This is a genomic window from Pseudomonas sp. LBUM1646 (genome assembly GCF_059716165.1).
Window position 1 is genome coordinate 1,088,887 of record NZ_CP166810.1, and the last position, 56,409, is coordinate 1,145,295.

Annotated in this window: 54 protein-coding genes and 1 pseudogene (1 of these 55 only partly in view); 28 read left to right on the plus strand and 27 right to left on the minus strand. The window is 59.6% G+C overall.

Features of this window, described 5'->3' with window-relative positions; all coding sequences use genetic code 11:
• Both ACA071_RS04700 and cysZ read right to left on the minus strand, forming a co-directional pair.
• On the minus strand, positions 1-629 hold the 5' portion of the coding sequence (locus ACA071_RS04700) for a glycosyltransferase family 4 protein (protein ID WP_497643338.1). Its footprint begins 571 nt before the window's first position; the window shows 629 of its 1,200 coding nt (coding positions 1-629); its start codon is at positions 627-629; its stop codon lies off the left edge, out of view.
• Between the two features lie 29 nt (positions 630-658).
• Positions 659-1,420 carry a sulfate transporter CysZ gene (gene cysZ / locus ACA071_RS04705; RefSeq protein WP_497643339.1) on the minus strand — a complete coding sequence of 254 codons (762 nt, stop codon included), beginning with the start codon at positions 1,418-1,420 and terminating at the stop codon, positions 659-661.
• Positions 1,421-1,734: 314 nt separating this feature from the next.
• Between cysZ and trxB the strand changes: the two genes are divergently transcribed.
• Positions 1,735-2,697, plus strand: a complete 963-nt coding sequence (trxB, locus tag ACA071_RS04710) for a thioredoxin-disulfide reductase (RefSeq protein WP_133838567.1) — start codon at positions 1,735-1,737, stop codon at positions 2,695-2,697.
• A gap of 162 nt (positions 2,698-2,859) precedes the next feature.
• Here trxB and ACA071_RS04715 read toward each other — a convergent pair whose 3' ends face one another.
• The 7 genes from ACA071_RS04715 to ACA071_RS04745 form a co-directional block, all read right to left on the minus strand.
• Positions 2,860-4,110, minus strand: coding sequence for a 2-aminoadipate transaminase (locus ACA071_RS04715; protein WP_497643340.1), 1,251 nt, complete (start codon positions 4,108-4,110; stop codon positions 2,860-2,862).
• 198 nt (positions 4,111-4,308) lie between these two features.
• Positions 4,309-4,647, minus strand: a complete 339-nt coding sequence (locus tag ACA071_RS04720; protein ID WP_497643341.1) for a HopJ type III effector protein — start codon at positions 4,645-4,647, stop codon at positions 4,309-4,311.
• Complete coding sequence (locus tag ACA071_RS04725; protein WP_095129425.1) at positions 4,640-4,936, minus strand: DUF1244 domain-containing protein; 297 nt, start codon at positions 4,934-4,936, stop codon at positions 4,640-4,642. Before ACA071_RS04725 ends, ACA071_RS04720 begins: the two co-directional genes overlap by 8 nt.
• Before the next feature lie 97 nt (positions 4,937-5,033).
• Complete coding sequence (gene folX / locus ACA071_RS04730) at positions 5,034-5,405, minus strand: dihydroneopterin triphosphate 2'-epimerase (protein ID WP_133838572.1); 372 nt, start codon at positions 5,403-5,405, stop codon at positions 5,034-5,036.
• Between the two features lie 2 nt (positions 5,406-5,407).
• Entirely contained in the window at positions 5,408-5,983 is a 576-nt protein-coding gene (folE, locus tag ACA071_RS04735; protein WP_497643342.1) for a GTP cyclohydrolase I FolE, read from the minus strand.
• Between the two features lie 21 nt (positions 5,984-6,004).
• Positions 6,005-6,715, minus strand: a complete 711-nt coding sequence (gene folM / locus ACA071_RS04740) for a dihydromonapterin reductase (RefSeq protein WP_497643343.1) — start codon at positions 6,713-6,715, stop codon at positions 6,005-6,007.
• A 158-nt stretch (positions 6,716-6,873) separates the two neighbouring features.
• The gene (locus ACA071_RS04745; protein WP_497643344.1) at positions 6,874-7,443 is read right to left on the minus strand and encodes an antibiotic biosynthesis monooxygenase; all 570 of its coding nucleotides are present in this window, start codon (positions 7,441-7,443) and stop codon (positions 6,874-6,876) included.
• A gap of 210 nt (positions 7,444-7,653) precedes the next feature.
• Here ACA071_RS04745 and ACA071_RS04750 point away from each other — a divergent pair, with 210 nt between their 5' ends.
• Positions 7,654-8,613, plus strand: a complete 960-nt coding sequence (locus tag ACA071_RS04750; RefSeq protein ID WP_497643345.1) for a MerR family transcriptional regulator — start codon at positions 7,654-7,656, stop codon at positions 8,611-8,613.
• Positions 8,614-8,616: 3 nt separating this feature from the next.
• On the opposite strand, the gene ACA071_RS04755 is transcribed toward ACA071_RS04750, so the two are convergent.
• Positions 8,617-9,222, minus strand: coding sequence for a hypothetical protein (locus tag ACA071_RS04755; protein WP_497643346.1), 606 nt, complete (start codon positions 9,220-9,222; stop codon positions 8,617-8,619).
• Between the two features lie 54 nt (positions 9,223-9,276).
• A complete protein-coding gene (locus ACA071_RS04760) occupies positions 9,277-9,753 on the minus strand; it encodes a PAS domain-containing protein (RefSeq protein ID WP_497643347.1) in 477 nt (158 codons plus the stop codon).
• 151 nt (positions 9,754-9,904) lie between these two features.
• Between ACA071_RS04760 and ACA071_RS04765 the strand changes: the two genes are divergently transcribed.
• Positions 9,905-10,360: a flavodoxin gene (locus ACA071_RS04765; protein WP_497643348.1), complete on the plus strand. Its 456-nt coding sequence runs from the start codon at positions 9,905-9,907 to the stop codon at positions 10,358-10,360.
• On the opposite strand, the gene ACA071_RS04770 is transcribed toward ACA071_RS04765, so the two are convergent.
• Positions 10,341-11,237 (minus strand): LysR family transcriptional regulator, encoded by an 897-nt coding sequence (locus ACA071_RS04770; RefSeq protein WP_497643349.1) that lies wholly within the window; start codon positions 11,235-11,237, stop codon positions 10,341-10,343. The genes ACA071_RS04765 and ACA071_RS04770 overlap by 20 nt on opposite strands.
• 96 nt (positions 11,238-11,333) lie before the next feature.
• Between ACA071_RS04770 and ACA071_RS04775 the strand changes: the two genes are divergently transcribed.
• From ACA071_RS04775 to ACA071_RS04795, 5 genes are all read left to right on the plus strand, one after another.
• Entirely contained in the window at positions 11,334-11,735 is a 402-nt protein-coding gene (locus ACA071_RS04775; protein WP_497643350.1) for a CidA/LrgA family protein, read from the plus strand.
• Complete coding sequence (locus ACA071_RS04780; RefSeq protein ID WP_497643351.1) at positions 11,725-12,411, plus strand: LrgB family protein; 687 nt, start codon at positions 11,725-11,727, stop codon at positions 12,409-12,411. Before ACA071_RS04775 ends, ACA071_RS04780 begins: the two co-directional genes overlap by 11 nt.
• A 132-nt stretch (positions 12,412-12,543) precedes the next feature.
• Positions 12,544-13,326 (plus strand): class II aldolase/adducin family protein, encoded by a 783-nt coding sequence (locus tag ACA071_RS04785; RefSeq protein WP_497643352.1) that lies wholly within the window; start codon positions 12,544-12,546, stop codon positions 13,324-13,326.
• Positions 13,326-14,228 carry an alpha/beta fold hydrolase gene (locus ACA071_RS04790; protein ID WP_497643353.1) on the plus strand — a complete coding sequence of 301 codons (903 nt, stop codon included), beginning with the start codon at positions 13,326-13,328 and terminating at the stop codon, positions 14,226-14,228. Before ACA071_RS04785 ends, ACA071_RS04790 begins: the two co-directional genes overlap by 1 nt.
• Before the next feature lie 187 nt (positions 14,229-14,415).
• Positions 14,416-15,327, plus strand: a complete 912-nt coding sequence (locus ACA071_RS04795; protein ID WP_123405368.1) for an SDR family oxidoreductase — start codon at positions 14,416-14,418, stop codon at positions 15,325-15,327.
• Between the two features lie 43 nt (positions 15,328-15,370).
• Here ACA071_RS04795 and ACA071_RS04800 read toward each other — a convergent pair whose 3' ends face one another.
• The gene (locus ACA071_RS04800; protein WP_497643354.1) at positions 15,371-15,628 is read right to left on the minus strand and encodes an immunity protein; all 258 of its coding nucleotides are present in this window, start codon (positions 15,626-15,628) and stop codon (positions 15,371-15,373) included.
• A complete protein-coding gene (locus ACA071_RS04805; RefSeq protein WP_497643355.1) occupies positions 15,625-17,934 on the minus strand; it encodes an S-type pyocin domain-containing protein in 2,310 nt (769 codons plus the stop codon). The genes ACA071_RS04800 and ACA071_RS04805 overlap by 4 nt, the downstream gene beginning before the upstream one ends.
• Positions 17,935-18,655: 721 nt before the next feature.
• Here ACA071_RS04805 and ACA071_RS04810 point away from each other — a divergent pair.
• The 5 genes from ACA071_RS04810 to ACA071_RS04830 all read left to right on the plus strand — a co-directional run bounded on the left by ACA071_RS04810 (position 18,656) and on the right by ACA071_RS04830 (position 27,207).
• Positions 18,656-20,449: a DUF1302 domain-containing protein gene (locus ACA071_RS04810; RefSeq protein ID WP_497643356.1), complete on the plus strand. Its 1,794-nt coding sequence runs from the start codon at positions 18,656-18,658 to the stop codon at positions 20,447-20,449.
• A 23-nt stretch (positions 20,450-20,472) separates the two neighbouring features.
• Positions 20,473-21,840 carry a DUF1329 domain-containing protein gene (locus ACA071_RS04815; protein ID WP_497643357.1) on the plus strand — a complete coding sequence of 456 codons (1,368 nt, stop codon included), beginning with the start codon at positions 20,473-20,475 and terminating at the stop codon, positions 21,838-21,840.
• A 222-nt stretch (positions 21,841-22,062) separates the two neighbouring features.
• The gene (locus ACA071_RS04820) at positions 22,063-24,624 is read left to right on the plus strand and encodes a LuxR C-terminal-related transcriptional regulator (RefSeq protein WP_497643358.1); all 2,562 of its coding nucleotides are present in this window, start codon (positions 22,063-22,065) and stop codon (positions 24,622-24,624) included.
• A 182-nt stretch (positions 24,625-24,806) separates the two neighbouring features.
• Positions 24,807-26,834, plus strand: a complete 2,028-nt coding sequence (locus ACA071_RS04825; RefSeq protein WP_497643359.1) for a dermonecrotic toxin domain-containing protein — start codon at positions 24,807-24,809, stop codon at positions 26,832-26,834.
• Entirely contained in the window at positions 26,773-27,207 is a 435-nt protein-coding gene (locus ACA071_RS04830; RefSeq protein WP_497643360.1) for a hypothetical protein, read from the plus strand. Before ACA071_RS04825 ends, ACA071_RS04830 begins: the two co-directional genes overlap by 62 nt.
• Positions 27,208-27,240: 33 nt before the next feature.
• Here the strand turns inward: ACA071_RS04830 and ACA071_RS04835 are convergent, their stop codons facing one another.
• Positions 27,241-28,032 (minus strand): IclR family transcriptional regulator, encoded by a 792-nt coding sequence (locus tag ACA071_RS04835; RefSeq protein ID WP_497643361.1) that lies wholly within the window; start codon positions 28,030-28,032, stop codon positions 27,241-27,243.
• 165 nt (positions 28,033-28,197) lie between these two features.
• Between ACA071_RS04835 and hmgA the strand changes: the two genes are divergently transcribed.
• The 4 genes from hmgA (at position 28,198) to ACA071_RS04855 (ending at position 32,964) form a co-directional block, all read left to right on the plus strand.
• On the plus strand, positions 28,198-29,502 hold the full coding sequence (gene hmgA / locus ACA071_RS04840) for a homogentisate 1,2-dioxygenase (protein WP_497643362.1): 1,305 nt from the start codon (positions 28,198-28,200) through the stop codon (positions 29,500-29,502).
• Positions 29,503-29,505: 3 nt separating this feature from the next.
• Positions 29,506-30,810 carry a fumarylacetoacetase gene (gene fahA / locus ACA071_RS04845; protein ID WP_497643363.1) on the plus strand — a complete coding sequence of 435 codons (1,305 nt, stop codon included), beginning with the start codon at positions 29,506-29,508 and terminating at the stop codon, positions 30,808-30,810.
• Between the two features lie 12 nt (positions 30,811-30,822).
• Entirely contained in the window at positions 30,823-31,458 is a 636-nt protein-coding gene (maiA, locus tag ACA071_RS04850) for a maleylacetoacetate isomerase (protein WP_497643364.1), read from the plus strand.
• A gap of 150 nt (positions 31,459-31,608) precedes the next feature.
• Positions 31,609-32,964, plus strand: a complete 1,356-nt coding sequence (locus ACA071_RS04855; RefSeq protein WP_497643365.1) for an MFS transporter — start codon at positions 31,609-31,611, stop codon at positions 32,962-32,964.
• An 87-nt stretch (positions 32,965-33,051) separates the two neighbouring features.
• On the opposite strand, the gene ACA071_RS04860 is transcribed toward ACA071_RS04855, so the two are convergent.
• Complete coding sequence (locus ACA071_RS04860; RefSeq protein WP_497643366.1) at positions 33,052-33,855, minus strand: SirB1 family protein; 804 nt, start codon at positions 33,853-33,855, stop codon at positions 33,052-33,054.
• A 183-nt stretch (positions 33,856-34,038) separates the two neighbouring features.
• On the opposite strand from ACA071_RS04860, the gene ACA071_RS04865 reads away from it, so the two are divergent.
• Positions 34,039-35,058, plus strand: coding sequence for a Glu/Leu/Phe/Val dehydrogenase family protein (locus tag ACA071_RS04865; protein ID WP_497643367.1), 1,020 nt, complete (start codon positions 34,039-34,041; stop codon positions 35,056-35,058).
• Between the two features lie 172 nt (positions 35,059-35,230).
• Here the strand turns inward: ACA071_RS04865 and ACA071_RS04870 are convergent.
• Positions 35,231-35,485: pseudogene (locus tag ACA071_RS04870) on the minus strand (YebG family protein); the annotation flags it as partial.
• Between the two features lie 289 nt (positions 35,486-35,774).
• On the opposite strand from ACA071_RS04870, the gene ACA071_RS04875 reads away from it, so the two are divergent.
• Positions 35,775-36,275 carry a phosphate-starvation-inducible protein PsiE gene (locus ACA071_RS04875; protein WP_497643368.1) on the plus strand — a complete coding sequence of 167 codons (501 nt, stop codon included), beginning with the start codon at positions 35,775-35,777 and terminating at the stop codon, positions 36,273-36,275.
• Here the strand turns inward: ACA071_RS04875 and ACA071_RS04880 are convergent.
• The 3 genes from ACA071_RS04880 to ACA071_RS04890 form a co-directional block, all read right to left on the minus strand.
• Complete coding sequence (locus ACA071_RS04880; RefSeq protein ID WP_497643369.1) at positions 36,272-36,589, minus strand: DUF3509 domain-containing protein; 318 nt, start codon at positions 36,587-36,589, stop codon at positions 36,272-36,274. The two genes, ACA071_RS04875 and ACA071_RS04880, sit on opposite strands and share 4 nt — an antisense overlap.
• A 235-nt stretch (positions 36,590-36,824) precedes the next feature.
• The gene (locus ACA071_RS04885; RefSeq protein WP_497643370.1) at positions 36,825-38,126 is read right to left on the minus strand and encodes a serine/threonine transporter; all 1,302 of its coding nucleotides are present in this window, start codon (positions 38,124-38,126) and stop codon (positions 36,825-36,827) included.
• Positions 38,127-38,188: 62 nt separating this feature from the next.
• A complete protein-coding gene (locus ACA071_RS04890) occupies positions 38,189-39,565 on the minus strand; it encodes an L-serine ammonia-lyase (protein WP_497643371.1) in 1,377 nt (458 codons plus the stop codon).
• Positions 39,566-39,700: 135 nt separating this feature from the next.
• Between ACA071_RS04890 and ACA071_RS04895 the strand changes: the two genes are divergently transcribed.
• Entirely contained in the window at positions 39,701-40,648 is a 948-nt protein-coding gene (locus ACA071_RS04895) for a LysR substrate-binding domain-containing protein (RefSeq protein WP_054049783.1), read from the plus strand.
• A gap of 213 nt (positions 40,649-40,861) precedes the next feature.
• Positions 40,862-41,272 (plus strand): HPF/RaiA family ribosome-associated protein, encoded by a 411-nt coding sequence (locus tag ACA071_RS04900; RefSeq protein ID WP_149418217.1) that lies wholly within the window; start codon positions 40,862-40,864, stop codon positions 41,270-41,272.
• Positions 41,273-41,456: 184 nt separating this feature from the next.
• Here the strand turns inward: ACA071_RS04900 and fecA are convergent, their stop codons facing one another.
• From fecA to ACA071_RS04915, 3 genes are all read right to left on the minus strand, one after another.
• Positions 41,457-43,790, minus strand: a complete 2,334-nt coding sequence (gene fecA / locus ACA071_RS04905) for a TonB-dependent Fe(3+) dicitrate receptor FecA (protein ID WP_497643372.1) — start codon at positions 43,788-43,790, stop codon at positions 41,457-41,459.
• Between the two features lie 207 nt (positions 43,791-43,997).
• Positions 43,998-44,927, minus strand: coding sequence for a FecR domain-containing protein (locus ACA071_RS04910; RefSeq protein ID WP_497643373.1), 930 nt, complete (start codon positions 44,925-44,927; stop codon positions 43,998-44,000).
• Positions 44,924-45,412, minus strand: coding sequence for a sigma-70 family RNA polymerase sigma factor (locus ACA071_RS04915; RefSeq protein WP_497643374.1), 489 nt, complete (start codon positions 45,410-45,412; stop codon positions 44,924-44,926). The genes ACA071_RS04910 and ACA071_RS04915 overlap by 4 nt, the downstream gene beginning before the upstream one ends.
• Positions 45,413-45,589: 177 nt before the next feature.
• On the opposite strand from ACA071_RS04915, the gene ACA071_RS04920 reads away from it, so the two are divergent.
• From ACA071_RS04920 to ACA071_RS04945, 6 genes are all read left to right on the plus strand, one after another.
• A complete protein-coding gene (locus tag ACA071_RS04920) occupies positions 45,590-45,895 on the plus strand; it encodes a DUF3649 domain-containing protein (RefSeq protein WP_497643375.1) in 306 nt (101 codons plus the stop codon).
• A complete protein-coding gene (locus ACA071_RS04925; protein WP_497643376.1) occupies positions 45,892-47,472 on the plus strand; it encodes a PepSY-associated TM helix domain-containing protein in 1,581 nt (526 codons plus the stop codon). The genes ACA071_RS04920 and ACA071_RS04925 overlap by 4 nt, the downstream gene beginning before the upstream one ends.
• Positions 47,473-47,796 carry a DUF3325 domain-containing protein gene (locus tag ACA071_RS04930; protein WP_497643377.1) on the plus strand — a complete coding sequence of 108 codons (324 nt, stop codon included), beginning with the start codon at positions 47,473-47,475 and terminating at the stop codon, positions 47,794-47,796.
• On the plus strand, positions 47,793-48,359 hold the full coding sequence (locus ACA071_RS04935; protein WP_497645271.1) for an RNA polymerase sigma factor: 567 nt from the start codon (positions 47,793-47,795) through the stop codon (positions 48,357-48,359). The genes ACA071_RS04930 and ACA071_RS04935 overlap by 4 nt, the downstream gene beginning before the upstream one ends.
• Positions 48,356-49,345 (plus strand): FecR family protein, encoded by a 990-nt coding sequence (locus ACA071_RS04940; RefSeq protein WP_497643378.1) that lies wholly within the window; start codon positions 48,356-48,358, stop codon positions 49,343-49,345. The genes ACA071_RS04935 and ACA071_RS04940 overlap by 4 nt, the downstream gene beginning before the upstream one ends.
• Positions 49,346-49,497: 152 nt before the next feature.
• Positions 49,498-51,927: a TonB-dependent siderophore receptor gene (locus tag ACA071_RS04945; protein WP_497643379.1), complete on the plus strand. Its 2,430-nt coding sequence runs from the start codon at positions 49,498-49,500 to the stop codon at positions 51,925-51,927.
• 76 nt (positions 51,928-52,003) lie between these two features.
• Here the strand turns inward: ACA071_RS04945 and ACA071_RS04950 are convergent, their stop codons facing one another.
• Positions 52,004-52,879, minus strand: coding sequence for a helix-turn-helix domain-containing protein (locus ACA071_RS04950; RefSeq protein ID WP_497643380.1), 876 nt, complete (start codon positions 52,877-52,879; stop codon positions 52,004-52,006).
• A gap of 139 nt (positions 52,880-53,018) precedes the next feature.
• Here ACA071_RS04950 and ACA071_RS04955 point away from each other — a divergent pair, with 139 nt between their 5' ends.
• On the plus strand, positions 53,019-53,921 hold the full coding sequence (locus ACA071_RS04955; RefSeq protein ID WP_497643381.1) for a DMT family transporter: 903 nt from the start codon (positions 53,019-53,021) through the stop codon (positions 53,919-53,921).
• Between the two features lie 29 nt (positions 53,922-53,950).
• Here the strand turns inward: ACA071_RS04955 and ACA071_RS04960 are convergent, their stop codons facing one another.
• The 3 genes from ACA071_RS04960 to ACA071_RS04970 all read right to left on the minus strand — a co-directional run bounded on the left by ACA071_RS04960 (position 53,951) and on the right by ACA071_RS04970 (position 56,071).
• Complete coding sequence (locus tag ACA071_RS04960; RefSeq protein WP_497643382.1) at positions 53,951-54,460, minus strand: DUF2165 family protein; 510 nt, start codon at positions 54,458-54,460, stop codon at positions 53,951-53,953.
• 183 nt (positions 54,461-54,643) lie between these two features.
• On the minus strand, positions 54,644-55,618 hold the full coding sequence (locus ACA071_RS04965; RefSeq protein ID WP_497643383.1) for a 2-hydroxyacid dehydrogenase: 975 nt from the start codon (positions 55,616-55,618) through the stop codon (positions 54,644-54,646).
• A 204-nt stretch (positions 55,619-55,822) separates the two neighbouring features.
• The gene (locus ACA071_RS04970; RefSeq protein WP_169371531.1) at positions 55,823-56,071 is read right to left on the minus strand and encodes a DUF6124 family protein; all 249 of its coding nucleotides are present in this window, start codon (positions 56,069-56,071) and stop codon (positions 55,823-55,825) included.
• Between the last annotated feature and the right edge of the window lie 338 nt (positions 56,072-56,409).

Consider the following 56,409-nt stretch of genomic DNA (forward strand, 5'->3'; position numbering starts at 1 on the left):
GCCAGGCCCCATTGCTCACGCAGCGCGTCAAGACGTTTGGCCGGGTGAAACAGTTGGCTGTCGACACCGCGGGACAACAGCGCCAGGCGTTCGAACTGCCGGCGTTCCAACTCCAGCCGCTGACTGATGCTGGGCACCAGGGTCAAGCTCGAGCGGTTGTGAAACCAGCGCAGGTAGTGGGTCAACAGGCGCGTCAGCAAGCCGAGTCCGTATTGGCTCGAGTACTGCTGGAAGTTGGTGTGAAAACCACTGACCACCGAAATCCCCAGGCGCCGCGCGGCACGCAACGCCGACAAACCCAGTGGACCTTCGGTGGCGATGTACAGCACGTCGGGGCGATGGCGTTTCCAGCGCCGCAGCAACTTGTGCATCGACGACTGACCCCACTGCAAGCCCGGATAACCCGGCAGTGGCCAACCGCGACACAGCAGCAATGCGTCGTCGCTGCCCAGTTGCCGATCACAGCCTTGACGCGGTCGAACCAGCTCGACTTGATGACCGCGCGCGCGCAAACCGTCGCACAAGCGGCCTAGGGTATGGGCTACGCCGTTGATTTCCGGAGGGAAGGTTTCGGTGATCAGGGTGATATGCAGAGCTGTCGTCATGACCTCAGTGTCGGCTGAGGCCATGTCGTCATTGTGTCGGTGCGATGATGGATTTATGACATCGAGCGCTGGGGTACCAGATTTTCCGCGCCACGCTCACGGACCCAGAACAAGGTCGCGCCCGCGACTGCGGCGGGCATCATCAGAATGTTGACCACCGGAATCAGCAGCGCCAGGTAAACGATCCCGCCAAAACTCATGCTCTGCCAGCGTTTCTGGCGCAGCCAGGCGAGCATTTCGTTCCAGCCGAGTTTGTGGTTATCCGCCGGGTAGTCAATGTACTGGATCGCCATCATCCATACGCCGAACAGCAGCCACAACGGCGCGGCGATGATGTTGACCACCGGGATGAACGAGAGAATGAACAGGCCAAGCGCCCGCGGCAGGAAGTAGCCGAGTTTGCGCATTTCCCGAGCCAGAGTGCGGGGGATCATTTCGATCAGCTCGCCCCAACTGAAGGCCGGGAAGTCGTCGGTGCCACGCACCACCACTTCGACCTTTTCCGCGAGGAAGCCGTTGAACGGTGCGGCGATGACGTTGGCGAGCATGGTGAAGGTGAAAAACACCATAAACGCCACCAGCACGACGAAAATCGGCCAGAGGATGTAACTGAGGAAACTGAGCCAGTCGGGCAGGGACGGCATCAGCGTATCGACCCACATACTGAATTGATGGCCGGCCAGGAAGATCAATCCGACGAACAGCACCAGGTTGATAGCCAGCGGCAACAAGACGAACAAACGCAGGCCCGGGCTGAGGACCAGCTTGAGGCCTTCGCGCAGGTATTGCGGGCCGGACAGAACAGGGGCGGGCATAGCGTGCTCCGAGCAAGGGTTAAACGGGCCGACCTTACCGGCTTTGCCTCACAGGCGAAAGCGCGGCAGCAGCATCGACATTCACTGTAACAAAGGCGTCTATAAAATCGCTGCTTCGGGATAGAGACCGCCTATGAGCTGGATTGTTAAACCGTATTTCCTTAATCTTCGCCCCCTCGATACGCTGCACCCATTCTTTTACAGGACTGTCGAGCTCAAGCCTTCCCCAAGTGCTTTCAACAGTCCTTTTTTATTCCCGCCGGCAAACCGGCGTTCCGCGCCAGGTTTTTCGGGCCGGTTAACAGGAGCAGGTCATGTCTGAAGTCCGTCATTCGCGAGTGATTATTCTCGGTTCCGGCCCTGCCGGTTACAGCGCCGCGGTCTATGCCGCCCGTGCCAACCTCAAGCCACTGCTGATCACTGGCATGCAGGCCGGCGGTCAGCTGACCACCACCACCGAAGTCGACAACTGGCCGGGCGACGTCCACGGCCTGACCGGCCCGGCGCTGATGGAGCGGATGAAAGAGCACGCCGAACGCTTTGAGACCGAGATCGTCTTCGATCACATCAATGCCGTGGACTTCGCTGCCAAGCCGTACACCCTGACTGGCGACAGCGCGACTTACACCTGCGACGCCCTGATCATCGCCACCGGCGCCAGCGCTCGTTACCTGGGCCTGCCATCGGAAGAAGCGTTCATGGGCAAAGGCGTTTCGGCCTGCGCGACCTGCGACGGTTTCTTCTATCGCAACAAACCAGTGGCTGTGGTCGGTGGCGGTAATACCGCTGTTGAAGAAGCGCTGTACTTGGCCAACATCGCCAGCACCGTGACCCTGATCCATCGTCGCGAAACCTTCCGCGCCGAGAAAATCCTGATCGACAAGCTGAATGCCCGGGTTGCCGAAGGCAAGATCATCCTCAAGTTGAACTCGAACCTGGACGAAGTCCTGGGCGACAACATGGGTGTCACCGGTGCTCGCCTGAAGAACAACGACGGCAGCTTCGACGAGCTGACAGTCGACGGCGTGTTCATCGCCATCGGCCATACCCCGAACACTTCGCTGTTCGAAGGCCAACTGACGTTGAAAGATGGCTACCTGGTCGTGCACGGCGGCCGTGAAGGCAACGCCACTGCGACCAACCTGGAAGGCATCTTCGCCGCCGGTGACGTGGCTGACCACGTTTACCGTCAAGCGATCACTTCGGCCGGCGCCGGCTGCATGGCAGCCCTGGACGCCGAGCGTTACCTCGACGACCTGCAGAACGCCAAGTTCTGAGAACGTTGAAATGAAAAAACCGGCTTCGGCCGGTTTTTTTGTGCCTGAGACAAATACGTTGAACCTGTAGGAGACGCCGCAGGCTGCGATTTTTTGACTTTGCTCTAAAAGGTCAAGGTCAAAAAATCGCAGCCTGCGGCAGCTCCTACAGGGACTTTATGCTCAGGTCAGTTTTGCCAGGCACGCCTCAAGGAGGTCCAGGCCTTCCTCGAGCACACTGGCCTCGGTGGTCAACGGTGCCAGCAGTCGAATGATGTTTCGAGACTTGCCGCTGGGCATCAGCAGCAAACCTGCGTCGCGGGCCAGGGCCAGCAACTGGGTCAACTGCGCAGAGGCCGGTGTGCCGTCGGCATGGGCCAACTCGATACCGCGCATCGCCCCGACGCCGGTCAGGCGCCCCAGAAACGGTGAAAGCTTGTTGGTGCGCCAAGACTCGTATCGGCTGACAATCGCTTCTTCCTGTTGCGAGCCCCAGGTGTGCAGATTCGCGTCGGTCATTTCGTCCAGCGTTGCCAATGCTGCGGCGCAGGCAATTGGATTGCCCGAATAGGTGCCGCCCAGTCCACCCTTGGGCAAGGTGTCGAGCAGCGACGTGCGCCCGACCACCGCGCCCAATGGCACACCGCCGGCGATGCTTTTAGCGAGCAGGATCAGGTCGGGTTCAATGCCCAGTCGCGAGAAGGCAAAACGCTCACCGGTGCGGCCGAAACCGGACTGGATTTCATCAGCAATCAGCAGGATGTTTTTCTCGTTACAGAAGCGCCGCAACGCTTGGGCGAATTCCACGTCCATCGCCAGGAAACCCGCTTCGCCCTGCACGGGTTCGACGATAAAACAGGCGATGTCCTCGACGTCGATTTCGACGCTGAACAGCCGATCCATCGCCTTCAACGCCTCGGCGCAGGTCACACCGTTGTCTTTGCTGGGGAAGGGCAGGTGATACACCGGCCCTGGCAGCACGCCGACTTTCTGTTTGTAGGGCGCGACTTTGCCATTGAGGTTGAGAGTCGCGAGGGTGCGGCCGTGGAAGGCGCCATCAAAGGCAATCACTGCGGTGCGGCCGGTGGCGCCACGGACGATTTTCAGGGCGTTTTCCGCCGCTTCCGCGCCGCTGTTGGTCAGCATGCCGCTGACCGGGTAGTCCACTGGGATAAACGCCGTCAGACGCTCCATCAGTTCGATGTAGGGCACATGCGGGGCGGCGTTGAATGCGTAGTGGGTCAGCCGGGTGGCCTGTTCGCGAATGGCCTCGACGATGCGCGGATGGCAATGGCCTAGGTTCAGCACGCCGATGCCACCGACGAAATCGATGTAGCGTTTGCCCTCGGTGTCCCAGACCTCGGCGTTTTTGCCGTGGCTGAGCGTGACGGGATGAACGATGTTGATCGACTTGCTGATGGTTTCGCTGCTCATGGATACCTGACTCAGAAGAAGGGATGCTTCTTTTTATCTAAGCCGTGAGCAGGCGTGCCGGGCAAACGAAATAAAGTCGCCGGGTCAATCTTAAAAGTCGGGATGTGCTGTAGAAGCGAAAAGATCGCAGCCTTCGGCAGCGCCCACAGGCGCGGAGCTGCCGAAGGCTGCGATCTTTTGATCTTGATCTTTCGTGAATCAGCGGCGGTTCAGCGGTTGCTGAACGAACTTCACGCCAGCCAGACCATGAGCCATCAACGCGCGGATATTGCCATGGTCGCTGCCCTCAGGCGTCGCCACCACCGAGCGGTAATGCTCGCCAAACGCCAGCAGCGCTTCTTCATCGCTCAGACCTTCCAGTAACGCCAGACCGAGGGTCTTGCACGAACCTTCGTTCTGCCCGGCGGCGTTTTCCACGCCTCCGTTGTTGAAGGCCTGCGGCTGGTAATCGTAACCGGCGGCAATGAACGCCAGGGTGTCAGCAAAAACGTGTTCGCCGTTCTTGAGGCTGGCGCGCAGGGTGTTCAAATCACTCATTGGGTTTTCCTTTGGCGAACGCCGCTTGTTGTTCGGCGTTGGCTTCTTGCTGGTATTGGGCTTTCCACTCGGCGTACGGCATGCCGTAAACCACTTCGCGGGCGTCGTCGAGGCTGACCTCGATCTGGCGTTCGTCGGCCGCGGCCTTGTACCACTTGGACAGGCAGTTGCGGCAGAAACCCGAGAGGTTCATCAGGTCGATGTTCTGCACGTCCTTGCGGCTGTCCAGGTGCGCGACCAGCCGGCGGAAGGCGGCGGCTTCAAGTTCCAGGCGTTGTTGATCGTTCATGGTTGTCTCTGCGAGACAGCTTTGAGCGGCAAGCTTCAAGCTGCAAGTTGGGTTGCGGTGGCCGTTAGCTTACCGCTTGAAGCTTGAAGCTTGAAGCTTAGCGGCTCGCCGCTAGCGTAATCGACACCGACTCGGCAAAACGCAGGGCGTGGGGTTTGTCGACTTCGACTTCGGCGTACAGCACCGACTCGTTGACCATGACCAGATCGAGGATTTCCTGGGTCAGGCGTTCGAGCAGGGCAAAGCGATTGCCCTCCACGTGGGCGATGATTGCCTTGGTGATGGTGCGGTAGTTCAGCGCGTGATCGATGTCGTTGTCGCGCACCGCGTCTTGCGCCGCGTACAGGATGGTCAGGTTGATCAACACATCCTGCTTGTTGAGGATTTCGTCTTCGTTGATGCCGATGAAGGTGCGCAGGCACAGGTCCTTGACCCGGATGCGCGCCATTCCTGGTTGAAGTTGTGGCATTGCTACTTGCTCCGTCCAATCAATTGCAGGAACTCCTGACGGGTGTTGCTCGACTCGCGAAAGGCGCCGAGCATCACCGAGGTGTTCATGGTCGAATTCTGTTTTTCGACGCCACGCATCATCATGCACATGTGCCTGGCCTCGATCACCACGGCGACACCGGCGGCGTCCGTCACGTGTTGCACGGCGTCGGCGATCTGCCGGGTGAGGTTTTCCTGAATTTGCAGGCGCCGGGCGAACATGTCCACCAGCCGTGCAATCTTCGACAGGCCCAGCACCTTGCCGGTCGGAATATAAGCCACATGCGCCTTGCCGATGAAGGGCAGCATGTGGTGCTCGCAGAGCGAATAGAGCTCGATGTCGGCGACGATGATCATCTCGTCGGTGTCTGACGAAAACAGCGCGCCGTTGACGATTTCCTCGACACTCTGCTCGTAGCCATGACACAGGTACTGCATGGCCTTGGCCGCGCGTACCGGGGTGTCTTGCAGACCTTCGCGGTCGGGATTTTCACCGAGGCCGATGAGGATCTCGCGATAGCTCTGGGACAGGGAGTTCTGGGGCAGGGATAACGTCATGGAACATCCTCGCGGGGCGGCTTATTTGACGTGCCGTCCGCCGTTGACGGTCAGGGTCGTGCCGGTGACATAAGGGTTGTCGAGCAGATAGCGCAGACTCTGGTAGATCACTTCGCTGCCTGGCTCGAAGCCCAGCGCGGACTTGGCCAGGGCCTTGGCGCGGTACGCCGCGTCGTCGTCGGGGTTGAACAATAGCAGGGCTGGCGCGATGCCGTTGACCTTGATCGTTGGCGCATATTTCGCGGCGAAGGACAGGGTCAGGCTGTCGAGCCCGGCTTTGCTGGCGCAGTAGCCGATATGTTGGCTGCTGCCCTTGCGGGTCACGTCGTCGCTGATGTGCACGATGTCGGCCGGGTTCGAGCGTTCGAGCAACTCGGCGCAGTGCAGGTTGATCAGGTAGGGCGCGAGCATGTGCACACTGAACATTCGGGTAAATGCCTGGGCATCGGTGTCCGGGGTTTCGGCCAGCCATTCGGACGCGTTATGCACGATCGCCCGCAGGCTGTCGGTGTGGGTCTTGAGTTCGCTGATAAACGCGAGGATGCCGGCTTCGCTGGAGAAGTCCGCGAACACCGCTGTCGCGCCGAGATCGCGCAACGTCTGCACGCCGGGGCGTTCGCTGCGATAGCTGAAAATCACGCGGTGACCGTCTTCGAGCAAACGCTGCGCACAATGCAGGCCGACTCGCTGGCCGGCACCGGTGATGAGGATTGGGGCTGCGGAAGAGGTCATGAACGGCTCGCGTCGCGGTTAGAGCAAAACTATACCAGCGACGGCAAGCGTTCACCTACGTCCTGTAGGCGTGAGGCTTGCCCGCGAATGAGGCGACTCGGTCTTTTCTGTCAGACCGCGTCATCGTTCATTGCGGGCAAGCCTCGCTCCTACAGGGATCAGCGGTTTTGGGTGGTGGGCGCGGCGGGCAATGGGCGCGCCGGGGTGCTGTGCAGCCAGTTGGCCAGCAAACGGGTCGACAGCGGAATAAAGAAATAGACCATCAGTGGCGTCAGGCACAGGGTGCTGACGAGCACTCGAGGCAACAGGCTCATTTCGCCGAGCAACGGCCCCAGGACAAAGTTGAACAGCAGGGAAACCGGGAAGAACGCCAGCCAGATCGCCACAGCCTGTTTCCAGCGCGGCGGGCGATTACCGGCAGCGCCGAACCAGCCTTCGATGCCGCTGACCCGATGTTCGGTCGGATGGGCGAACAAGTCGCTGCCGCGCGCCAGCCAGGCGGTGCGTGAGGCGGAATGCTCCCAGGCGTGCAGGGTGTGTTCGTCGGCGAAGCGGAAGATAATCTGGAATTCGTCATCATCGGGCGGCGGAGCAAGCACGCCAGAGCCGAGATAACCAGGGAAGTCGGTGGCCAGTTGTTCGCCTTCACGCAACCAGGCGATCAGGTCCTGATAACGCCCATCGGCAACGCGGCGCGCCACCATCAGCGTGACGGGTGAGGTAGACATTTTGTATCTCCATATGACAAGCGCGTCGCTCCGGGTAGGAGTTTCGCCAGACGCAGCGCCGGGGTGATGGCCTGCGACTTGGGACAAGCAAGGATTATTCCTGATTATAAAAATTACGCCAGAGACATTCGTCATCCATCAACAACTTGAATGATTGCTGGGGATAGGCGTTAAATGGGATCCAATTTTCTAATGAACGATCTCCGCCCAATGCCTGTCCTGACTGACCTTGTCCCTGCGTTGTTGCCAGCTGCTTCCCTGGAACGGGAAGAGCTTTTCCCGATTCGAGAGGTGGCACGTCTGACCGGTATCAACCCGGTCACGCTGCGGGCATGGGAACGTCGTTACGGTCTGATTCAGCCCACGCGCACCGAAAGCGGGCACCGGCTGTACTCAATGGCCGATATCGAGACAGTTCGCAGCATCCTGGGCTGGATCGACCGCGGTGTTGCTGTGAGCAAGGTCGGCAAGATCCTGGCAAAGACCGAACCGCTCAAAGCGCTCTCGCACATTATCCCCAATGAACTTGTATTGGCCGATTACGGCCAATGGCGGCAGCAGGTCCAGGCCGCTGTCAGTGCGTTTGACGACATTCAACTGGAGCGGGTCTACGGGCAGATTTTCTCCAGTTACACACTGCCCGTGGTGTTCCAGGACATTCTCATGCCGCTCTGGAAGCTACTGTTGAAGCGTCAGGAGGCATTCGGCCAGACCAGCGAATGGTTGTTCCTCGATGCTTTTCTGCGATCGCGTGTGGCGCAGCGCCTGCTGCTGATACGTGATACCTCACCGCGCCGGATCGTTGTCAGCGCACTGGCCGGTCAATGCCATGAACTCGAACTGCTCGTCGCCGCGTTGTTTTTGAGCGGGATGGATTCGGGAGTGCGTGTGCTCACGATCGGCCAGCCGTTCGATGAGTTGACCCTGGTCTGCGAAAGAATCAAACCCCTGGCGCTGGTGTTGTTTTCCAATCACGTGCCGGCCGCCGAGCTGCCACGACGCTTGAATCGCCTGGCCTTGAGCCTGGATTGCCAGTTGATGCTCGCCGGTGATGCGTCCGATCTGGCGCAGGAAAGCCTGGCCGGATCGTCGATTGGTTGTCTGGGTAACGAAGGCTTGCTGATGCGACAGCGCCTGAAGCAGTTCCTGGCGGGTAACCTGGATACTTGAGGCTTAGACGTGGAGGGCGGGATGGGTCAGGCGATGTTGCTGAAGGATGAACTGACGAAGACGTTCGGTTTCGTCCTTGTCGCTTTGGCTCAACTGATAAGCGAAGAAGCCTTGCTCGGTTTCCCGTTCGAACGTGCCGCGCAATGCGATCCGCTCATAGCCTGACGGGCTGAACCACAAGGCGAAATGCTTTGGCGGTTTGGTCTTGTTGCGAACTTCCAGCAATACCCCTTTGAACGACACTTCGTGGACCCACATCGTGCCGGGCTGACCCTTGGCATTCTCCAGCGCGACCGGCTCCTCAAGCGTCAGGCGCCATGGCCGGACCTGCGGTCCGTCTTCAAAAATGCTCGGCACGCCCAGGCGCAAATGCAGCGCGTGAAACTCGTCCTCCACCAGGTGCAGCGGGAAGGTCATTTGCTGATTTTCGAAGTTGGCCTGGATGGTGACCTGCTCATGGGCCGCGAGGCGCGTAAGCAGGTCCCGGATCTGCGATCCACCGTTGACGAGCAGGCTCGACGTTGCATCCCGCACATTGAGCTGCGGGTTGTGCTGCATGGTCTGGATAAAATCCAGCTCATCCTGGGTTAGGAGTGCGTCGCGTTGCATGGCTTGCTCGTAAATAAAAGTTACAAAGTCATCGGTGATTGTAGTTAATGACAATTAATTCGCAGTTTTGTTTTCGCCGTTCGTCGCTTTGAGCGCAGCCAACTCGGCCTGCAATTCAGCCACTTGCGCTTCCAGTTGCGCCACCCGCTGTTGTGCCTTGATCTGGACGGTCACGTCTTTTTGTACACCGACAAAATAGGTTTGTCCGTCACTTTCGTTTTTAACTGTCGAAAGGGACAGTTCGTTCCAGAACGGTGTGCCGTCCTTGCGGTAGTTGCGCAGCACTTCCCGACACGAACCGCTGTTGTCCAGTGCCTCGCGAATCAGCGGCAGTGCCTCTTGGTCCCGATCGCCTGACTGCAGGAAGCGGCAGTCCTGGTAGAGGATTTCTTCGCTGGTGTAACCGGTCAGGCGTTCGAATGCCGGGTTGACGTAAATCAGGATGTTGTCTTGCTCGCCTTCCTTTTCGGCAATCACGATGCCGTCATTGGAAGCGTTGATCACCATTTGCAGCAGTTGAGCGTTGATCATCAGAGAATCCTTTCCAAGTTGATTGAGTGCTGCATTCTAGAAGAACAAAATGAGCTGTCTACTGGCCACTAACGCTAATTGAGAGGCAATCGCAGGTTTTTCCCCGGTGCTGTTAATATCGCCCGTCTTTTACAGCTTCAGGAACAGATTGATGAAAGTCGCCATCCTTTCCGGCTCGGTGTACGGCACGGCTGAAGAAGTCGCCCGGCACGCTGCGAATATTTTGAAAGAAGCCGGTTTCGAGACCTGGCACAACCCTCGCGCCAGCCTGGCTGACGTCCAGGCGTTCGGCCCCGAAGCCTTCCTGGCCGTGACCTCGACCACCGGCATGGGCGAATTGCCGGACAACCTGCAACCGTTGTACTCGATGATTCGTGACCAGTTGCCCGCCGCCTGGCGTGGGTTGCCTGGCGCGGTGATCGGCCTGGGCGATGCGAGCTATGGCGACACCTTCTGCGGCGGCGGTGAGCAGATGCGTGAATTGTTCGGCGAGCTGGGCCTGCGCGAGGTGCTGCCAATGCTGCGCCTCGATGCCAGCGAAAGCGTGACGCCGGAAACCGATGCCGAGCCTTGGCTGGCGGAGCTGGTCAGCGCTCTGCGGGGCTGACCGGACGCTCGCGCAGCAGTGCGAGCCAGGCCTGGGCGGCTTTGGACAGGTAAGCACCCTGGCGCCAGATAAAGGCAATGTCCCAGCGCAGATAAGCCGGCGCGTTCAAGGTCAGGCGCACCACGCCTGGTCGCACCAGCCCCCGCGCCACAACGCTGGGCAACAGCACTACGCCTTGCCCGGCGGCCACCAGCGCCGCCAGAAAATCTGCCTGGCCGCTGCGACCCCCTTCCTTGGGCGTGAACCCCATTTGTTGGCAGGCTTGCAGCAAGCGGTCATTGAGCACAAAGCTGCGCTGATACAGCAGGAACGGCGTGTCAGCCAATTCCTCCAGACCAATTACGGTTTTCGCCGCCAGCGGATGTTCGGCCGGCAGGAGGGCGTCCAGCGGTTCGTCGCAGAACGGCTGAAACGCGAATTGCGGATCCTTCGTCGGCAGGCTGCCACCCAATTCCAGCTCCCCGCTCAATACCGCCTGCTCGATGTTCAGGCTGCCACCTTCGAGCAATTGAATGCTGATGTTCGGGTAGCGTCGCCGGTATTCGGCGAACAGTCCAGCAAACAACGCGTCACTGCCCAGTAGTGGTAATCCCAGACGCAACTCCCCACGGGCCAGTTGGCTCAAGTCATCCAGTTCACTGAGCAACTCATTGCGCAGGCGCAGCATGCCTTCGGCGCGTTGCAGCACGACGCTGCCGGCGGCGGTCAGGCGCAGTTGCGAGCCCAAGCGTTCCAGTAGCGGGGTGCCCAGACTTTGCTCAAGCTGCGCGACTTGCTTGCTAACGGCCGATTGGCTGATGTGCAAGGTCTTGGCCGCCTGGGTGAAACCACCCTGGTGCATCACTTCGATGAAGCTGCGTAGCTGTTTGAATTCCATGGGCTGAATTCCATTTTGGAATGGCTTTTAGTCTAACAATTCGCTTCGGGGATAGCAGCCCGCTCCGTAAAATGAGCACCTGTGAGGACCGAAACCATGAACGCATCAACCTTCAACTCTCCAACGCTGAGAAAGCTTTCCCGACTCATCGCTGAATTGGCCGTGCTGCTGGCGATCTACCTGCTCGGCTGCCAATTGGCCGCCTGGTTTTCCTGGCCGATTCCTGGAGGCGTGATTGGCATGGCGTTGCTGCTGCTGGCGTTCGCCCTTGGTTGGGTGAAACCCGCAGCATTGCAGATGGGCGCCGGGTTATTGATGGCCGAGATGCTGTTGTTCTTTATTCCTGCGTTGATGAGCCTGCTTGATTACGGCGGCCTGCTGCGCGACGACGGCTGGCGGATTTTGCTGGTGATCGGCGTCAGCACGTTGATGGTGATGTTGGTGACGGCATTTACCGTGGAGCTGGTCGTCCGTTTGAGGAGGCCCCATGAAGCTTGAGCTGATGCCGATGTTCTGGCTGGCGTTCACGCTGCTGGCTTATCTGTTCAGCCGCTGGATCTACCGGCGTACGGGGCGTTACGTGCTGTCGCCGCTGATTTTGGTCCCGGCTCTGTTGCTGGCGCTTGCGGTGCCGCTGCATACGGCTTATGCGGAATATTCGAGCAACACCCATTGGCTGATGCTGGTATTGGGCCCGGTCACTGTGGCCTTCGCGGTGCCGATCTGGCAACAGCGACAGATGCTGGTGCGGCACTGGTCGGCGTTGCTGCTCGGAATGCTGGCGGGCAGCGCGGCGTCCATCGGCAGTTCGTTCGGACTGGCCAAGGCGCTGGCGCTGGACAGTTCGGTGACGATGTCGCTGGTGCCCCGTTCGATTACCACACCCTTTGCCATGCCGCTGGCCCACGACCTCGGTGGCGTACCGGAATTGACGGCGGTGTTTGTGATGTTCACCGGGGTGTTCGGGGCAATGCTTGGCGGCATCCTGCTCAAGTGGTTGCCATTGCGCAGTGCCCTCGCGCGAGGCGCATTGTTTGGTGTGGGTGCTCACGGTGCCGGGGTCAGTCGAGCCCATGAAGTGGGCGGGGAAGAAGGTTCGGTCGCGGGGTTGGTCATGGTTCTGACGGGGTTGCTCAATCTGTTCGCGGCACCCTTGTTGGCGTCGGTGCTTTGACATGGATCCAAGGTCATGGCGTCACTGACTCGCTCGGCCATCAAGCTGGCTGCGAATGCAACTACACGAACTCCGAGGGCTGACTAGACTGCTGACACGTGAGTAAAACAATAAAAAAGCGAGGTCCTTGCCGTGAGTGTCACCCCCGTCCAATCGCCCCACAGTGTCAAAGACCAGGTCAGTGCCGCCGAGTGGCAGACCCGCGTCGATCTCGCCGCCTGTTATCGTTTGGTCGCTTTGCATGGCTGGGATGATCTGATTTTTACCCACATCTCGGCCAAGGTGCCGGGCACCGAAGATTTCCTGATCAACCCGTTCGGGCTGATGTTTCACGAGATCACCGCGTCGAGCCTGGTCAAGGTCGATCAGGCCGGCAACAAGCTGATGGACAGCCCCTACGAGATCAATCCGGCGGGCTACACCATCCACAGCGCCGTGCATGAAGTGCGTCATGACGTGGTCTGCGTGCTGCACACGCACACCGCTGCCGGTGTTGCGGTGTCGGCGCAAAAACAGGGCATTTTACCGATCAGCCAGCAGTCGTTGTTCGTGCTGTCCAGCCTGGCTTATCACGCCTACGAAGGTGTCGCGCTGAACCACGAGGAGAAGGCGCGGCTGCAAGCCGACCTCGGTGAAAACAATTTCCTGATGTTGCACAACCACGGTCTGCTGACCTGTGGCGGCACCATCGCCGACACTTTTTTGATGATGTTCACCTTCCAGCGCGCCTGCGATATTCAGGTGCTCGCACAAAACGGTGGCGCCGAGCTGATCGCCATCGAACCGCAGATTCTGGCAGGCGCCAAGGCGATGATCGCCGGCGTCACCAAAAGTGCACAAGGGATGGGCGGCGCGCTGGCCTGGCCGGCGTTGCTGCGCAAACTCGATAAACAAGACCCGGGTTATAAACTCTAATGCCTCTCGCCGAGATCCCGCTGTGTGTCTGGCGCAAACGCGGCCAGACGTTCGTATTCCGTGGCCAGGTCATCCGCTACTGGATGGCCGGGCAGGGTGAGCCGCTATTGCTTATCCACGGTTTTCCAACCGCCAGTTGGGACTGGCATTACCTCTGGCAGCCGCTCGCCCAGCGCTATCGAGTGATCGCCTGCGACATGCTCGGCTTCGGCGATTCGGCCAAACCGGTGAACCACGAATACAGCCTGCTGGAGCAAGCCGATTTGCAGCAGGCCTTGCTGGCGCATCTGAACATCGAGCAGCCGGTACACCTGTTGGCCCATGATTACGGCGACAGCGTGGCCCAGGAACTGCTGGCCCGGCATTATGAGGCGCGAATTGATATCGCCAGTTGCGTGTTCCTCAACGGCGGTCTGTTTCCCGAAACCCATCGCCCGTTGCTGGCGCAAAAACTCTTGCTCAGCCCATTGGGCTGGATGATCGGCCGCGCCTTTACCCGTGACGCGCTGGTGAAAAGTTTCCGGCAGATCTTCGGACCCCAAACCCGGCCGACCGAAAGCGAGATGGATGATTTCTGGAGCTTGATCGACAGTAATCGCGGGCCACGGATCATGCATAAACTGATCGGCTACATTCCGCAGCGGCGAGTCCAGCGCGAGCGCTGGGTCGGCGCCATGCAGCGCAATGAAGTGCCGTTGCGGGTGATCGATGGCGAGGTCGATCCGATTTCCGGCGCGCATATGGTCGAGCGTTATCGGGAACTGATCCCCAACCCCGATACGGTGCTGTTGCCGGGCATTGGTCACTACCCCCAGACCGAAGCGCCGGGGCAGGTGCTCAAACACTATCTGGAGTTTCGTGATCGGCAGGTTTCAGCACCGCTCAAGAGGGCGTGTTCCTAAAGAGATCGCAGCCTTCGGCAGCGCCCACAGGCACGTAGGAGCTGCCGAAGGCTGCGATCTTTTTTAACATTCACCTCATCATCCCCCTGCCTTATCGCACACCATTCAGCCCCCTCGTCTTGATTGTGACCCGCCGCCGCGTGCCTGACACTCGAGGTCATCGTCCCTTGGCCTGCTGGAGTCCCCCATGAATGAGTCTGTGCGCTTCGAAGATAAAGTCGTGATCATCACCGGCGCTGGCGGCGGTCTCGGCCGGGCGCATGCGCTGCTGTTCGCCAAACAGGGCGCCAAAGTGCTGGTCAACGATCTTGGCGGCACGGCTCAGGGTGAAGGTGCCAACGCCTCGGCAGCCGACCGTGTGGTCGCCGAAATCCGCGAGGCCGGCGGCACGGCCGAGGCTAATCACGACTCCGTCACCGACGGCGACAAACTCGTGCAAAACGCCCTCGACGTGTTTGGCCGTGTCGATGTCGTGGTCAACAACGCCGGCATCCTGCGGGACAAGACCTTCCACAAAATGGACGACGCTGACTGGGACCTGGTTTACCGCGTCCACGTCGAAGGCGCCTACAAAGTCACCCGTGCCGCCTGGCCCCATATGCGCGAGCAAAATTACGGTCGAGTGATCTTCACCGCCTCGACCTCCGGCATCTACGGCAATTTCGGCCAGTCCAACTACGGCATGGCCAAACTCGGCCTCTACGGCCTGACCCGCACCTTGGCCATTGAAGGCCGCAAAAACAACATCCTGGTCAACGCCATCGCCCCCACCGGCGGCACCCGCATGACCGAAGGTCTGATCCCGCCGCAAGTGTTCGAACAGCTCAAGCCAGAACTGGTCAGCCCGTTGGTGGTGTACCTGGCCAGCGAAAATTGCCAGGAAACATCAGGGCTGTTTGAGGTCGGTGGCGGCTGGATGGGCAAGGTGCGCTGGGAGCGCAGCCTCGGTGCCGGGTTTGATCCGCGGGTGGGGTTCTCGCCGGAAGACGTGGCGGCGCATTGGCAGCAGATTTGTGATTTCGAAGGGGCGGCGCATCCGAAGGACAATATTGAGGCGTTGAAGGAAATGATGGGGAATTTGCAGAAGTATTCGCTTTAAATGAAGTGGCCACCGAGCTTAGGCTTGGTGGCCGAATTACTTGTTAAGAATATCTATTTTCGGTAATAAACTGAGGGGCTTTCCAGTTCGGTCCCTTTACGGTTTTTCCATTTTCATCGCTAGCCAGTACGCCATCGCTGAAGAGCGAATTGTAAGTGTTTACCAGTTCACCATTTAAAATTATCTCTTGGCGGTGTTGCCCATACATTCTGTCGACCGCTTGGGCAGACCTGAAAAGCGCGAAATACGAAACGACATCTTCTACCGATTCGTTTTTGATGATTTGTTCGATAGGGCTCATTGTTCGAAGCTCCTCATGTCTTTTACGTACTCTCTTTGGTCTTGTGCATTCATTGCACTGATTGCTTCTTCGCTATACAAAAGTGTCAATTCGCTTCCTAGCTTGTAGTCCTCAAGAGTAGCCGTATGTGCATTGTTCCATATTTGAGACTCGTCGGAAGGAGGTGCGGTGTCGCTATAGCCGAACGCCCTGTAACGCTCTAGTTCTCGTATCTCATGAGTGTAGTAGCGCAAATCTGTGTCAGTTATTTTCCCGTGGTGGCTCAGAATTTTTTCTAGGCGTCGAACCATTATGTCGTTGGCGTCCGATTGGTCGAGACGTGCGATATGTAATTTCACCGCATCAATTCCAGCTTGAGTGATGACCGCTGTGCGCCAATCCAAATCAAGTATTGGACCTCCGGCCTGCTCTGGGTTAAACAAACGCCCGCTGTATTTGCCTTTAACATACGCCCCCGCGTAAGGACTGCTAAACACGACATAAAGCGGCGCAATCCCCGAGTCATCGGGAAACACGATGATGAACGTGTCCCAGCCCTCCACCAGGATCGGATTTAGATCCAGGCGCCCTTCAATCGGAATAATCGGGGCGCCGGAGTATGCAAGTGTTTCAGTTTGAACAATCGGTTGCTCGGTCGAACTGTTCCCCGGCGTGATGGCGGGTGTCCAGGTCAGGAAATCCGTTGGCGAATCCGGCAGCGCAGTCTCGTAAACTTCATTCAGTAAATCGTAAGCTGCATTCAGCACTTGAACGCCCGAGCGTATGTGGAAGTCGTCGGTTGTGGCGACGAACACTTCAGCGCCCAAGCCCAGTGGCCTGACGCCCAATCCAATGGGCAAATCCAATGCGCCCTGCCGATCCGCAATTTCGCGCAGTGTCTGTGCAGACGCCGACGACAATTCTGCAAGCGGAACGCTCATGGTGAAGCGCTCGCCATTGCCGAGTCGCGAAGGCGGCAGAAGGGCTGCGAAACCGACCAATACCGGGCCCAGCAGCGCTGTTCCCGCCGCTGTTACAACCAGCATTCCTGAGTGCAGCGCACTCATAATCGCGGAAGCCGTTACGGGGGGAAGTCGGAGGGTGGTCGAGGCGAGCGAGAAGGCCAGGCTAGAGCTCGCCACTGCACCTGATGCGGGATACACATGATGGACTTCTGGCGCGTGCGTGGGTCCGCCACGTTCTTGTTGTTCGGACTTCGTCTGTGCTTCCAGAAGCGCCTGTTGCTGATTGTGCGCCTGTGACTGCTTTTCCTTTCGTTGTTGTATCTTCAGTGTTGCCAGTTGAGCTTGTCGTTTAGCCACGGCAGTAGCGGTATCAATGACGTTCCAGCGAATCTCCAGACTCTGCCTTTGTTTGTGTAGTCGCTTTTGTATCTGCTCGATTCGCTGCTCCATTTCCGCTTGAAGACGAGCCTGTTCGGTTGCGAAATGCTCTGTGGCTGCTTCTGCATTGGCTTCAGCTTCGGCCAGCGCTATTTTCAATGCTGCAAGCCGAGCTTGTTCTTGTGCCCGACGTGCTGCATCAGCGATTTCTTTCAGGCGTTGCTGTTCGGCAACTACTTGCTGCGCGGCGGCTTCGGCTGCAACCCGTGCCTGTTCGGCGGCAACACGCCTTGTTTCAGCTTCTGCCGCCATACGCGCAAGTTCGGCCGCGACTCTTTGTGCCTCTTGCTGTGAAACCAGCCGGGCTTGTTCGTCAGTTTGTGCGGCGGCCAAGAAGTTCTGCACATTGACGTGCTGTTGATTCAGAAGCGCGATGGTGTCGTTCAGGTAACGTGCAGACCAAGCCGCTCGATACGAACTTTCCCACTTCTGGCTGGCTATTCCGTCCGGTGTCGTGACTCTGCCAAAGGTTTTCGACTTCCCCAGGAAATCACGGGTGCTTTTATTGATCGGGTCCGAGCCATAGAACGCATGGGCCAAGGCAACTTGAGCGTGAAGCTCAGCCGTTTTACGCAATAGCAACGTGTTACGTACCTGCAATTCCCTTTGAATAGCTGCAACAGGAGGAAGGGGATGAGTTGTCCCTGCTGCTCGCACCGCTGCCAATTCATTTTCGATGGAATGTGGAAGGTTGTTTAGTTTTACGGTGTATTCGTTTTGCAGGGCCTCGGCCGTCGTATTCAATTTTTCGACTGTCTGGTTCCAGAGATGATCGTAGATTGGTTGCATGGCGGCTGGGCCTGCCGGGGAAAAGCCTCTGCCTGAACTGTCGCTGAAGCCTCCGCCTATAGAGTCCATTCCGGGCTTGGGTTTGCCACCGACATAGGTGGCTGGAAGATTCATAAATCCGTGACGGTCATCCATGAATAACTTTCTCTGTCTTAACTCGCTTTAATAAATTTGGGGTAAACACGATTGTGAGTGGATACATTCCTCGTCAACGTCGGTTGATCTGATTGAATCCTAAGGGAGTAATAGAAGACTTGGGTCTGGGAATGTCGTAGGTGATTTCTTCGTTTGAACCAGGACGAATTACACGGGTGAGATGAGGTTTCAGGGCTTGGCAGGAAAGTTACTTTTTCGTGTGCGTAAATTCTGACTTGCAGTTGAACGCACTAAATCGCAGGCATAAAAAAGGCCGCTGCAAACGCAGCGGCCAAAGTAAGACGTTTGATCAAGGAGCAATAAATCAACGTCAGTGAACACAGGGCGATGACTCGAAAACGCTTCAACTCATCTGAAATATTGCGCGAAAGGCATGGGGTTCATGACAGGCCATCGCTTTGTGCTTCACGGCGGGTTCCCGTGAAAGCCCGGCAAGAATAAGGGTTTGAACCCAAAGGAAAAATAGCGATTCGTGACATGCACTGTTACGAGGCATGTAACAGTCCTGCTGCACCTCGCTACTGCGCCCATCCATTCCCTTGATAACCCGCCATCCAGCCCATCCATGCCTCGCGCAAAGCCCCAGCCCGTGCGGGCAGTAATCCTTTGGAGGTACAGCGCGAATACCTCCTTGGTGCGCTTATCGCTCCCGATGCGCGGCAGTAGGGTGGGGCCTTCTGTCACTCACCGGGGAAGACGCATGACAAAAACAACAATGCGCGCCATCTTCACGCCGCAGGCGCTTGCCGCTGCGGTGGCCTTGGGTTGCTGCGCCCAGGCACACGCCGTTGCATTCAATATCGGGGAAATCGAGGGGACCTTCGATTCTTCGCTGTCCGTCGGCGCGAGCTGGGGCATGCGCGATGCGGACAAGTCTTTGGTCGGCACGGTGAACGGCGGTACGGGCCAGTCTTCGACCGGTGATGACGGACGGCTGAACTTCAAGAAGGGCGAAACCTTCTCCAAGATCGTCAAGGGTATCCACGACCTTGAACTGAAATACGGCGACACCGGTGTGTTCGTGCGTGGCAAGTACTGGTACGACTTCGAACTCAAGGATGAGGACCGCGAGTTCAAGCAAATCAGCGACAGCGGTCGCAAGGAAGGCGCCAAATCCTCTGGGGCGCAGATCCTCGATGCTTTTGTCTATCACAACTATTCCATCGCTGATTTGCCGGGCACTGTGCGTGCCGGCAAGCAGGTGGTCAGTTGGGGTGAAAGTACCTTCATCGGCAACTCAATCAACAGCATCAACCCGATCGACGTTTCCGCGTTTCGTCGCCCCGGCGCCGAGATCAAGGAAGGCTTGATCCCGGTGAACATGCTGTTCGGCTCCCAAGGCCTGACCGATCAACTGACCGTTGAAGGTTTCTATCAACTGGAATGGGATCAGACGGTTCTCGACAACTGCGGCACCTACTTCGGTGTCGATGTGGCGGCGGACGGTTGCAACAACAACTACAGCGTTGGCAGTCCGGCAATTGCACCGTTGGCGCCACTGGCGGCAGCCTTTGGCCAGCCGATCCAGGTCACCCGTGAAGGTGTGATCGTGCCGCGTGGCGGCGACCGCGATGCGCGGGATTCGGGGCAGTGGGGCACGGCGTTGCGCTGGCTCGGTGACGATACCGAATACGGCCTGTATTTCATGAACTACCACAGCCGCACACCAACGGTCGGTACCGTCACTGCTGGCGCATCGACCCTGGCCAGCCTGCCGGGCATGGTCAGCGTCGCCAACCGTCTGGCTCCGGGTAGCGGTTCGGGCCTGGCGCAAAGCGTGATGCTCGGTCGCGGCCAGTACTACCTCGAATACCCGGAAGACATTCGCCTGTATGGCGCAAGTTTCTCCACCACCTTGCCCACCGGCACCGCGTGGACCGGCGAGATCAGCTACCGGCCGAATGCGCCGGTGCAGGTCAATACCAACGACCTGACCCTGGCCATGATCAACCCGATCGCTGGCGGCGCGGCCTCGCCGATTGCCTCCGGGCCTGGGTCCGACAACAAAGGTTATCGCCGCAAGGAAGTGACCCAGATCCAGAGCACCCTGACGCACTTCTTCGATCAGGTGTGGGGCGCCCAGCGCTTGACCCTGGTCGGTGAAGCGGCGGTGGTGCGGGTCGGTGGCCTGGAGTCGCGGACCAAGCTGCGCTATGGCCGTGACTCGGTCTACGGCCAGTACGGTTTCGGCGGCGACACCGACGGCTTCGTCACCTCGACCTCCTGGGGCTACCGCGCCCGGGCGATCCTCGACTACGCCAACGTGATCGGCGGGATCAACCTCAAGCCCAACCTGTCCTGGTCCCATGACGTCAGCGGGTACGGCCCCAACGGCCTGTTCAACGAAGGCGCCAAGGCGATCAGCGTCGGCGTCGATGCCGACTACCGCAACACCTATACCGCGAGCCTGAGTTACACCGACTTTTTCGGCGGGGACTACAACACCCTTGCTGACCGCGACTTCCTGGCGCTGAGCTTCGGCGTGAACTTCTGATCTGGCTGAGAAGGATGAGTTAAATGCGCAAGATGATTCTGCAATGCGGCGTCCTGGCTCTGAGCCTGTTGGCCGCCAACGTGATGGCGGCGGTATCGCCGCAAGAAGCCGAAAAGCTCGGCACCAGCCTCACGCCGCTGGGGGCGGAGAAGGCCGGCAATGCCGACGGCTCGATCCCGGCCTGGACCGGCGGCATCCCGAAAAACGCCGGGGCGGTGGACAGCAAAGGCTTCCTCGCTGACCCATTCGTCAATGAAAAACCGCTGTTCGTCATCACCCCGGCGACCGTCGACAAGTACAAGGACAAACTCTCGGAAGGCCAGGTCGCGATGTTTAAACGCTACCCGGAAACCTACAAGATCCCGGTCTACCCGACCCACCGCACTGTCGCCGTGCCGTCGGAAATCTACGAGTCGGCCAAGCGCAGCGCGTTGAACGTGACCAGCATCAACGACGGTAACGGCCTGGCCAATTTCACCGGCAATCGCTACTACGCGTTCCCGATTCCGAAGAACGGTGTGGAAGTGCTGTGGAACCACATCACCCGTTATCACGGCGGCAACCTCAAACGCATCATCACCCAGGTGACCCCACAGACCAACGGCAGCTACACGCCGATCCGCTTCGAAGAAGAGATCGCCGTGCCGCAATTGATGAAGGACCTGGACCCGGAAAAAGCCGCCAACGTCCTGACGTTCTTCAAGCAGTCGGTCACCGCCCCGGCGCGTCTGGCCGGTAACGTGTTGCTGGTGCATGAGACGCTGGATCAGGTGAAGGAGCCGCGTCTGGCCTGGATCTACAACGCTGGCCAGCGTCGGGTGCGTCGTGCGCCGCAAGTGGCGTATGACGGGCCGGGCACCGCCGCCGACGGTCTGCGCACGTCCGACAACTTCGACATGTTCTCCGGTGCGCCGGATCGCTACGACTGGAAACTGATCGGCAAGAAGGAAATGTACATCCCGTACAACAGCTACAAACTCGACTCGCCGAGCCTCAAGTACGACGACATCATCAAGGCCGGGCACATCAACCAGGACCTGACCCGCTATGAACTGCACCGGGTCTGGGAAGTGGTCGGCACAGTCAAGCCGAGCGAGCGGCACATCTACGCCAAGCGCCACATGTACATCGACGAAGACAGCTGGCAAGTGGCGCTGGTGGACCACTACGACGGTCGCGGCCAGCTATGGCGGGTGGCCGAAGGTCACGCCCAGTACTACTACGATCACCAGGCCCAGGCCTACACCCTCGAAGCGCTCTACGACATCATTGCCGGCCGATACATTGCCCTGGGGATGAAGAACGAAGAGAAGCACAGCTTTGAATTCGGCTTCGAAGCCAAAGCGGCGGACTACACGCCATCGGCGTTGCGTGCGGAGGGTGTTCGCTAACGGAGTACCACAACCCCCTGTAGGAGCGAAGCTTGCTCGCGAAGGTGGCTGTATATCCAACAATGATGTTGGCTGTCACGCCACCTTCGCGGGCAAGCTTCGCTCCTACATGACCGGTGGGTCGCACTTTTTTATGGGCACCAATCAGCGTCCTGAATACTTCTCAACAAGCGGGTTGCAGAGGGCTAGGGTTGCGGCACAACTATAAAAAGGCACGCCGCAATGACCGCCATGACCCCCTGTCTGGATCGTCCTGGATTCCTGCCCAGACTCTGCGCCCATCATCAGTCGCGCGCACGTCTGAGCCGTCCGTTATTAGAATCTTCTGCGCGGGTGCGACTGGTTTGTGCGCCCGCTGGCAGTGGCAAGACGGCGTTATTGACCGAATGCCTGTTGCAGGCCCCGGCCGATTGTGGCGTGCTCTGGTTGCCGCTGGCGGGGGTGGCGTCGAGTGTCACCGGGTTGTGCGAGCGGCTGGCGCGGGCATTGGGCCTGGCCGTTTCCGATGAGGCGTCGTTGTGCGCTGAAATGGCCCGGTGGCAGTCCCCGATATGGCTGTTTCTCGATGATTACTGCCGCTTTCCCGAGCCGGCGCTGGACGCATTACTCGACCGGTTGCTGGCCGTCAGCAGTCCGTCCATGACCTGGTGGATCGGTACTCGCCGGCGCCCGCAATGCAACTGGCCGCGATTGTTGCTGGACGACGAACTGCACGAATGTGAAGCCGCAGCATTGGCACTCACCCAAGGCGAGATCGCACAGCTATTGCATCATTTGCCACTGGCTGAAGCCGACAGCGCGGCATCCCGCCTTTTGCAGCGCAGCGGAGGCTGGTGCGCCGGAGTGCGGATAGCGCTGCTGAAACAATGCGACTGGTCACAAAAGAATCTACCGCCGCCGCCCACGGACACTCTGCTCGATTACCTGCAAAACGAACTGTTCAGCAACCTGACCCCGGAGCTGGCCGAAGCGTGGCGGGTGCTGGCTCATTTGCCGCGTTTCAACGCCGGCTTGTGTGATCACTTGTTCGGGGCCGGGGAGGGCGTGCAATACCTGCGCACGCTGCAAGCGCTCGGTTGCTTTATCGAGCCCTGGCATGGATCGTCCGAGTGGCTGCAGATCTTCCCGGCGCTGTCTCGGCTGATGCGTGATGAACCCTGGCCTGCGGGTCGCTCTTGGCATCGCCGTGCGTGCCAGTGGTTTGCCGCCGTGCAGGACTGGAAGTCGGCCTTCGAGCAGGCCCTGCTCGCTGAAGAATATGAGGTCGCGGTCAGCCTGTTGCAGCACTTCAATTTCGAGCAGCTGTTTGAGGATCAGACCGTGATGCTGTTGTTACGTCTGTACGATCAACAGGGCGAAGAGCTGTTGTTGGGCTCGCCGCAATTGGTCGGTCTGATTACTGCAGCGCTGTTGTTTGCCGGGCGGTTCGAGCAGGCCGGCCGATGCATCGGGCAGATGTCGCGATTTTTGCCGCCACCGTCGGCATTCCGACAGCGGCAGTTGGTCGCCCGTTGGCAGGCCCAGCAAGGATGGCTGTTGCATTTGCAGGGACGAATGGACGCCGCGCGCGAACATTTTCGACAAGCGCTGGACGATCTGGATGCCGACGCCTGGCCTGCGCGCCTTCTATGCCTGTCGGGGCAGACGCAGCAGGCTCTGCTGTGCGGTGAACTGGAGTTGGCTCAGGCCATCAATCGCGAAGCGTTGTGCCTGGCCCGGGCGCAGGGCTCTTTGCTGTTCGAAGGCTTGCTGGAGCTGGATCATGCGCAATTGCTGGAGCAGCGCGGTGCACCCGGGCGCGCCGAAACGCTGCTGGCCAATATTCATGAATTGCTTTGCCAGCAGGCGTATCAACCCACGCCGCTGCTGGGGCGTATCGCGCTGCGCCGAGGTCGTCTGGCATTGTGCATGGGGCATGAGGCGCGGGCAGGAGAGTTCTTTCAGCGCGGTCAGGAGCAATGTCTGCACAGCCAGGACAAGCGTGTGTTGTATGGCTATCTCGGTCTGGCGCAATTGGCGGCCAATCGGGGCGACTACGCCCAGGCCTTTGTCCGCTTGCGTGACGCCGAACGGTTGATGCAGCAGCGACAGATTCCGGACACGGTGTATCGGGGCGTGCTGTTGCAGGTCAGCAGCCATTTCTGGTTGCAACAGGGGCGCGCGGAACTGGCGTGCGAGGCGCTGAGTCGCGTGCTCAGGCACTACCGCGGGCCGCGCGCTCGCCAGGCACCACCCGCGACACTGGAGTTGATTGCGCGGATCGAGTACCTGCTGATCCTTGCCAGAGCCCGTCTGGAGCCCGGGTCGGTCGACGCAGTGGCGCAGATCGATTCATCAATGCAGCAGACCCGGTTGCGCGGGATGTGGGCGCTCGCCACCGAGTTGCAACTGGCCCTGGCCGAGGCGCTGTGGCTCGATGGACAAACCGCAAAGGCTGTCGAGGTTTTGCAGGAAGGTTCACGTAATGTCGAGCGGTATCAGGGACAGCAAGTATTGATCGAACTGCGCCAGCGTCAGCCTTCGTTGTTCGATGCTCAGAAAGTTGTTTCTTTGTCTGTTAATGAACCGTGCGCCCGTAGTGCGGAAACGGATTCATTAAGCCAACGTGAAATGCAGGTGTTGAAGTTAATTGCGCTGGGGCATTCCAATCAACAGATTGCCGATGCACTGTTCATTTCATTGCATACTGTTAAAACTCATAGCCGGCGTATACATGGGAAGTTACGGGTGGAACGCCGTACCCAAGCCGTGGCGAAAGCTAAGTTGTTGGGGTTGTGGGGGTAATTTGGGAGTTGTTCGGGTGTTGGAAGTTGTAATTTTTTAGTTAAAGAAGACGTGGGTTACATGCGGTTTAAATTGTGAATTTTTGGTATTGATTTACGTATTTGTTGTTTGTTTGTCCTGGCCTAGATTGATTTGCGCTGACATTAAGTCGGTGGGCTTTAAATTAATTAGAGGGCATCAGCATGAACGTCATGAATAAACATATTCCCGCCAACAGCGACAGTCTTCCCCAATGGTTGAAGGACGCCAGTGCTACCGACAGGCTGCATTACGGTGAACTGGAGCAGAACCTGATTGCCAGCCAGAACCATCTGGACAAACAACTGGGAAACTACGCCAGCGTCCAGGCCTACGCGCGCGATCTGGCTGCTCAAGCCCTGTTTAAAGCGTATGCGAGGCCAGTGGATCCGGACACTGTGATGACTTCCAGTCGCTACGTATTTTCTCAGGATGTTCGCACATTCAGTCAGGAGGATAAGCGTTCCTTGACGGACTTGTTGCTGCACGGTCTGCATGAAGAGGGGCGACGTCCACAAATCACTTTACAGCTTTTCGGTGCACGGACCGTCAATCCGCGTTGGCTGGAAGAGCTCATGAGTCGCGACGTGCGCGCGGCTTACGGCCAGGAGTTCAGGGATGTGTACCAGCGCCCGAACGTGCTGGCCGCCCTGAAGGACATCACCCGTGATCAACTGTTGTTCAGTGCCTTTTCGGCAAAGTTGCAGAGTCATCTCAACGATAACAATCTTCAACGGATCCGCCGTGTCGTGGCTGGCGATGCGAATCTGATCATTGCGCCAGTGCAATTACACGAAGACAGACGGCCACTGACGGGGCTGGCTGTCATCAGCAGTCGCAGCCCCAGCCAGGAAGATTGGTTGCTCTATGCCCCCAACTCCCCCGGAGGGAAAGACTGGTACGAGTTACCGTCCCTCAGGCGCGTGAGCCTTGATATCGGCAGCTGGACAGAAGCGCCTGGCGGTCGGGACTATTTGATCTGGCGCTCCCACGGACTGGATCGCGAGGTCATCGGCGGTTATCTGAAACAGGTGTCGAAACTGCCCAACCTCTGGCGGGGTGTCTCGCTCGCTCCGACCCCCTTCACTGGCGCAGAGGCGCTGACCACCCTTGTTTCCAACCATCGCAACTGGCTGGTGGCGCAAGAGGAAAGTCATACGCCCTACGGCTATCGACACGCGTCCAATCAACAGCGCCAGGTTTTCACCGGGATCAGCTGCGAACAGCGGGCTTTGAGAACCATTGAAGTGCGCCAAGGCGGTTTCATCAGTTATGACCGTTTCTGCCATCAACTCATCAAACAATGGGTCGAGGAAGTGCTTCTCGCTGGCGGTGAACGTGTTGCGATCGACCCTGATCGCATAGAAGTGCAAATCAGTGCAGAACAACGGATGACACTGACCGAACTGATTGTCCGGGAAGTTCACTTTTACGCGGTAAACCCACAACGGGACTTGTACCCGCGCTTTGTACTGAAGACTGATCATCCGCCTATCAGCAAACTGGATATTCGGCACATCGCCGCTTGGTCAAACACCCTGCGTCCGGGCGAAAAGTACATCGACATGTTGCGCTCGACCTATCTGAATCGCACGCACCCTGATGGGCGATTCAAGCGCTATCTCCACCTTGGAATCATGCAGCGGCAGATGCGGGCGGCCGTCTTTCAGGCGCTGTTCTCCGGCAGGGTCTCGAATGCGCATTTTTCAGAACTGATGAAGGTGGTCGACGGGTTTGATCTGTATCGGCCTCAACCGGAGGCTCCCCTGGGTGAGGCGCCTGGCGCGGTGCGTCACAGTGCGATGTTCCAACTGCGTCTCAAGGGCCATCTGGTCGTCGGGGCATTCGTCTTCCGGCTTCACGTTGCCGGAAAAGTCGAAGAGTACCTGTACACCCCGGATGCGCCGGACGGTTGTGAGCTGCGTCCATTCAAGGAGTTCGTGAGCGCGGTGAAAACCCGTGGTCTGGGTGACTATTTTTATGCGCGAACGCCGGCGATCTATCAGCGGTTAATTGGCACCTATCTGACGGATCTAGAACAGTTGGCGAACTTTAACGAAGCGCCGTTGCTGGAACGTAACTCGTATCACGGACTTCAACACCTGCTACGACGATGTGCTGCGCAAGGTCATGTCCGATGTCGACGAGGCTACACAGAGCCTCGAAGAGATCATCACCGGTATCGTGTTTAACACTGTCGTGACGGCAGTGAGCGTCGTCAGCGTCGTCTATCCGCCAGTCGGCATTGCATTGGGTGCAGCTTTGTTCACCAAGGAACTGGTACAAGGTGCCGAAGCCTATTCCCTGGGTGACCGGGCCGTGGCCCTGGAGCACTTCACTAATGCGCTGATCGAGTTGGGGACGCTTGGTTATGGAGGGTACAAGCTGACTCAGGCCACCAAACTGCAGAAAGACCTCATCGGACTGCTGGGGGATATGTACACCATCGATAAACTTTACGCCAAGTCCAGCGGGCAACCCCAATTGCATCAGCGGGCGAAGGAGGCGATTCAGGATATTCTTGACGACCCTGATAGCGCCAACAGCAAAACTACCTTGCTGTAACGACAGCCAATCGCCGCTGATACGCAGCCCTGCTCAGGGGGCGGCGTCGGCCTGATACCCCATCCGCCAACTCACGGCCCGGGTAGCCGCCAGCAACCGCTGCGCCGCCGGGCCGTCTTCGTCAGCGTGGAACAATGATGTAGGGCCGACGATGGTCAGCACGGCGGCCACGTTTCCGACCGCGTTGAACACGGGGGCCGACAAGGCATCCACGCCGGGCATCAACAGTCCGTGAACATGGTGCAAGCCACGTTCGCGGATCTGTTCACGCAAGGTTGCGTAGACCTGATTGTCAGCCAAGACATGCGCTTCACTGGCCTGGATTTCCAACTCGCGCAATTCTACGGTTTCCCTGTCTGGCAGAAACGCGCTGAACACCAGCCCCGTTGAAGAACTGAGCAGCGGCAACACCGACCCCAGTTGCGTCACCACCGTCACCGCGCGCACCGCCGGTTCGATATGCACCACGGTCGCACCCTGATTGCCCCACACCGCCAAAAAGCAGGTTTCGTTCAGATCGTCTCGCAACTCGGCCAGGGGCAGGGCGGCGACTTTCAGCACGTCCATACTGTTGAGTGCGGCGAGGCCCACGCGCAGGGCTTCACGGCCCAGGCCATAGTGGTTAGTGGCGGTGTTCTGCTCGGCGAAACCGCTGGCGATCAACGCCTGCAAATAGCGGTGAACCTTGCTCGCCGGCATCTGCACGTGTTCGGCCAGGCGTGACAACGAGGTCGACGGTGACAATTCGGCCAGGGCCTTGAGGATGTCAGTGCCGACCTCGGCCGAGCGGACTTTCTGTTTATCGTTGTTGCGCGGCTTTTCCATGGAGGCGGTGTGATCCCGGGACGAATGGGCGTCTTTATAGCTTGACGGTCAATACCAATCAAATTACGTTATGCGTAATTCGATTACGATAAAAATAACCCAGGCGTGCCGAGACCTCTGCAACAGAGCGACAGGCCATTGCCTACTCCCTGTTCAGGAGGCTCCATGAACCTCGATTCAACGGCGCCAGCGCTGACTTATCAGTCAGGCTTCGGCAACGAATTCAGCAGTGAAGCGTTGCCCGGCGCACTGCCCGTCGGCCAGAACTCCCCGCAAAAAGTCCCGTACGGCCTCTACACCGAGCTGTTCTCCGGCACCGCGTTCACCATGGTCCGCAGCGAAGCACGGCGCACCTGGATGTACCGCATCCAGCCGTCGGCCAACCACCCGGCATTCGTCAAACTGGAGCGGCAACTGGCCGGCGGTCCCTTGGGTGACGTGACCCCCAACCGGCTGCGCTGGAACCCGCTGGACATCCCGAGCGAGCCGACCGATTTCATCGATGGCCTGGTGAGCATGGCCGCCAACTCGGGTGCGGAAAAGCCGGCCGGGATCAGCATCTACAGCTACCGCGCCAACCGTTCCATGGAGCGCGTGTTCTTCAACGCCGACGGTGAGCTGCTGCTGGTGCCGGAGCAGGGCCGTCTGCGCATTGCCACTGAGCTTGGCGTGCTGGAACTGGAACCATTGGAAATCGCCGTGCTGCCGCGTGGCTTGAAATTCCGTGTCGAACTGCTCGACCCGCAAGCCCGGGGCTACATCGCCGAGAACCACGGTGCGCCACTGCGCCTGCCGGATCTGGGGCCGATCGGCAGCAACGGCCTGGCCAACCCGCGGGACTTCCTGACCCCGGTGGCCCGTTACGAAGACCTCAAGCAACCGACCACTTTGGTGCAGAAATTCCTCGGCCAGTTGTGGGGCTGCGAGCTCGATCACTCGCCGTTGAACGTAGTGGCCTGGCACGGCAATAACGTGCCGTACAAATATGACCTGCGCCGTTTCAACACCATCGGCACGGTGAGTTTTGATCACCCGGACCCGTCGATTTTCACCGTCCTGACCTCGCCGACCAGCGTCCACGGTTTGGCGAATCTGGACTTCGTGATCTTCCCGCCGCGCTGGATGGTGGCCGAGAAAACTTTCCGTCCACCGTGGTTCCACCGCAACCTGATGAACGAATTCATGGGCCTGATCAAAGGTGAATACGACGCCAAGGCCGAAGGTTTCGTGCCCGGCGGTGCTTCGCTGCACAGCTGCATGAGCGCCCACGGCCCCGACGGCGAAAGCTGCACCAAGGCGATCAACGCCGAGCTGGCCCCGGCGAAAATCGACAACACCATGGCCTTCATGTTCGAGACCAGCCAGGTGCTGCGCCCGAGCCAGTTCGCTCTCGATTGTCCGCAACTGCAATCCAACTACGACGCTTGCTGGGCCACGCTGCCCGTCACTTTCGACCCGACCCGGAGATAACCCATGACTCAGACTTCCACCCCTCGTAGCTGGGTTGCCTCCGCCAACGGCCACGCGGATTTCCCGCTGCAAAACCTGCCATTGGGCGTGTTCAGTGTGAACGGTTCGGCGCCACGCAGCGGCGTGGCCATCGGCGAACATATTTTCGATCTGGAAGCAGCTCTCGACGCTGGCCTGTTTGACGGCGTGGCGCGCGCGGCGGTTGAAGCGACCCGTGGCGGTCAGCTCAATGCCTTCTTCGAACTGGGTCGCGAAGCCCGCGTTGCCCTGCGCGAACGCCTGCTGGAACTGTTCGCCGAAGGCAGCACCCTGCACGGAAAGATCGAAGCCCAAGGCGCAAAACTGCTGCCACTGGCGGCGAATTGCGTGATGCACCTGCCAGCAAAAATCAACGACTACACCGACTTCTACGTCGGCATCGAGCACGCGCAAAACGTCGGCAAACTGTTCCGCCCCGACAACCCATTGCTGCCGAACTACAAGTACGTGCCAATCGGCTACCACGGCCGCGCCTCGACCATTCGCCCGTCCGGAACTGACGTGCGTCGTCCGAAGGGCCAGACCCTGCCAGCCGGTCAGACCGAGCCGACGTTTGGCCCCTGCGCGCGCCTGGATTACGAATTGGAACTGGGCATCTGGATTGGCCAGGGCAACGACATGGGCGACTCGATTGCCATCGGCGATGCGGCGGATCACATCGCCGGTTTCTGCCTGCTCAATGACTGGTCGGCGCGGGACATCCAGGCCTGGGAATACCAGCCACTGGGTCCGTTCCTGTCGAAGAGTTTTATCACCAGCATCTCGCCGTGGGTCGTCACCGCTGAAGCGCTGGAGCCGTTCCGCCGTGCGCAACCGGCACGCCCTGAAGGCGACCCGCTGCCGCTGCCATACCTCACTGACAAGCGCGATCAGGATGGCGGAGCCTTCGACATCGAACTGGAAGTGTTGCTGCTCACCGAAACCATGCGCGAGCAAAACCTGCCGGCCCATCGCCTGACCCTGAGCAACACAAAACACATGTACTGGACCGTGGCGCAAATGGTTGCGCACCACAGCGTCAACGGTTGCCAATTGCAGGCCGGTGACCTGTTCGGTTCGGGCACTTTGTCGGGGCCGGAAAGTGGTCAGTTCGGCAGCCTGCTGGAAATCACCGAGGGCGGTAAAAAGCCGATCGAACTGGCCTCTGGCGAAGTGCGTAAATTCCTTGAAGATGGCGACGAAATCATCCTGCGCGCCCGTTGCAGCCGCGACGGTTTCGCCTCCATCGGTTTCGGCGAATGCCGTGGCAAAGTTGTGCCGGCACGCTAAGAGGATCGAGTCATGGAACTCTATACCTACTACCGTTCGACCTCGTCTTATCGAGTGCGCATCGCGCTGGCGCTCAAGCGCCTTGATTATCAGGCGCTGCCGATCAACCTGATCGCGCCGACCGGTGGCGAGCACCGGCAGCCGCCGTATCTGGCGGTCAATCCACAAGGTCGGGTGCCGGCCTTGCGTACCGATGAAGGTGATCTGCTGATCCAGTCGCCGGCCATCATCGAGTACCTGGAGGAACGTTATCCACAGGTGCCGTTGCTGTCCAAAGACCTCGCCGCCCGTGCCCGCGAACGTGGTGTGGCGGCGGTCATTGGCTGCGATGTGCATCCGCTGCATAACGTCAGCGTACTCAATAAACTGCGGCAGTTGGGTCACGATGAACCGCAGGTGGTGGAGTGGATCGGTCACTGGATCAGCCATGGTTTGGCCACGGTGGAGCAGTTGATCGGTGATGCCGCTTACTGCTTCGGTGATCAGCCGGGGCTGGCGGACGTTTACCTGGTCCCGCAGCTTTACGCGGCTGAACGTTTCAACATTTCACTTGAGGCGTATCCACGGATTCGCCGGGTTGCGGCACTGGCCGCCACGCATCCGGCGTTCATCAAGGCCCACCCGGCAAACCAGCCCGACACTCCCTGAGCACTGACTGATCGTGCCTACGCTCTGCGTGGGAATGCATCCCGTGACGCTCTGCGTCACAGTGGACGCGGAGCGTCCATGGCGGCATTCCCACGCAGAGCGTGGGAACGATCTGTCTACAAAACATAAAAACAAAACAGGTACCTTGCGATGCACAACCAGATTGCCAGCTTCCGGGCGGCACTCGACGCCCGTCCTGTGTCCCGTTATCAGTGGTTGCTCCTTTTGCTTCTGGCATTGTTGCTGGTCACTGATGGCTACGATGCCCAGGTCCTGGGTTATGTCGTGCCGGCTCTGGCCCAGGATTGGGGCCTGGAAAAAGCCGCGTTTGGGCCGGTGTTCAGCGCCAACCTGCTGGGCCTGACCCTTGGCTCTCTGGCGGTGACGCCTCTGGCGGATCGCTTCGGCGTGCGAAGGATTCTGCTGTGCTGCGTGCTGATCTACGCCACCCTCACCGTGTTGATGGTGTTCGCCGATTCCCTGAATACTCTGATGGCCGCGCGATTCATTTGCGGGATCGGCATGGGCGGGGCGATGCCGAGTGCGATGGCGTTGATGTCGGAATATTCGCCGCCACGCCTGCGCACCTTGATGGTGACGTTGGCGGCTTGCGGATTTTCCTTCGGCGGTGCGGCGGGCGGGTTTGTCGCGGCGGGTTTTATCGACAGCTTCGGCTGGCAAGCGGTGTTCCTCGCTGGTGGTGTCACACCATTACTGCTGTTTCCGTTTCTGGCCTGGTTTCTTCCCGAGTCTTTGCCGCGTTTACTGCGCGACGCACCGCCCTACGCACGCTTGCGCAAAGTCACCGCGCGGATGCTGCCGGACTGGCAACCCCCCGCCGCATCGATTGCACAAAACGAGCAGGAGCAGGGCAGCAAACTGACGGTGCTGGAGTTGTTCCGCAACGGCTATGCGCGGCCGACCTTGCTGATCTGGGCGACCTTTTTCGTCAGCCTGATCCTGCTGTATTTCATGATCAGCTGGTTGCCGACGCTGTTGCTGGAAAGCGGCTTGAAACTCAATGAAGCCAACCTGGTGACCTCGATGTTCCTGTTCGCCGGCACCATTGGTGCAATCTGCATGGCCTGGTTTGCCGACCGCCTCAAAAGCAAAGTACGACTGCTGTCGGGCGTGCTGACGGCGGCGGCGCTGTGCACGATTCTGCTGGGCCTCAATCACGACAATCCGCGTTATCTGGTAGCCAGCGTGATTGCCGCCGGGTTCTGCATCATCGGCGGGCAACTGACCCTCAATGCCTTTGCCAGTAATTTCTACCCGGCCCAGGTGCGGGCCACCGGCACTGGTTGGGCGTTGGGGGTGGGACGTTTCGGTTCGATCCTCGGGCCGCTGTTTGGCAGCATGTTGCTGGCGATGCACATCCCGGTGCAGCAGATTTTCTTCTTCTGCGCGATTCCGGCGGTGATTGCGGCGTTGTTTATCATCCAGGTGCGCTCGCCGGTTGATGCAACATCGGTTGATCCGGCGGGGGTGGTGGTTAAATCCTGAAGATCAAAGGATCGCAGCCTTCGGCAGCTCCTACGTTGGGATGGCGTACACCCTGTAGGCGCTGCCGAAGGCTGCGATCTTTTGCTTTTAATGAACGACGGAATTCGGCGGCAGGTGCCCCAGTCGCTCCGTCAGGCGAATCCGCTGGATCGGGTCATCGCTGAGCAGCAGCGCATGCTCCAGGTCGAAGCGCTCGGCGTTCGGGCAATCGAGCCGTTGATAGAGGCTGGCCCGGGCCAGGTAATCGGAGGCGCTGCCGTTGCCCAGTTCCAGCACGCGCTCGGCGTCTACCAGTGCGCCGATATAGTCATCGTTGGAGAGGTGCAACTGGCGCAGGTTGCGCGACAGCCGCTGGAGCATGTGCACCGGGTCGGCCGTCAGCAGATGCTCGGCGCTGAGTTGGATGTTTGGGCCGTACTGGCGTTGCAGTAGATCGCGGCAATCATTGGGGTACAGCCGGCGCCCGCCACACGGGTCGAGCAAGTGATCGGCGCCCTGCACCCGCAGCAGGAAATGCCCGGGGAAGTTCACTCCGACCAAGGGGATTTCCAGCCTTCTGGCCAGCTCCAGCGCAATCAGCCCCAGGGCCAGCGGCTGGCCGCGACGGCGTTCCAGCACCTTGTGGACCAGCGCCACTTGCGGACGCAGCGGGGTGAAATCGTCCTGGGCAAACCCCAGGTCATTCATACGCCGCAGTAACGGCTGGGCGAGTTCGCTCACCGGCAGCATCGGCAGGCTGGAACTGACCCGCTGTTGCAGTTCCTTGAAGTCCACCAGCACCGCTTCGAGGTTCATCTCGGCATCGTGTTCGGCTGCAATCCACAGCGCCGCCTCGAACAGGGCGGGCGGTGAACGTTGCAGGCAGTCGAAGAAACGTTGGCGCGGGGTCATCTAAATCTCCATGGAATGCCTCGTTTTAGCCCCGCCACAGGCTTTCGTCCAGTACTGCACACAGGCGACTACAGGTTATGTCGCAAAGCCCTTAAAGGCGCGCTGCTTATTCCGGTGCGCTTCAGCAATTTTCGGGCGCAAGCCTATACTGGCGACTACAAGAAGTGATTCGGGAGCCCGACGATGTTCGCTCTCATGCAAAGCACTCGCCTTGAATCGCTACACCTTAGCGTAGACCCGGTCACCGGGTTGAAGGCGGTGATTGCCATTCATAACAGCCGCTTGGGGCCTGCCCTGGGCGGTTGTCGTTACCTTGCCTACCCCAGCGACGAATCGGCGGTCGAGGACGCTGTGCGCCTCGCCCAGGGTATGAGCTACAAGGCAGCCCTGGCCGGCCTGGCCCAGGGGGGCGGCGTAGCGGTGATTGTGCGCCCGGCCCACGTGGAAAACCGTGGCGCGCTGTTCGAAGCCTTCGGGCGTTGCATCAATCAACTCGACGGCCGCTACATCACCGCCATAGACAGCGGCACCTCAGTGGCGGACATGGATTGCATCGCCCAACAAACCCAACACGTCACCAGTACCACCTCGGCGGGAGACCCTGCGCCTCACGCGGCGATGGGTGTGTTCGCTGGCATTCGCAGTACCGCCATGGCGCGTTTGGGCAGCGATAACCTCGAAGGCCTGCGCGTGGCCATCCAAGGCCTTGGCAACGTCGGTTATGCCCTCGCCGAGCAGCTGCACGCGGCCGGCGCCGAATTGTTGGTCAGCGACATCGACCACGGCAAGGTGCAACTGGCCATGGAGCAACTGGGCGCCCATCCGATTGCCAACGATGCCCTGCTCAGCACCCCGTGCGACATTCTCGCGCCGTGCGGCCTGGGCGGAGTGCTCAACAGCCACAGCGTGACGCAACTGCGCTGCTCGGCGGTGGCCGGTTCGGCGAACAATCAACTGACTCACCTGGACGTTGCGGATCAGTTGGAACGGCGGGGGATTCTGTATGCGCCGGACTACGTGATCAATTCCGGTGGGCTGATCTACGTCTCGCTCAAACACCGCGGCGAAGAGCTCGCGACCATCACGGCGCATCTGTCGAAAATCAGTTCGCGGCTGACGGAGGTGTTTGCTCACGCTCAGGCAGAAAAACGTTCGCCAGCGAGAGTGGCGGACGAACTGGCAGAGAAAGTCCTGTACCGCTGATTTTGAAGATCAAGATCTTTTGATTTTTGGGCATGAAAAAGGCCCTGAGCCATTTGACTCAGGGCCTATTCAATTCGGGCATTGCTTACTTGACGGCTTTGACTGCTTTCGCTGGCTTGACCGGCTCGGCGGCTTCAGCCTCCTCAACAGGTTTTGCGATTTCAGCGACTTCAGCAGGCGCGCTCAGCAATTCGGACAGTGCATCCGGCTGACTCTTGAACGCCTTGGCGAACACATCGCGGTTCTTCGCCATGTAGATCCCGGCTTCTTCCACTTGCTGCTCGCTCAGGGACGGCACGGCTTTTTGCAACACTTCAGCCAGCAATTCGGCCAGTTCGAGCATTTTGTCATGACGGTCAGCTTCGGCTTTATCCATGAACAAGCGCTCCAGATCTCGGCTGCTGCGGTATACCACTTCGACGGCCATTCACCACCTCACATGCCTTCACATTAAGTTGTCTTTGCGACTACTGTATCTATATACAGCGAAAAGGATAAGCGAATCCCTGCGCTTTGGGTAGTGGCTTTTTAATGTAGACCGAATTCAGGGTTTGTCAGGCTGATTTGTTGCAGCGGGTGCGACCAAACGCCACGGCGCGAGTTTTAGAGCACATCGCCATCATGTTGCGGCAGCCTCTGGCCTTTTTTCTGCATGCAGAACAACCGTCACGTCCAACCCGCATCATCCGCTCGAACCGAGCTAAGGAAGAATCATCGTGAAAATCAACTGGGCCGAGAACCTGCGGCAGAACGTGCATCAACTCGCCGAGTCCCTGGGCAACCTGTTCGTCGAGACCTTCCACTACCTGGCGCTGTTCGCCATTGGTGCGGTCACCGCGTGGGCGGCGGTGATGGAATTCTTGCAGATGATCGAGGCGGGGCACATCAAGATCGATGACATCTTGTTGCTGTTCATCTACCTGGAACTGGGGGCGATGGTCGGGATTTACTTCAAGACCAACCACATGCCGGTGCGCTTCCTGATCTACGTGGCGATCACTGCGCTGACTCGGCTGCTGATCTCCAACGTCTCGCACCACAACCCGCCGGACATCGGCATCATCTACCTGTGTGGCGGGATTCTGTTGCTGGCGTTTTCGATTCTGGTGGTGCGTTACGCGTCGTCGCAATTCCCTTCGGTGAAAATCGAACACCCGCAGCGCAAGATTGGCACGGGCTCCGGTGAACATCCCGAGGTGGAGAAAGGCGAGCTTTAAAGCCCCATGGCTGGCCGAGGCTGGCCTTTGATGGCGGGCGGCGGCAGGTTGCGATTGTCGCCGTCGGTCATGGCTTCAAGGATCGCCACGGCGCTGTGGCCCTGTTCGATGGCGATGCCGAACTGAATGCTTTGCACCAGGCGCTTGAGGCGCTTGGGGTCATTGCGTTGTTCGGCGCTGATCATCCGTTTGGCGACCACGCGGCCACTGTTGGAGAGGGTCAGCATGATGCTGCCGTCCAGACCCTGAATGCTCAGGTTGATCTGATAATCCGGTGCAAAGGCATCGGTAATGAGCTGAAAAGGGTTGTCCATGATGCGTCACCGCCTGATTGAACGTGCAGTTGTTGACCGGCCATGATCAGGATTAGTTCGCAATACCAGACCATCGGCCATTCCATAGCCATATCGCCATCATCGCTTTCGTGGGGCTGCCGAAGGCTGCTCCTACATGGGGTGTAGCAAGGGACATGCCGGGAAATGTATCGAACAACAAACACGGCAAAAAAGCGGCGGGCACTGAGGCCCGCCGTCTTTTTATCTGCCCGATTCAGGGCAGGAATGAATAGATGATCGCTGACAGTGCAATCAGACCGATCAACACCACAAACACGTTCGACGCCTGTCCAGAATACTGGCGCAAGGCCGGCACGCGGCGGATGGCGTACATCGGCATCAGGAACAACAGGCACGCGATGATCGGTCCGCCGAGGGTTTCGATCATGCCAAGGATGCTCGGGTTAAAGGTCGCCACGGCCCAGCAGCTGAGGATCATGAACAGCGCAGTCACGCGGTTCAGCCAACTCGCCGACATCTCCCGGCCACGGCCGCGCAGGCTTTTCACGATCAGGCCCTGAAAGCCTTCGCTGGCGCCGATGTAATGGCCGAGGAAGGATTTGGTGATCGCCACTAGCGCAATTAACGGCGCCGCATAAGCGATGACCGGCGTCTGGAAGTGGTTGGCCAGGTACGACAGGATCGAGATGTTCTGCGCTTTGGCCGCCGCCAAATCCGCCGGGGACAGCGCCAGCACGCAGCTGAAGCAGAAGAACATCACCGTCACCACCATCATCCCGTGGGCGATGGCCAGGATGCCGCTGCTCTTGCGTTCGGCCTGCGCGCCGTAGCGTTGCTTTTGGTCGACGGCGAAGGCGGAGATGATCGGCGAATGGTTGAAGGAGAACACCATTACCGGAATCGCCAGCCACAGCGTCTTGAAGAACAATGGCAGCGGCATGCCTTCGCTGGCGGTGGCGAAGAACGCGCCGTTCCAGTTCGGGATCAGGCTCAGGCCGAGCAGCAGCAACGCCGCGACGAACGGGTAAACCAGCACGCTCATGCATTTGACGATGACGCCCTGACCGCAACGCACGATCGCCATCAAACCGAGGATCAGCACCAGCGAAAGAATCGCCCGGGGCGGCGGCGCGATGTGCAACTGGTGCTCCATGAAACTGCTCAGGGTGTTGGTCAGCGCCACGCTGTACACCAGCAGGATCGGGAAGATCGCGAAGAAATACAGCAGCGTGATCAGCTTGCCGGCACCGATGCCGAAATGTTCTTCCACCACGTCGGTGATGTCGCCCGAGCGCCCGGACAACACGAAGCGCGTCAGGCCTCGGTGGGCGAAGAAGGTCATCGGAAATGCCAGCAGCGCCAATACCAACAGCGGCCAGAAACCACCGACGCCAGCGTTGATCGGCAGGAATAACGTGCCCGCACCAATGGCCGTGCCATACAGGCCGAGCATCCAGGTGGTGTCGAATTTGCTCCAGCCCTTGGTGGCTGTCGCGGTATCGCGTTGCAGGTCTACAGCAGGATTATCGGCAGCAGGTGTACGTACATCGGTCATCGTTTTTGGCCTCGTTATTATTCTTGCTCGGGCTCACGTTTTAAAAGGTCAGGGAATGCCGGTCAGCACTCCACCCAGCTCACCGCCAGGCCGCCCCGTGAAGTCTCTTTGTATTTGTCCTGCATGTCGGCGCCGGTATCGCGCATGGTGCGGATCACCCGGTCGAGGGAAATGAAGTGTTTGCCATCGCCGCGCAGGGCCATTTGCGTGGCGTTGATCGCCTTCACTGCGGCGATGGCGTTGCGCTCGATGCACGGCACTTGCACTAGGCCGCCGACCGGGTCACAGGTCAGGCCCAGGTTATGTTCCAGACCGATTTCGGCGGCGTTTTCCAGTTGCTCCGGCGTGGCGCCAAGCACGTCCGCCAGGCCGGCGGCGGCCATGGCGCAGGCCGATCCGACTTCACCCTGGCAGCCGACTTCGGCGCCGGAGATGGAGGCGTTTTTCTTGCAGAGAATGCCAACGGCCGCCGCGCCGAGGAAGAACGCGACCACGTCGTCGTCCGACGCGTCCGGGTTGAATTTCATGTAGTAGTGCAACACCGCCGGGATGATCCCCGCCGCACCGTTGGTAGGCGCGGTGACCATCCGTCCGCCGGCGGCGTTTTCTTCGTTCACGGCGAGGGCGAACAGGTTGACCCACTCCATGGCCGACAAGGTGGAAGTGATGACATTCGGCTTGCCGATTTCCAACAGACTGCGGTGCAATTTCGCCGCGCGGCGCGGAACATTCAGACCGCCGGGCAGGATGCCTTCGTGCAGCAGGCCTTGTTCGACACACTCACGCATCACCGACCAGATGTGCAGCAATCCCTGGCGGATCTCGGCTTCACTGCGCCAGGCCAGTTCGTTGGCCATCATCAGCTCGGAAACCCGCAGGCCATGCTGGTTGCAGAGCCTGAGCAATTCGGCTGCGCTGGAGAAATCGTACGGCAGCACCACGTCACTGCTCGGCGCGATGCCGGACTCGGCTTCCGCCGCTTCGATGATGAACCCGCCGCCGACCGAGTAGTACGTTTGCTCGTACAACTCTCCGGTTTCACCGAAGGCTGTCAGGGACATGGCGTTGGGGTGGTAGGGCAGGCTCTCTTCCAGCAGCAGGAGGTCGCGGTGCCAATTGAAGGCGATGGTCGATTGGCCTGCCAGCGACAATTCGCCGGTTTCCCGCAGATGCTGAATGCGTGAATCGATAGACGTCGGATCAATGCTGTCCGGCCATTCGCCCATCAGGCCCATGACGCAGGCGCGGTCGGTGGCGTGGCCGACGCCGGTCGCCGACAGGGAGCCGTAAAGACGGATTTCTACGCGCCGTACGTCGGCCAGTAAATGCTGGTCAATCAGGGCTTGGGCAAAGGTCGCGGCGGCGCGCATCGGGCCGACGGTGTGGGAACTGGACGGACCGATGCCGACTTTGAAGAGATCGAAAACACTGATAGCCATGCTAAAGCCTATACAAGCAATGGAAGAGAAATCGCTGCCATTTTTGTAGGACAAGCGCAATGTCGGCGATACTGCCCCCCTCGGTCCTACGTGACCAACGAAACTTCCTAAGACAGCCTTTAGCAGGACTAAACGATGAGTCGTCAATTGCACGCCCAGACCTACGTCTGGTTGCACGTGTTTTCCTGTGCCGCGCGGCACTTGTCGTTCACCCGTTGCGCCGAAGAACTGCACATCACGCCAGGTGCGGTCAGTCAGCAAATCCGACAACTGGAAGAGCGACTGGGCTTTCGCCTGTTTCACCGTCGCGCTCGTGGCGTGGAATTGAGCGCCGAAGGCCAGCGACTGGCCATTACGGTCAACGAGGCTTACGGCAGCATCGACGCTGAATTGCGACGACTGGACGCCGGGATGATCAGCGGGATTTTGCGGCTGCGCTCGATTCCGTCCTTTCTCAGCAAGTGGCTGACCCCGCGCCTGCCACGTTTGCAGCAACGATTCCCGGACATTCAACTGCGTCTGGTGGCCGAGGACAGTAGCGTGCCGCTGCACGAGGGCGACTTCGACCTGGCCATCGACTTGAACGACGGCAGTTATCCCGGATTGTTATCCACCGCCTTGCTCGACGAGCAGATCTTCCCGGTCTGTGCCCCGAGCCTGTTGCGTGGCCGCCCGCCGCTGCACGGCCCGGCGGACCTGGTGCATTTTCCGTTGCTGCACGACATCACCGCCTGGCGCGGCAGTTACGAGTATGCGGAATGGGAGTTCTACCTCAATGCCATTGGCTTCGAGGGTGCCGACGTACGGCGCGGGCACACCTTCAATCGCAATCACCTGACCATCGAAGCGGCGATTGCCGGCATGGGCGTGGCAATTGCGCGGCGAACGTTGCTGAACGATGAGTTGGAGCGCGGGACGTTGATTGTGCCGTTTGGTTTGGCGGTGCCGAATCACAAACGCTACGTGCTGCTCTATGCGCCGGGGGCGCTGAGCCATCCGGGTGTGCGAGCGGTGCATGACTGGCTGGTGGAGGAGGCGGGGATTTTTCGGAGTCTGCACCCGCTGGCGGAGCAGCAGATGTGAGGAATTGTGACAAAGAAGTGAATCGACCCAACTCCCGACCTTAACAGCGCTTTTGCTCCTTGTCCGGCTTTTTTTACGTATGAAAATTTATCTTCTTTTAGGGGTTGAAATGTTCTGCGCACAGACCGATTGTGTAAGTAAGAGGCCACGGTGATGACGCCCAAGGGCAAGCCGACCGGCCTCTCGCGAGCTAGCTGAAATAAGGGATGAACTATGCAAATCCAAGTCAACAGCGACAATCATATTCAAAGCAGCATCCGACTGGAGGAGTGGGTACGTACTACCATTGAGAGCACGCTCGAACGTTACGAAGAGGACCTGACCCGCGTCGAGGTTCACCTGCGGGACGAAAACGGCGACAAGCCCGGACCGCATGACATGCGCTGCCAGCTGGAAGCGCGGCCTAAAGGCCATCAACCAATTTCTGTGACCCATAAAGCCGATACCCTTGAACAAGCGATCGACGGGGCGGCCACCAAACTGGAACATGCACTGGACCATCTGTTCGGCAAACTGCGGGGCAAACCACGTGCCGCTGTAGTCCCATTTGAACGGGGCGCACATGCTGACGTGCTGCTGGAAGAAGAGTTTCTCGAGAACGAACAGGCTGCGCAAAACGGCTGAGGCCTGATTCACTTTTTACCTTTCCACTGACAAACGGGTCTGCTTATGCAGGCCCGTTTTTGTTGATCGTTCCCACGCTCTGCGTGGGAATGCAGCCCGGGACGCTCCGCGTCCCATCCAAAGCCGAACGCGGAGCGTCCGTTGAGGCATTCCCACGCGGAGCGTGGGAACGATCAATGTCGCGTTAGAACGCCACCGACGTCTGCACATAAACCGTCCGCGGTTCCCCCACGTACTTGCCTTTGTTGTTGTCATCAAACGAGCGGGTGAAGTACTGGTGGTTGAAGATGTTCTTCACCCCCACCGCCACGTTCAGGTCTGACAACTTCGGCCCGAAGTCATACGCCGCACGGCTGCTGAACAGCATGTAGCCCGCAATCTTGCCAGTGCTGCCGTCGGCGCTTTCTTTCGAGGTGTTGGCGTTGTCGGCAAACTGGTCGCTCTGGTAGCTGCTATCCAGATTCAGCTTCCACGCGCCTTCCGTGTAGCCAACACCAATCGTGCCTTTGTGTTTCGAGGAGAACGGCACACGATTGCCCTTGTTCGGCCCGTCTTCGCGGATGGTCGCGTCAACATAGGCGTAGGTGGCGTAGACATCGAAACCTGCCAATGCCGGGTTCAGGCCATCAAGGGCATAGTTGATGCTCGACTCGATACCCTGATGGCGTGTCTCGCCGCGAGCGATCACCGAGTCGTTGGTCTGGTTACTTTCGTACTGGTTGTCGAAGTTAATCAGGAATGCCCCGATTTCTGCCCGCAGCGCGCCGTTGTCGTAACGAGTCCCCAGCTCCCAGGTACGCGCCTTCTCCGGTTTCACTTCACCGCTGCTCACCCGGTTAGGCATCTGGCTGTATTGCACACTGCCGAACGAACCTTCGGTGTTGGCGTACAGGTTCCAACTGTCGGTTAGGTGATAGAGCACGTTCAGCGCCGGCAGTGCGGTGTTGTAGTCGCCCTTGTACTTCACGTTGGTTAGGTTGTTGGTCTGCTGGGATTCGATCATCTCGTAGCGGACGCCCGGCGTGAGGGTCCACTTGCCGATGTCGATCCGGTCATCGACGAAGAACGCATTGGCTTCGGTGCCGCCACGGGTGTCGCGGTCGTTACGGCTATTGGTGGTCGGGTAGGTATTGTTGGCGATCGGTTCGCGATAGCGCAGTTCGTGGCCGGCTTCGTTGATATAGCGATAGCCGATGCCGACTTCATGGCTGGTCGGGCCGATATCAAAGCCTTGGGCAAAGCGGGTTTCCAGGCCGCGCACCCAGTATTCGCGAGGCGACAGCGACAGGAAGGTGCCCTGGTCCAGGTAGCCGCTGCGCAGGGTTTTGGTGAAGAAGGTGTTGGCGGTGAACTCGCGGCGATCTTCCTGATAGCGATAGCCGAAATTGAACATCGTGCGGCGGCCCCAGAACTGGTCTTTCGGGCGCGTGGACTGATACGGGTCGGCATCGTAATCGGCGACGTTCAGGCCGCCGGGCATGTCGGCCTTGCCTTCGTAATACTGGGCCATGGCGTTAAAGCTGTTGGCCTCGTCGAGCTGGTACTTGCCCTTGAGGATCAGGTCGTCGATTTGCGTGTCGCTGTGTTCACGCCAGTCGCCACCACGCGTGCCGGAATACAGCAGCGCGCCACCCAAGCCGTTATCAGCGGTGCCGCCGGCCAGCAGGTTGCCGCTGGTCTTGAAGCCGTCATGGCTGGACGACGGACTGGTTTCGGTCTGGAAGCCACCCTTGACCGTTGGCTCATCGGGAATGGCGCGGGTCACGAAGTTGACCACGCCGCCAACGTTTTGCGGCCCGTAACGCACGGCGCCGCCGCCGCGCACCACGTCCACCGCGTCCATGTTGCCCATGCTGATCGGCGCGAACGACAACTGCGGCTGGCCGTAAGGTGCGAAGGGCACCGGGATGCCGTCCATCAGCACGGTGGAGCGCGAGGCCAGGCGCGGGTTGAGGCCGCGAATGCCGAAGTTCAGCGCCATGTCGTGGCTGCCGGTGCCGTTGTTGTCCGGGGCGTTGACGCCGGGGATGCGGTTGAGCACGTCCTTGGCCTGGGTCGCGCCCTGGCGTTCGAACTCCTCGCGGCGGATCACGTCTCGGGCGCCGGGGTGTTCGAACACGTTGATCTGCGCTGCATCACCCAGCCAGTCGCCGACCACCGTCGAGGTGCCCAGCTCCAGCGCGGCATCGCCCACCGGTTGCAGGCTGAAAGCGTTATTGCCCTCGGCCCGGGCTTGCAGGCCGGTGCCTTCGAGCAAGGCGTTCAAGCCTTGTTCGGGGGTGAAGTTGCCTTCCAGGCCACGGCTTTTTACGCCGCTGGTCACTTGCGAGCCAAAGGAAATCAGCACCCCGGCTTCACGGCCAAACTGGTTGAGGGCGTTTTCCAGCGAGGACGGGGCGATGTGGTACGGCTTGGCGTCGGCGGCCTGGGTCAGCGCGACGGCGCCGAAGCTCAGGCTGGCGCCCAGCAGGAGTTGGCGCAAGGTGCGGGCCAGCGGGGTGAGGCGGGTGGGTTGCATGGAGGACGATCCTGAGAAGGTGGAATCAAGGGGCTTTCCTTCTCTGTCACGCCAGATCTGAAAAACGGCTCACGTGGTACGAAAGATCGTTCCCACGCTCTGCGTGGGAATGCATCCCGGGACGCTCCGCGTCCCATCCAAAGCCGAACGCGGAGCGTCCGTTGAGGCATTCCCACGCGGAGCGTGGGAACGATCGTTAAACGATCGCTAAGCGCGGGCCTCCACGGTCACCCAATACCGGGTAAACCGCTTCACTTTCACCGGCAAACTGATTTCCAGCATCTGCAAAATCCGCTCGCTGTCATCCAGCGGGTACGTCCCGGAGATCAACAAATCAGCCACCTTCGCATCGCAATTAAGTTGCCCGCGACGATAACGGCCCAGTTCATCAAGGAAATCCCCAAGGCGCATATGCGCCGCCACCAGCATGCCATCGGCCCAGGCGCCGCTGTTGGCGTCCAGAGGCAGTGGATTGCTGATGCCCCGAGAGCCGAAGCTCAACTGCCGGGCGCTTTGCAGCAGCAGTGGCGCGCCGCCATCGGGCGTCAATTCGACGCGCCCCTCAAACACGGCGACTTGGGTCCGATCTGCGAATTGCCGCACGTTCAGCCGCGCGCCTTGGGTTTTCAACAGGCCCTGAGCCGTTCGCACCTCAAAGGCCTGGGCGGCGGTCAGCAATATCTCGCCTTCGAGCAAACGAATCAGTCCGTCAGCCCGCACATCTACCGACGTCGCGGTATTGAGCTGCATCTGACTGCCATTGCCCAACGCTACCTTGCGCCGTTGACCTGTCGGGCTTCGGTAGTCGGCCAGCAACGGCGTCAGCGGATTGTGCTCGCGCATCCCCCAAGTCACCGCAGAACCGGCACCCAGAATCAGCAGCAGCTTCAATGCCTGACGACGGCTGCCGGATTTCGGCGCATTCAGCGCCGCATGCGCCAGAGGCGAAGACAAACCGCGCAGGCGCTGATTGACCCGCTGAATATGCTCCCACGCCCGCTGGTGCTCACTGTGCGCATCGTGCCATTGCTGCCAGGCGTGTTGCTGGCGCGGGTTCAACGGCCCTTGCTGCATTTCCAGCAGCCAGTGCACCGCCTGCTCGGCGACACGGGAGGAAAAGTCCGGCGGTGCGTTCATAGGGCGAAATAGCAGCGCATCGCCGCTTTATTCAGGTGCCGTTTGACCGTGGCGATGGAAATCCCCAACTCGGCGGCGATCTGTGGATAAGTCAGGCCATCGACCTGCGCCAGCAAAAAGGCGCGTTTGACCAACCGTGGCAAGCCGTCGAGCAACTGGTCCAGTTCCATCAGGGTTTGCAGGATGATCGCCCGTTCTTCCTCTGATGGCGCAACGCATTCCGGGATTTGCGCCAGGGCGTCTAGGTAGGCGCGCTCCAGGTCCTGGCGGCGGTAATGATTGAACAACACGCGTTTGGCGATGGTGGTGAGGAATGCGCGCGGCTCGATGATCTGCGGCGTTTCCCGGGCCGTCAGCACTCGGATGAAGGTGTCTTGAGCCAGGTCCGCCGCGCTGTCCGGGCAGCCGAGCTTGCGCCGCAACCAACCGGTGAGCCAGTTGTGATGGTCGTGATAAAGGACTTCGACGGTATTGGCTGGCTGCACGGAACCACTCCGACACATACGGATACGTTAGAGAACAAGAATTGTTCGCATTGTAGGTGCGCAAACCCGCATCCGGCAATCGGATCTCTTTTGCGTATGAGAATATTTATCATTAATATTGCGCGCTTGTTGGTTCCGTGACGCTCACTGGACTTCACCCGGTTTCAAGGTCGAAACATGAAAGGCAAAAACAGCACGCTCCCCGTTTCCTACAGACTGGCGGTCACTTCCCGGGTATTGGCTGCCGTGCTGGGTGGTTATGTCGTCGCCGCGCTGGCCAGTGTCTCCCTGAGCCTGGTGCTGCCGATGGCCCGCGCCGAGGCGGTGATCACCGGGATGATGACCTCGTTTCTCGCCTATCTGGTGGCGGTGCTCTGGTGTTTCGCCTGCCGCAGTGCCTGGCAGGCGTGGTTTGGAATGATTGTGCCGAGCCTGATGCTGGGCGCCATTTCGGGGCTGGCGTACTGGGCGGGCCAGCCATGAAAGAGGGCTTCCGTCAGGCCATGGCCTGGCTGCACACCTGGGTCGGTTTGATCTTCGGTTGGTTGCTGTTCGCGATTTTCCTGACCGGCACCCTCGCGTATTTCAAGGCCGAGACCAGTCACTGGATGCAGCCGGAAGTTCCCGCGCGTTCGGTGTCCTCCGAAGCCAGCCTGACCCTGGCGCAAAACTATCTTCAGCAGCAAGCGCCCGGCGCGTCGCGCTGGCTCATCGACCTGCCGACGGCTCGCGAGCCCGGCCTGACGGTACGCTGGCAGCAAGCCCCGGCCGAACCTGGCAAGCGTGGTCAATTCAGCAAAAAGACCCTCGACCCGCAAACCAGTGCCCAAGTGCAGGGCCGGGCCACCCTGGGCGGTGAGTTCTTTTACCGTTTTCACTTCCAGCTGCAAATGCCCTATCCGTGGGGTCGCTGGTTGTCGACCGCCGCCGCCATGCTGATGTTCATCGCGCTGATCACCGGGATCATCACCCACAAGAAAATCTTCAAGGACTTCTTCACCTTCCGCCCGCGCAAAGGCCAGCGTTCCTGGCTCGACGGTCACAACGCGGTCGGCGTGCTGGTGTTGCCGTTTCACCTGATGATCACCTACAGCAGCCTGGTGATTTTCATGTCGATGGTGATGCCGGCGGGCATCCTTGCTTCGTATAAAGGTGACACCGGGGCGTTTTTCGAGGAAGTGTTCCCGGCGTCCAATACGCCACCGGCCGCGGGCAAGCCCGGCCAGTTGCTGCCGTTGGCATCGCTGCTGGAACGGGCCAGCGAGCAGTGGTCAGGCGGGAACGCTGCAAGCCTGGCGGTGAGTAATCCTGGCGATGCAAATGCCTCGGTCATCCTGGAACGCGATGGCGCCGAGGGTGTGGTTTACGATTTTGGCCGCGCGCTGACCTTCAACGGTGTCACTGGCGAGCTACTTGGCACGCCACCGGAGCAACCCATCCCGATGGCAATTGCCGGCAGTTTCTATGGCTTGCACATCGGTCATTTCGCCGGCCCGGTGTTGCGTTGGCTGTATTTCATTTGCGGGTTGGCCGGTACGGCGATGATCGGCACCGGGCTAGTGATCTGGCTCGGCAAGCGTCAGCTCAAACATGCGAAAAGCGGCGTGATGCCGTTTGAATTGAGGCTGGTGGAAGTGCTGAACATCGCCAGCATGTCGGGACTGGTGATCGCCGTGGCGGCGTTCTTCTGGGCCAACCGGTTGTTGCCGGTGGGGCTGGCGCAACGGGCGGATTGGGAAGTAAACAGCTTCTTTATCGCCTGGGGCCTGAGCGTGCTGCATGCGATGGTTCGTCGTGGCCGCGCGGCTTGGGTCGAGCAGTTGGCGCTGGCGGCATTGCTGTTCTGCGTGGTGCCGTTGCTCAACGCACTGACCACGCCGTATCACTTGGGCATGTCGCTGAGGCAAGGGGATTGGGCCATGGCTGGTTTCGATCTGACGTGCCTGGGCAGCGGGCTGTTCCTGGCGTGGGCCGCGTGGAAAATGCAGCGTTCGGGACGCACTCAAACCGTCACCCGCCAGCGTGTCCGCCACGTCACCCTTGAGCGCGAGGCGACCTGAATGCTGCTGGCCCTGTTGCTCTGCTATGGCGGTTTCACCGCTTTGTGTCTATCGATGGATCGGCATCACGCTGACCTGCTGGGGCGCAAGCCCTCGGCCCGGCGCCGACGCAATCTGAAACTCGGCGGCTGGTTGCTGCTGGCCTTGTCGTTGTGGGCGGCGGTGTCCGCGACCGGTTGGGGTTTGGGATTGGTCGAGTGGTTTGCGGTGTTGATGTTCAGCGCATTGCTGCTGGTCTTGCTGCTGCCGTATCGACCGCGTCTGGCCTTGTCGTTGGCGGCAATGGGTCTGCTCGCCAGTCCCGTTTGCGCAGTGCTGACCTGATGATCATCAGCCCTCCGGAATCCCACGATGACGAACATCGTGGCGCCCGCGCGCATTTTCTCCAGGTGTTCCTGTCCCAGCGTTCGCAGATGGAAGCGCTGGTGAATCGTCGCGTAGGCTGTCGGGCGACGGCGGCGGATCTGGTACAGGACTTGTTCCTGCGCTTCTGGCGCCGGCCGCTGGTGCAAGTCGAAGAACTCAGCACCTATCTGTTGCGCTGCGCCGGCAACATTGCCATCGACCATTTGCGCAGCGAAGGCACGCGGGTGCGGGTCAACGAAGGCTGGATGCCGGACGCGCCGGACAGCCAGGGCAGTGAGCCGCAAGCCGCGCTGGAAGCCGGCAACGATTTACGCCACGTCGAAGCCGCATTGCGTGCCTTGCCTGAGCGTACGCGGCAGATTTTCCTGCTCAACCGCATTCACGGCCGCAAGTACGCCGAGATCGCCAAGGCCATGGGTTTGTCCCAAAGCGCCGTGGAAAAACATATGATGCGCGCCCTCGACGCCTGCAAGGCCAGCCTGAGGGAACCCGAACCGCGCACGCCAAGGAAAGCCCCGTGAACCATGCCGAACGCGTCACCCCGACGCCCGCCCAGGAACAGGCCGCTTTCGCCTGGCTGAGCCTGCTGCACGATCAGCCGAGCAGCGGCGATCAGCTCACTTTCAGCCACTGGCTGCAGGCTGACCCTGCGCATGCCGAGGCTTACTCCCAGGCGCAAGTGGTGTGGGAATTGAGCGAAGTGCCCGCGCGGACCCTGGCCGATGAAGAAGCGTTTGCCTTGCAAGGTTATCTCAACGCCATGGACCGTTCGCGAAGCTCCAGCGTGCGGCGGTGGTCCGGTGCGTTGGCGATGGCCGCGTGTTTGTTGCTGATGGTCGGCCTCGGCGCGGGGTGGCAGCCGTTGCGTTGGGCGGACGACTTGGGCGCGGACTATGTCTCGGCGCCGGGAGAAATTCGCACGATCACGTTGGCCGATCAAACCCAGGTCACCCTTGATGCCGACAGCGCGATTGCCGTGGATTTCAGTCGTGGCGAGCGGCATGTGGAACTGCGTCGCGGCGCCGGTTTTTTCAGCGTGACCCATACCGGCGAGCCGTTTGTGGTCGACGCCGAAAAGGGCCAGGCGCGGGTGCTGGGCACGCAATTCGAAGTACGCCTGCAACCCGATGGTGCGCAGGTGACGGTGTTGTCCGGGCGGGTCGGCGTCACGGCGGACCGCAACGCCGAGCAGCAAATCCTCACCGCTGGCCAGCAAGTCGCTTATGGCGAAGGCTCGGCGGAAAAACTGCATGCCGTGGACAGTGAAGCGCAACTGGCGTGGCGCCAGGGCTGGCTCAATTACTACAAGGCGAGCCTGGCGGAAGTGGTGCAGGACCTGCGGCGCTATTACCCGGGGCGGATTTTGCTGCTTAACGATGAACTGGCGGCGCGGCGGGTCAGCGGGAGTTTTCCGAGCAAGGACCCGCAGGCGGTGTTGAGTTCGTTGCAGGGGGTGATGGGGTTTGAGCAGCATCACGTTTTGGGGCAGTTGATTATTTTGCGCTGAGGCTTACCCGCGAAGGCGTCAGCTCAAACACCACATCACTCCAATAAAAATATTTTCAAAATAATGATGAGGTAAACCCCGACGCCATCCGTGTAGTGACTGAAACTGCGAGTCATTCGCATCCAGCTGCGGTTCTACACAGGTCATGAGCAATGAAGTCCAGGGCAAAATCGGGTTCGGTCAAACAATGGTTCGGCGTTCAAGCGCTGAGTTTTTCGGCTTTGGCATTGCTGCCGCTGAGCGTGGCCTTGGCCGCTGAAACCGCCAGCACGCAACAACGCACGCAATTCAGTTTCGCCATGGCCGCCAAACCGCTGCCCCAAGCCCTGAGCGACTTCAGCCGCATCACTGGCACCAGCGTGGTCTACACCGACGAAGCGCCCTACGGCCTCAACGCCCCGGCCGTCAGCGGGCAGATGAGCGCCGAGCAGGCGATGCAGCGTTTGCTCAGCGGTTCAGGATTCACCTTCCGCCGCACCGATGCGCACACCCTGGCGCTGGAACCCGTTCCCACCGAAGGTACCCTGAACCTGGGCGCGACCACCATCACCTCGGTGCTGGACGAAACCCAGAGCTACCAGCCACCGCCTACCAGCAATGTGATGCGCAGTTCGGCCTTGCTCCAGGAAACCCCGCAGACCATCAACGTGATCCCGGCCCAGGTCATTCGCGACCAGGCGCCGCGCAATCTCGATGACGCACTGGCCAACGTCAGCGGCATCACCCAAGGCAACACCCTGGCCAGCACCCAGGATTCGGTGATGACCCGCGGTTTCGGCGACAACCGCAACGGCTCGATCATGCGCGACGGCATGCCGATCGTGCAGGGTCGCGGCATGAACGCTACCGTCGACCGCGTTGAAGTGCTCAAAGGCCCAGCCTCGTTGCTCTACGGCATCCAGGACCCGGGCGGCGTGGTCAACATGGTCAGCAAGAAACCCGAGTTGACCCAATACAACGCCCTGACCCTGCGCGGCTCGACCTACGGTGACGGCAAGAACGGCAGCGGCGGCGGCCTCGACAGCACCGGTGCGCTGGGCGATTCCGGGCTGGCTTATCGCATGGTCCTGGACCACGAAGATGAAGACTACTGGCGCAATTTTGGCACCCATCGCGAAACCCTGGTGGCGCCTTCCCTGGCCTGGTTCGGCGAAAGCACCAAGCTGCTGTTTTCCTACGAGCACCGGGAATTCCTCACGCCGTTCGACCGTGGCACCGTCATCGATCCGCGCACCAACCACCCGCTGGACATCTCGCGCAATGAACGCCTCGACGAGCCGTTCAACAACATGGAAGGGCGTTCGGACCTGTATCACTTTGAGGCCGATCACGAGCTCAACGACAACTGGAAAGCTCACTTCGGCTACAGCTGGAACCGCGAAACCTACGACGCCAGCCAGGTACGTGTCACCGCGATCAACACCAAGACAGGCACGCTGACCCGGAGCATGGACGGCACGCAGAATGCGATCAGCACCGACCGTTTCACCACCGCCAGCCTCGAAGGCAAAGTGAATGTGCTGGGCATGCAACACGACCTGGTGTTCGGCGTCGACGACGAATACCGCAAGATCTACCGCGAAGACCTGATCCGCCAGAAAAGCCTGAGCACCTTCAGCTACGTCAACCCGGTCTACGGCCGTGAAGTCGCCGGCACCACCGTCAGCGCACCCGACAGCGCCCAGACCGATCAGTTGCGCAGCGATTCGATCTTCGCTCAGGACTCGATTCACCTCACCGACCAGTGGATTCTGGTAGCCGGCGGGCGTTTTCAGGAATACGACCAGTACGCCGGTAAAGGTGTGCCGTTCAAGGCCAACACCGACAACAACGGCCAGAAATTCGTGCCGCGCGCCGGCCTGGTGTACCGCTACACCGACGAACTGTCGTTCTACGGCAGCTACACCGAATCATTCAAACCGAACTCGACCATCGCGCCATTGAGCGGTAGCACCGTTGTGCTCGACGGCAGCATCGCGCCGGAAGAAGCCAAGTCCTGGGAAATTGGCGCCAGGCTCGACATGCCGGGGCGCATCACCGGTGACATCGCGCTGTTCGATATCAAGAAACGCAACGTGCTGATCGCCAACGCCGAAGGCCCGACCACGATCTACAGCGCCGCCGGCGAAGTGCGTTCCCGAGGCCTGGAAATCGACCTGACCGGCCAACTCAGCGACCGCTGGAGCATGATCGGCAGCTACGCCTACACCGATGCCGAAGTCACCGAAGACCCGGACTACAAAGGCAAAAAACTACAAAACGTTGCCAAGAATACGGGCTCGCTGTCAGCGGTCTACGACTTCGGCACCATTGTTGGTGGGGATCAGTTGCGGGTCGGCGCCGGTGCGCGCTATGTCGGCGAGCGGGCGGGGGACGCCCCGAACGATTTCGACCTGCCGGGCTACACCGTGGCCGATGCCTTCGCTACTTACGACACCAAAGTCGAAGGGCAGAAGGTCAAGTTCCAGCTCAACGTGAAGAACCTGTTTGACCGCACTTACTACACCTCGGCGGCGAGCCGGTTCTTTGTGTCGATGGGGGATTCGCGGCAGGTGTCGCTCTCCAGTACCCTGGAGTTCTGAGTCGACAGCAAAAGATCGCAGCCTCCGGCAGCTCCTACATGGGAATGCGATCCCCCTGTAGGAGCCTGCGATCTTTTTACCGCAAAAACGCCTGCCGATATTCCCCAGGCGTCCCGCCCAGCACTTGGCGAAACCGATTGGTGAAATGACTCGCACTGGCAAACCCGCAGGCCAAGGCAATCTCCCCCAACGGCTGCGAAGTCGAACGCAACAACTCCCGCGCCCGACTCATGCGCCGCGCCAACACATACTGATGTGGCGGCAAGCCGAAACTCTCGCGGAACATCCGCGCGAAGTGATATTCCGACAGCGCGCACAACCCCGCCAATTGCCCCAGGCTGATGGCTTCGGCCAACTGAGTGTCGATGAACTCCACCAACTGCCGCCGCTGATGCGCGGCCAATCCGCCCTTGAGTCGCAAGCCCTGGCGCATGCCAACTTGATTGAGCAACGCATGGCTGAGCATTTCGTGAGCCAGGCTGCTGGTCAGCACGCGTTCACCGGGCTCCTCCCAATTGAGTGTCAGCATCTGCCGAAAGCGTCGGGCTTGTTGCGGGTCGTCGAGGAAGGTGCCTTCGCGCAACTGCAGCTCGCGCGGTTCGCGGTCCAGCAGCGTGACGCAGCCGAGGGCGAATTGTTCGGGGCTGAAATACAGATGGGCCAGGCGAATGTCGCCGTTGATCACCCAGCCGGATTGATGCTCGGCGGGCAGGATGCACAGCTTGTCCGGGCCACCCTTGGTGCCGGGCTGGTCGCGGCGAAAGGTCCCGGTGCCGCCGGCGATGTAGCAGGATAAGGTGTGATGGCTCGGCGCTTCGTAATCCTGGGCGTCGTGATGGTTGCTCCACAAAGCTGCAGCGATGCCGTCACCGAGCTCGGCGCTGTGCTCCAGACGAGCATTGGGCGAGCGGTTGAGGGCTTGAAAGACTTGCAGCGTTTCCAGTGCGGGCATGATCGTTTTCTCTCCAACGCTTCGCATCCTACTCCGTAGACCTTGGCCTGCCAGCCCGTCGGCCGACAAAAGCGCAAGTTTATGCAAGTGCGCCTATCACTGGCGCAGGACACTGGGCACCAATTGAGGAGCCTTTGCCATGAACCTGTCTTTGTACCTGTTGACCGTGCTGATCTGGGGCACCACCTGGATTGCCTTGAAATGGCAATTGGGCGTGGTGGCCATTCCGGTGTCGATCGTCTATCGCTTTGGCCTCGCCGCGCTGGTGCTGTTCGTGTTGCTGCTGCTCAGCCGACGCCTGCAAGTGATGAACCGTCGCGGGCATTTGATCTGCCTGGCCCAAGGGCTGTGCCTGTTCTGCGTCAACTTCATGTGCTTCCTGACCGCCAGCCAATGGATCCCCAGCGGTCTGGTCGCCGTAGTGTTTTCCACCGCCACGCTGTGGAACGCCCTCAATGCTCGGGTGTTCTTTGGTCAAAAAATTGCCCGCAACGTGTTGATGGGCGGCGCGCTGGGCTTGTTCGGGCTTGGCCTGTTGTTCTGGCCGGAACTGGCCGGTCACACTGCCAGCCCTGAAACCTTGCTGGGTTTGGGCCTGGCCCTGCTCGGAACGCTGTGCTTCTCGGCCGGCAACATGTTGTCGAGCCTGCAACAGAAGGCCGGGCTCAAACCCCTGACCACCAACGCCTGGGGCATGGCGTACGGCGCGGCGATGCTGACGGTGTGGTGCCTGGTCAAAGGCATCCCGTTCGACATCGAATGGAACGCCCGCTACCTCGGCTCGCTGCTGTACCTGGTCATCCCCGGCTCGGTGATCGGTTTCACCGCTTACCTGACGCTGGTCGGGCGCATGGGCCCGGAGCGCGCGGCGTACTGCACGGTGTTGTTCCCGGTGGTCGCGTTGAACGTCTCGGCATTTGCCGAAGGCTACCAATGGACCGCGCCAGCGTTGATGGGGCTAGTGCTGGTGATGCTGGGCAACGTGCTGGTGTTTCGCAAGCCCAAGGCACCGTTGGTTCAGGGCAACGGCAAACTGGCTTGAGACAACCTGAAGATCGGGCGCAGAAACCGCTAGCGCTCGATCTTCAGCGCCAGGAAAACCAATAACGGCAGAATGAAGTCAACAATATGCCGAGCCCAGTCCTTGGCATTCCAGGTTTGTGATTCGTCCATGTCGAACCATTCGACACCGACCACTTGCAGGCAGACGTAATAAATAAAGATGGCAATCAACAAACCCATGATCGAGAGTTTTTTGGACTCGTGAAAATCCTCGGCGGATGCGTTGATGTGTTTGAACAGCTGATAAGTGCCCATCAGGCAATAAACGGTATAGATCACTTCCAGGGTAATAATGATCCAGTAAATACGGTGATGAAGCATCGGTGATGTAATTGCACGGTAACTTATGTTGGTGTTTTCTCGGGTGGTGTCCATGCTCAGAATATGGCCGACATATTCATAGTTGGAAGGGTAGTCGGTGAAGTTGCTGAACATCACCAACAGCCCGAAGAAACTGAAGGATGCCATGAGCAATGCTTTGCTGTATCTGATGAGTTGGTCAGTGGTCAGGTGGTTCAATGTTTGTGCTCTCCATAGCCAGAACTCGCGATAGTCGAGTGAATGGCGGGGAGTCTATAGTGCGTATTAAGTTTTTGGTTGAGGACTGAATTTCAAGGTGTGTACCTAATATAAGGTACACATCACAAGTATTAATGGTTAATAAAAAACGGGCAGGTGTTTTATACACGTGCCCGTTTTGTTTTAGCCTTTCCAGACCTGCGGGTTGACCAGATCTTGCGGTCGCTCGCCCAGCAAGGCGCTGCGTAAGTTAGCCAGGGCGCGGTTGGCCATGGCTTCACGGGTTTCATGGGTGGCGGAACCGATGTGCGGCAGGGTGACGGCGTTTTTCAGGTGAAACAGTGGCGACTCGGCCAACGGTTCTTTCTCGTAGACATCGAGGCCGGCGCCGCGGATCTGGTTATTTTGCAGCGCCTCGATCAGCGCCGGTTCATCCACCACCGGGCCGCGAGCGATGTTCACCAAAATTGCACTCGGCTTCATCAAGGCTAATTCGCGATGGCTGATCAGGTGTTTGGTTTTCTCGCTGAGCGGCACCACCAGGCAGACGAAATCCGCTTCGGCCAGCAACTGGTCGAGGCTGCGGAACTGGGCGCCGAGTTCCTGTTCCAGTTCGGTCTTGCGGCTGTTGCCGCTGTAAAGGATCGGCATGTTGAAACCCAACCGGCCACGACGGGCGATGGCCGCGCCAATATTGCCCATGCCGACGATGCCCAGGGTTTTACCGTGCACATCGCAGCCAAACAGCGGTGCGCCGACGGTCGCTTGCCATTGGCCAGCCTTGGTCCAGGCGTCGAGCTCGGCGACGCGACGGGCGCTGCTCATCAACAGGGCGAAGGCCAGGTCGGCGGTACTTTCGGTGAGCACGTCGGGGGTGTTGGTGAGCATGATCCCGCGTTCGTTGAAGTAGGCGACATCGTAGTTGTCGTAGCCCACCGAGACGCTGGAGACCACTTCCAGTTTGGCCGCGTTCTCCAGTTGCGCGCGGCCGAGTTTGCGACCGACACCAATCAAGCCATGGGCGTGGGGCAGGGCCTCATTGAATTGGGCGTTGATGTCGCCGTTTTTCGGGTTGGGCACGATCACGTCGAAATCCTGTTTCAAGCGCTCGATCATTTCGGGGGTGACGCGGCTGAAGGCGAGGACGGTTTTTTTCATGGGAAGCGGCTCGGCGGGCGATGGTGAATGCCAAGCACGCTAACATTCTTTCCGGGCATTGCGCGAGGTCTCGCATGATCGTTCCCATGCTCTGCGCGGGAATGCAGCCCGGGACGCTCCGCGTCCCTTGCCAAGCCGAACGCGGAGCGTCCGTTGAGGCATTCCCACGCAGAGCGTGTGAACGATCAGTGCGATCAGTTCAGGTCAGTCCTGCGGATCGAGGTTGTCCAGCGCTCGGTTCACCGACAGTTCGGCCAGCATGATGACTTGCTGGATGCCGAGCATGGTGTTGCGGTGGGTGCCTTCGAGGAATCCGGCAAAGTCACTGGTCATGACGCTGGCCGAGGCGAGGGATTCGCTGGCGTAGACCATCAGGGTTTCGGTGGTGGCGTTGGGGGCGACCTGGAACAGGTGGCTGGGGGTGTGAGGGGGATTCGGTGTTGGCTTGAACATAAGGGCGTTACTCCATGCAGAGGCTTAATGGAGCTGCCACTTACGTTTTCCAGACGAAGGGTGGCAGCCGTGCGCGGACTGGAAAAACCGGTAACGCCCAACAAAACCCGGCAGACCCGAAGGTCTCCCGCGCACAGCTGCCATAACATTGCGCGCAGAAAAACGCGCCGCAGTATGCCATGTGCAGAGGTCAAACGTTGATTAGGGTTTTCCAGACCCGGTCACTGATGCGTCAGCGACCCCCAAAGGCTATCCATTTCCCTTCCCACACAACAACCGTCAAAACGCGTCGGAAACATCCTCAAATATTCGAAATTTGTAAGACTGTCTGTAGGAGG

Bases quoted from the DNA above. Each gene is read 5' to 3' on its own strand.
- ACA071_RS04855 (WP_497643365.1), top strand. From the start codon at position 31,609: ATGCACAACCAGATTGCCAGCTTCCGGGCGGCACTCGACGCCCGTCCT.
- ACA071_RS04765 (WP_497643348.1), top strand. From the start codon at position 9,905: ATGAAAGTCGCCATCCTTTCCGGCTCGGTGTACGGCACGGCTGAAGAA.
- ACA071_RS04910 (WP_497643373.1), bottom strand. From the start codon at position 44,927: ATGAACGCACCGCCGGACTTTTCCTCCCGTGTCGCCGAGCAGGCGGTG.
- maiA (WP_497643364.1), top strand. From the start codon at position 30,823: ATGGAACTCTATACCTACTACCGTTCGACCTCGTCTTATCGAGTGCGC.
- ACA071_RS04820 (WP_497643358.1), top strand. From the start codon at position 22,063: ATGACCGCCATGACCCCCTGTCTGGATCGTCCTGGATTCCTGCCCAGA.
- fecA (WP_497643372.1), bottom strand. From the start codon at position 43,790: ATGCAACCCACCCGCCTCACCCCGCTGGCCCGCACCTTGCGCCAACTC.
- ACA071_RS04810 (WP_497643356.1), top strand. From the start codon at position 18,656: ATGACAAAAACAACAATGCGCGCCATCTTCACGCCGCAGGCGCTTGCC.
- ACA071_RS04760 (WP_497643347.1), bottom strand. From the start codon at position 9,753: ATGATCAACGCTCAACTGCTGCAAATGGTGATCAACGCTTCCAATGAC.
- ACA071_RS04965 (WP_497643383.1), bottom strand. From the start codon at position 55,618: ATGAAAAAAACCGTCCTCGCCTTCAGCCGCGTCACCCCCGAAATGATC.
- ACA071_RS04900 (WP_149418217.1), top strand. From the start codon at position 40,862: ATGCAAATCCAAGTCAACAGCGACAATCATATTCAAAGCAGCATCCGA.
- ACA071_RS04930 (WP_497643377.1), top strand. From the start codon at position 47,473: ATGCTGCTGGCCCTGTTGCTCTGCTATGGCGGTTTCACCGCTTTGTGT.
- ACA071_RS04955 (WP_497643381.1), top strand. From the start codon at position 53,019: ATGAACCTGTCTTTGTACCTGTTGACCGTGCTGATCTGGGGCACCACC.
- ACA071_RS04880 (WP_497643369.1), bottom strand. From the start codon at position 36,589: ATGGACAACCCTTTTCAGCTCATTACCGATGCCTTTGCACCGGATTAT.
- ACA071_RS04890 (WP_497643371.1), bottom strand. From the start codon at position 39,565: ATGGCTATCAGTGTTTTCGATCTCTTCAAAGTCGGCATCGGTCCGTCC.
- ACA071_RS04835 (WP_497643361.1), bottom strand. From the start codon at position 28,032: ATGGAAAAGCCGCGCAACAACGATAAACAGAAAGTCCGCTCGGCCGAG.
- ACA071_RS04825 (WP_497643359.1), top strand. From the start codon at position 24,807: ATGAACGTCATGAATAAACATATTCCCGCCAACAGCGACAGTCTTCCC.
- ACA071_RS04725 (WP_095129425.1), bottom strand. From the start codon at position 4,936: ATGAACGATCAACAACGCCTGGAACTTGAAGCCGCCGCCTTCCGCCGG.
- ACA071_RS04750 (WP_497643345.1), top strand. From the start codon at position 7,654: ATGCCTGTCCTGACTGACCTTGTCCCTGCGTTGTTGCCAGCTGCTTCC.
- ACA071_RS04755 (WP_497643346.1), bottom strand. From the start codon at position 9,222: ATGCAACGCGACGCACTCCTAACCCAGGATGAGCTGGATTTTATCCAG.
- ACA071_RS04720 (WP_497643341.1), bottom strand. From the start codon at position 4,647: ATGAGTGATTTGAACACCCTGCGCGCCAGCCTCAAGAACGGCGAACAC.
- fahA (WP_497643363.1), top strand. From the start codon at position 29,506: ATGACTCAGACTTCCACCCCTCGTAGCTGGGTTGCCTCCGCCAACGGC.
- ACA071_RS04790 (WP_497643353.1), top strand. From the start codon at position 13,326: ATGCCTCTCGCCGAGATCCCGCTGTGTGTCTGGCGCAAACGCGGCCAG.
- trxB (WP_133838567.1), top strand. From the start codon at position 1,735: ATGTCTGAAGTCCGTCATTCGCGAGTGATTATTCTCGGTTCCGGCCCT.
- ACA071_RS04895 (WP_054049783.1), top strand. From the start codon at position 39,701: ATGAGTCGTCAATTGCACGCCCAGACCTACGTCTGGTTGCACGTGTTT.
- ACA071_RS04830 (WP_497643360.1), top strand. From the start codon at position 26,773: ATGTCCGATGTCGACGAGGCTACACAGAGCCTCGAAGAGATCATCACC.
- ACA071_RS04885 (WP_497643370.1), bottom strand. From the start codon at position 38,126: ATGACCGATGTACGTACACCTGCTGCCGATAATCCTGCTGTAGACCTG.
- cysZ (WP_497643339.1), bottom strand. From the start codon at position 1,420: ATGCCCGCCCCTGTTCTGTCCGGCCCGCAATACCTGCGCGAAGGCCTC.
- ACA071_RS04795 (WP_123405368.1), top strand. From the start codon at position 14,416: ATGAATGAGTCTGTGCGCTTCGAAGATAAAGTCGTGATCATCACCGGC.
- ACA071_RS04800 (WP_497643354.1), bottom strand. From the start codon at position 15,628: ATGAGCCCTATCGAACAAATCATCAAAAACGAATCGGTAGAAGATGTC.
- ACA071_RS04970 (WP_169371531.1), bottom strand. From the start codon at position 56,071: ATGTTCAAGCCAACACCGAATCCCCCTCACACCCCCAGCCACCTGTTC.
- ACA071_RS04945 (WP_497643379.1), top strand. From the start codon at position 49,498: ATGAAGTCCAGGGCAAAATCGGGTTCGGTCAAACAATGGTTCGGCGTT.
- ACA071_RS04920 (WP_497643375.1), top strand. From the start codon at position 45,590: ATGAAAGGCAAAAACAGCACGCTCCCCGTTTCCTACAGACTGGCGGTC.
- folE (WP_497643342.1), bottom strand. From the start codon at position 5,983: ATGACGTTATCCCTGCCCCAGAACTCCCTGTCCCAGAGCTATCGCGAG.
- ACA071_RS04775 (WP_497643350.1), top strand. From the start codon at position 11,334: ATGAACGCATCAACCTTCAACTCTCCAACGCTGAGAAAGCTTTCCCGA.
- ACA071_RS04860 (WP_497643366.1), bottom strand. From the start codon at position 33,855: ATGACCCCGCGCCAACGTTTCTTCGACTGCCTGCAACGTTCACCGCCC.
- ACA071_RS04770 (WP_497643349.1), bottom strand. From the start codon at position 11,237: ATGGAATTCAAACAGCTACGCAGCTTCATCGAAGTGATGCACCAGGGT.
- folX (WP_133838572.1), bottom strand. From the start codon at position 5,405: ATGCCACAACTTCAACCAGGAATGGCGCGCATCCGGGTCAAGGACCTG.
- ACA071_RS04925 (WP_497643376.1), top strand. From the start codon at position 45,892: ATGAAAGAGGGCTTCCGTCAGGCCATGGCCTGGCTGCACACCTGGGTC.
- ACA071_RS04815 (WP_497643357.1), top strand. From the start codon at position 20,473: ATGCGCAAGATGATTCTGCAATGCGGCGTCCTGGCTCTGAGCCTGTTG.
- hmgA (WP_497643362.1), top strand. From the start codon at position 28,198: ATGAACCTCGATTCAACGGCGCCAGCGCTGACTTATCAGTCAGGCTTC.
- ACA071_RS04780 (WP_497643351.1), top strand. From the start codon at position 11,725: ATGAAGCTTGAGCTGATGCCGATGTTCTGGCTGGCGTTCACGCTGCTG.
- ACA071_RS04745 (WP_497643344.1), bottom strand. From the start codon at position 7,443: ATGTCTACCTCACCCGTCACGCTGATGGTGGCGCGCCGCGTTGCCGAT.
- ACA071_RS04715 (WP_497643340.1), bottom strand. From the start codon at position 4,110: ATGAGCAGCGAAACCATCAGCAAGTCGATCAACATCGTTCATCCCGTC.
- ACA071_RS04865 (WP_497643367.1), top strand. From the start codon at position 34,039: ATGTTCGCTCTCATGCAAAGCACTCGCCTTGAATCGCTACACCTTAGC.
- folM (WP_497643343.1), bottom strand. From the start codon at position 6,715: ATGACCTCTTCCGCAGCCCCAATCCTCATCACCGGTGCCGGCCAGCGA.
- ACA071_RS04950 (WP_497643380.1), bottom strand. From the start codon at position 52,879: ATGCCCGCACTGGAAACGCTGCAAGTCTTTCAAGCCCTCAACCGCTCG.
- ACA071_RS04805 (WP_497643355.1), bottom strand. From the start codon at position 17,934: ATGGATGACCGTCACGGATTTATGAATCTTCCAGCCACCTATGTCGGT.